This window comes from Mesorhizobium sp. B2-8-5 (assembly GCF_006440675.2).
Classification (GTDB): Bacteria; Pseudomonadota; Alphaproteobacteria; order Rhizobiales; family Rhizobiaceae; genus Mesorhizobium.
This window is the reverse complement of record NZ_CP083951.1, coordinates 395967-452143: the sequence shown is the minus strand read 5'-3', so window position 1 is coordinate 452143 and position 56177 is coordinate 395967. Positions and strand designations below refer to the sequence as shown.

Here is a 56177-nt window from a genome sequence, read left to right as displayed (position 1 = left end):
TTCTCCACCGTGTCCGGCCGGTAGTTTGCCGGCATCACTGCCTTGACGACGATCGGCGTCGAGGCGCCCGCAGGCAGCGAGATGCTGGCATTGTCGCAGCGGAACTGTCCGGGCCCGTTCGGTCCGCAGCTCCATGGCGGGCTCGGCCCGAAGGTCGACGAAGTCGGCGCGCCGCCGGGGTAGGTGTCGATCACCGTCAGTGGCCCATTATAGGTGTTGGTGCCGTTGTTGATGACGTCGATCACGAAGAAGCACACGCCGTCCGGCGTGCAGACCGGTACGCGGGCGCGCTTCTTCAGGATCAGGTCGACCTTCTTTTCGACCGGAGGCTGGCACTGCGGATCGCGGTCGCCACGGCGGCAGATCGGGATCGAAGCGCAGCCGCGGTCGTTCTGCTGGCTGCCGAACAGCGGCTTGCCGCTGGCCTGGTAGTCATAGGCGGCGCAGTTGCGCAGCACGCTGCCCTGCCACCCGCCCGCCGGCTTGAATCCAAGCTTGAGGTTGACGGAAGCGCCGGGGTTGAGCGTGGTCGGCGGATAGGTGCAGGTCATCGGGGTCGTGCCGGGCACGCAGACCCAGGGCGCGTTCGGCCCGGAGGCCAGCACGGAGCCTGCCGGCAGCGTCACCTCGTCGAGCACGATCTTGCCGTTATAGGGCGCGTCGCCGACATTGGTGACGGTGATGGTGAAGTCGCAGCCGCCGGCCATCGTGCAATGCGGCACGTCGGCATGCTTCTCAACCTTGAGGTCCGGCTCCTTATCTTTCGGCGGGCATCTCAGATCACGCGGGATGACGATGTCTATCACCTGCGTGCAGCAGAGCCCCCAGCCTTCCTTCGGCCCGGCATAGGTTTCGATGCCGGTGACGACGAGATGGATGGCCTCGCCGGGCGAGGCGCCGATGATCTTCCAGTTCAGCACGCCACCGCCGACCGGTACCTTTTGCGTGTCGGGAACGATGGTGATGCCGGGCGTCGTCGTCGACACCTGCACCCACTTGCCGCCCATCTCCGGGCCGACCGGCATGTGGTAGATGAAGGCGCCGCCGCCGGGCACGCAGTCGACCGTGCCGTGCTCGACCTTGAAGCATTCCTTGCCGGGAGGTGGCGGCGGGTTGCACTTGGCGACGTCGATAGGGATCGTCGTCTTGGCGCCGGTCAGGAAGTCGCCGTCGTCCGGCTTGCTCGGGTCCTGCGACGGGATGACGGTCCCCGGGCCGCCTCCCATTGTCACCTTGATCTGACCCTGGTTGTCGACATTGGCCGGCGCGGGAAACGCCGCCTGGTCGATCTTGGCCAGGATGCGGAAGGTGATGACGCGTTCGTTCGGCGCGCCCGAGCCGTCGAGATCGTCGGGGGAAATCCGGAAATCGGACACCGTCGCCGTATCGTCGGGGTTGGCCGAGCTGCTGATCGTGGCCGCCGGCAGCGCTCCGCCGCCGGCGTCCGTGCCGTCGCCGGTCACATTCACGTTGACGATCTTCAGGCCGTGCGCAAGCTGGTCCTTGAAGTCGATCCTGGCGTTCTTCAGTGCGTTAGCCAAAGCCGGATTGGCGAAGGCTTGCGCATTGCCGCGCAGGCCAAAGGTCAGCGTGTAGTAGACATAGTCGCAGCCGCGCTGGCCGCCCGTCTTGGTGAAGAAGGGCACGATGCGGCCGGGTTCGGGGTTGACGATGCGCGGATTGTCCAGGTCGAGCCTGGGCTCCGGTCCGGCGACTTCGGTGAGCTTGGCCGGAGCGGTGTCTTCCGCGAGCGCCGGCAGCGCCGGCATCATGGCGACCGCGATACCGGCCGCCATCAGCCAGCGCGCGCCGCGCCTGGCGTATGACAGGGGTTTCATGATCGTCTCCATGACGGTTTTCGTGTTGCACGAGGCGAGGTGGGAAAGGGCGAGATTTGTCATCTGTCCCTCCCTCAACGTTCGCAGCTGACGGCTGGCGTTCTGAGCGGCAGCGTCACCTTGCAGCAAGGGTAGTAGCCACCCTTGTCCTGGTCGGACTTGCGATAGAAGCAGAGCCCGACATTGACGGTGTCGCCAGGATCATGGCCGGTGATGTCGACCGTGTAGGGCTTGCCAGGGACATGCGACATGGGGGTCGATACCCCGACGCCGGGCGTCCTGGACTGCGCCTTGATCGAATCGCCGCCGAAGCCGGCATGGTCATGGAGATAGAGTTCGGCCCGGAGTCCGCGCGGCGTGCAGTAGTAGTGCACGTCCTCGACGTCGACGCAGGGCGGCAGGTTGCCGGGCGGCGGGAAGTCGGGCGGATAGAACGGAGGCAGATAGCCGCCGCCGGGGATTTCCTCGTAATAGCCGGCGCGGCCCTCGCAGGGGCGCCAGACCCTGACGTCGCCGACATGGCCTTCGACCTCGGGGTCTTCGAAATAGCCGTCGAAGTCGACGAACCAGGAGCCGAAGGGCGGCACGTTGGCCGGCTTGACCAGCGCGCTCGGCGTCAGCTGCACGCCATGCACGGCAAGCGGCCCGCCGGCGGCGAGGCGCTCGGCAAGCTCGGGATTGTCGCGCAATTTGTCGCCGGTGTTGACGACGGTGTCGGTGCAGACGCTGGTGTCGATATTGCCATCGGCATCATAGCCATATTGCAGGTCGACGCCGCCGGCCGACTGTCGGTTGCCTTGCGGGAAGCCGACCGCGTATTCCTGCGGCACCTCGACCCAGGCCGATTCCGTCGCCGGATCGTCCGGGTCTTCCTGCCAGTAGCGGATCAGCTCGCCTTTGCCGGAATCGGCGAAACGGCTGTAATCGTAACGGTTTTCGACCGGGCCGCGCTGGGCGAGATACATGAAGCCCTTATTGTCGAAGGCTATGTCGGTGACGGCGTAATCCTTCTCGGCCTTGACCGTCAGTTCCCAACGCGGATCGCCGGCGAACGTGCCGTCGCGCGCGACGCCGACCGACCAGATCTCGGATTTTTCGCCGACCGAATAATAGAGCCGGCCGCCGTGATAGGAGACCGCCCAGACACGGCGCTCGTCCTGCGTATAGCCCCAGGTCTCGGGGTCTTCGGTATCGAAGGCCGCGCCCTGGATGTCCATGACCGCGCCATCGTCGGCGACGGGGCCAAGCCCATGCGCCGGGCGGCCGGCGACGCCATGGTCGAACGTGTCGATCAGATGGCCGTCGGCGTCGATGCGATGGATCAGGCCGGTGTCGATATCCGAGGCGAAGAACTGGCGGTGGATGGGATCGAAGGCGAGGTTGCCGATGCCCGGTCCGCTGTTGGTGTCGATGTCGGCGAATTTCGAGACGGCGCCCGTGATGCCGTCGATCTTCCAGATCGTGCCTGGGCCGCCGCCATTCTCGGTGCCGAACTGGCCGCCCATGAAGGTGGCGCCGGCGGCGCCGCGACGCTGCCGCTCCGGACGCCCGTCGTCGTCGGCATCCGGCGTGACGATCTCGACGCCATGCAGCGAGGTCGCGGCGGCATAAAGATTGGGAATGCCCGACGGCACGCCATCGCGTACGCCGTCGTCATAGGTCAGTCCGAACACCTCGCCGATCTGCCCAGCCGTCACCTCGAAGGGCGGCGGCGTGAAGACGAGCTGGCCCGAGGCAGGCCCGCCGAGATGCGAGACGTCGAAAATGCGCAAGGATGCCCGCGAGGTGTCGATGAAGGTCTCGTCGACCGGATCGGTGCCGGGCGGCAAGCCCTGGTCGAAATCGGGGATCATGGTGCCGGGGAAGCCGGTGACCGCCATCGATCCAGGATAGATGATCTGGGTTTCCTGCGCCTTCGCCACGCCGCCGAGCCAGAGGCCGGCGGACAGCGCCACGGCAAGAATTCCGCTGGTGGATGCTATTGCGCGGCGCAGACGGCCGCCACGAGAACGCAGAAACGAGCCGCGAACGCCAGACATTGAACTCCCCCCGAAGCCGCTGGAAGGAACATCCGGTCTTGTCGCGCCAACCAGGGCAAGGCGCGGCGTTGCGGCACGTTCTTCCCCGATCGAATTGTCTGCTTTCCTCGTCGTGACGATACGCCTGCGCCTATGCAGGGTCAACGGAATCAGCCGAAAGCCCAGCGCGTCGACCCCTTCCCGAAGGCGGTGATCGCGCTGGACTCCCGTTGTTCCCGGAGACCGCGGAGTCTCTGGGTTTCTGGTCATGGGGCTTTCCCTTTCCGGGCCGCACCATTGCGGCGCCTGGCCATCAGTCGCTGTCAGGCGGGGAAAGGTTCATTTGAGGATAGCGGGGCGGAAAGCGTTCCCGGGTCGCCGGGGCGTCACCAGATCCAGTCGCCCCGGCCGAGCGCCGATACCGCCTCGACGATGCGGGTGAAGCTCGTCCGTGCCCGGCCGACCATGTGCCGGGCCCTGAGATAGCCGTGCACAAGGCCAGGCTCCTCGAACCAGGTGGCGCGTCCGCCGGCCGCGACGATGCGGTCGCGATAAGCCTCGCCGTCGGACGACAGCGGGTCGCATTCGGCGGTGATCAGCACCGTCGGCGGCAAATTGGCGAAATCGGCGTCGGCGAGCGGGTAGAGCGTGATATCGCCGGTCCGGTCCACGCCGCCGGTGCGGATATGCTTGTAGAAATCGAGATCGCGCACCGTCAGCATCGGCGCCTCGGCATGGGTGACGTAGGAGCCGCGCGAATGGTCGCCGCCAAGGCCGGAATAGATCAGCATCTGGCCGGCCGGCTTCTTCGCATGGCCGCGCGTCGCATGCGCTGTCGCCGCGCAGAGATTGCCGCCGGCGCTGTCGCCACAAAGCACGACAGGGCGGTCATAGGTCCCGGCGGCCCATTCGAAAGCGTCCATCGCGTCATCGAAGGCGGCCGGATGCAGATGTTCCGGCGCCAGCCGGTAATCGACCGAGACTACCTCGAAGCCGGTGCGGGCGCAAAGCTCGGCGTAGACATCGTCATGGCTGTCCAGCCCGCCCAGGATGAAGCCGCCGCCATGGAGATAGAGCACCATCGCGGCATTCTTCGGCGTGGCGTTGCGATAGATGCGGATCGGGATGCCGTTGGCGATGCTTGTCGTCTCGGCGGTCACGCCTTGCGGGTAGCCGGCAAAGAACTCCCGGCACATCCGGTCATAGATCGCGCGCTGCTGGGTTATCGTGTAGTCGATCGTGTCCGGCGGATAATAGGAGTTGGTCTTCTCGATGAAGGCCCAGGTCTCGGCATCGATGAGGGTTTTGTAGTCGGTCATTGCGGTTGGACCGACTGGAGAGGTTCAGCCCGGTCACCCCCCTCTGGCCTGCCGGCCATCTCCCCCGCAAGGGGGGAGATCGGATGTCGCATTTGCCTTCGCCAATCTCCAACGGGGGAAGGTGAGCGCCGGCGCCGACACTGCCAATCTCCCCCCTTGCGGGGGAGATGCCCGGCAGGGCAGAGGGGGGTGCCTCGCGCCGTCATCTCCGACGTTATCGTCCCTTCCAAACCGGGTCGCGCTTTTCCGCGAACGCCCGGAACCCCTCCATATTGTCTTCGGAGCCATAGAGCGCGTCGACCGTCGGCAACTGCCGGCGTGTCACCTTGTTCATCGCGTCCTGGAAGGTCAGCGCCTCGGCCACGCGCGCCGTCTCCTTGATCGAGGCGAACACCAGCGGCGGGCCGCTGGCCAAGAGCCTTGCGATCTCCCAGACGCGCTCTTCGAGCTTGTCCTTGGGCAGCACTTCGTTGACCAGGCCCCAGCGATGCGCTTCGGCGACATCCATCCAGCGGCCGGTAAACAGGAGGTCCATGGCGATGTGGTAGGGGATGCGCTTCGGCAGCTTGATGGTGGCTGCGTCGGCCAGCGTGCCCGCACGGATTTCCGGCAGCGCGAAGGAGGAATGGTCCGAGGCGTAGATGAGGTCGCAGGACAGCGCCAGTTCGAAGCCGCCGCCCACCGCCATGCCGTTGACGCAGGCGATCACCGGCTTGTTGAGGTCGCGCAACTCCTGCAGCCCGGCAAAACCGCCGACGCCGTAATCGCCGTCGACCGCGTCGCCGGCGGCGGCCGCCTTCAGGTCCCAGCCTGCGCTGAAGAACTTGTCGCCAGCGGTCTTGACGATCGCGACGCGCAGGCCGGGATCATCGCGGAACGCCCTGAAGGTCTGGCCCATCAGCCGCGATGTCTTCAGGTCGATGGCATTGGCCTTCGGCCGGTCGAGCGTGACCTCGAGGATCGTGCCCTCGCGGCGGGTGGTGATGATTTCAGTCATTCTTCTTTTCTCCAAGCACCAGCAGGGCATCCGCGATCCAGGCGCCCTTGCCTTCGGCACAGACGATCAGCGGGTTGATGTCGAGCTCCTCGATCTCGACTTCGTTCTTCTGGACGAAGTCGGCAATGCCGGCGACGGCGTCGATGGCCGCCTGGACATCGGCCTTCGGCCGGCCGCGATAGCCTTCGAGCAGCGGATAGAGCTTCAATCCACGCAGCGCCGCCTCGATGTCGTCGCGCGTTGCCGGCAGCATCAGGGTCACGCTGTCGCGCAGAAGCTCCACCAGCACGCCGCCGGTGCCGAGCGTCATCACCACGCCGAACATCGGATCGCGGGTGAAGCCGACGATCAGTTCGGCGACGCCGTCGCGCACCATGCGCTCGGCATAGAGCCCGGTGCCGAGCGGCAGAAGGTCATGCGCGGCGGCGCTGACGGATTCGGCGTCCTTGAGGTTCAGCCTGACGGCGCCGACTTCCGACTTGTGCGTGACGCCGAGAGCCTTCAGCGCCACCGGGAAGCCCAGCGTCATCGACGAGATCACCGCTTCGACCGCGTTGGAAGCGCGTTCGCCCTTCGGCACCGGCAGGCCGGCCTTGATCAGCCTTTCCTTGGCTTCGGCCTCGTCCGGCGTCACGTGTCTGGCTTCCGACGCGCCCGCGGCAGTGGTGTCGACCGGCTGCGCCTGCGGCTCGCGCCAGGCCCAGCCGATGAAGGCGGCGGCCTGCGCGGCGTCCATGGCCTCCGAAATGCCGAACAACGGCACCATGCCGCGCGCCATCAGCCCGGCGGTGTATTCCTCCGGCAGGTTTTCCGGCAGCGACGAGACGATCGCGCCTTGCGCCTTATTGGTCTTCAATGCCGCCTCGAAGGCGCGCAGCGTCGCCCACCAGTCGACGTCCGAGCAACGGTCGGGGCGCGGGAAGTCCAGCACCAGCATGTTGAGGTCGAAACCGCCCGACACCATGGCGGTGAAGGTGGCCGTCATCGCCGGCTCGTTGTTCCAGATGAAGGTGTGATAGTCGAGCGGATTGGCAACCGCGACCAGCGGTCCGAGCGTCGATTTGACATGCGCGCGATGCTGATCGGCAAGCGCCGGAAAATGCACCCAGCGGCCCTCGGCGCTGTCGGCCATCACGGAGGCTTCGCCGCCGGAGCAGCTCATCGAGGAAAGCTTGTAGCCGGGCAGCGGCCCGGTGATGTGCAGCAGCTTCAGCGCTTCGATGAAGGCCGGGATGGAATCGACACGCGCAATGCCGAGCCGCTTCAGGAACGCGCCGGAGGCGGCGTCCGAGCCGGCCAGCGAGGCGGTATGCGAAACGGTCGCCTGCCGCGCCTGCTCCGAGCGGCCGACCTTCATGGCGATGATCGGCTTCTCCAGCTCGCGGGCGCGCGCCGCCAGCCTTTCGAAGCCGGCTACGGAGTCGAAAGCCTCGATATGCAGGCCGAGCGAAGTGACGCGCTCGTCCTCGATCAGGCCGAGCGCCATTTCGGACAGGCCGGTCTGCGCCTGGTTGCCGGCCGTCATCAGGAAGGCGATCGGCAGGCCGCGCTTCTGCATCGTCATGTTGATGGCGATGTTGGACGATTGGGTGATGATGGCGACGCCCTTGCCGCCCTCGGCCAGGCGGATGCCGCCATGCTGGTCGGGCCACAACAACGCGCCGTCGGCATAGTTAATCAGGCCATAGCAGTTCGGGCCGATGATCGGCATCTGGCCGGCGGCGGCAACGAGCTCGGCCTGCAGCCGCTCGCCATCCTCGTCATAGGCCTCGGTCTCGAGGAAGCCGGCGGCGAAGCAGACGGCGCCGCCGGCGCCGCGCTCGGCCAGCGCCTTGATCACCTCGATGGTGAGATGCCGGTTGACGCCGACAAAGGCGGCGTCCGGTGCTCCGGGCAGGTCGGCCACGGAGCGGTAGGCCTTGCGGCCGGCGACCTCGTCCTTGGTCGGATGCACCGGCCAGATATCGCCGGCAAAGCCCATCTTGATCGATTGCGCCACGACGGCGGCGGCCTGCGCGCCGCCGAACACGGCGATCGATTTCGGGCGCAGGAGACGTTCGAGTTTATGCATGGCCATCTTTTCGTTTGAGCGCGATCTTTCCCCAAAACCGGTCCCGGTTTGGGGTAATCATGCTCTAAGCTCCGAACGGACGCAGCAGCGCCCGCGAAATAATATGTCGCTGAATCTCCGACGTGCCTTCCCAGATGCGCTCGACGCGGGCATCGCGCCAGATGCGCTCCAGCGGCAGGTCGTCCATCAGACCCATGCCGCCATGGATCTGGATGGCTTCGTCGGCGACAAAGGCCAGCATCTCGGTGGCCTTCAGCTTGGCCATCGCCATGTCCTGGTCGGTGACGGTGCCCTGATCGTACTTCCAGCCGGCTTCGAAGACCATCAGGTCGGCGGCCTTGAGCTCCGTCGCCATGTCGGCGAGCTTGAACGACACGCCCTGGAACTTGCCGATCTGCTGGCCGAACTGCTGGCGCTGCGCGGCATATTCGATGGCGTGCGACAGCGCGCGCTCGGCGCGGCCGAGGCAGGTTGCGCCGACCTGCAGGCGCGTGGCCCCCAGCCACGAATTCGCGACGTCGAAACCCTTGTGCACCTCGCCGAGTACCTGGGATGCCGGCAGTCGGCAATCGTCGAATTCCAGGATCGAATTGGTGTAGCCGCGATGCGAGACATTGCGGTAGCCGTCGCGCACCGAAAAACCCTTGGTGCCCTTGTCGACGAAGAAGGCGGTGATCTTCTTGCGCTTGCCGCGCGGCGAATCCTCTTCGCCCGAGGCCATGAAGACGATGGCGAAGTCGGCGATGTCGGCATGCGAGATGAAATGCTTGGTGCCGTTGAGCACCCAGTCCGAGCCGTCCTGCACGGCGGTCGCCTTCATGCCGCGCAGGTCGGAGCCGGCGCCCGGCTCGGTCATCGCCAGGCAGTCCCACTTCTCGCCGCGAATGCAGGGGAAAAGGTATTTCTCGCGCTGCTCCGGCGTGCCGGCAAGCAGGATGTTGGAAGGCCGCGCCACGCAGGTCCAGTGCAGCGCATAATTGGCGCGGCCAAGCTCCTTCTCGTAGAGCAGCCAGCTTACTGTGTCCAAGCCGGCGCCGCCGACATCGGCCGGCATGTTGGCGGCGTAGAGCCCGGCCCCGATCGCCTTGGCCTTCAATTCGTCGATCAGCTCGCGGCGCAGCACGCCGGTGCGCTCCACCTCGCGCTCATGCGGATAAAGCTCGTTCTCGACAAAGGCCCGCGTCGTCTCGACGATAAGCTTCTGTTCTTCCGAAAGACCGAAATGCATCGCCTCAGCCCTTCTTCTTGCTCTTCTTCGCCTTGTCGGCCTTTGCGGGCTTCCCGGCTTTTGCCGGCTTTTCAGCCTTTGCCGGCTTCGCGGCTTTCTTCGCCGGCTTTGTCGCCTTGGCCTTTGCGATGGCCTCGGCTGGGGTGTTCTTCGCCGCCAGCTTGGCGAGCTGCTTCGTATAGTCCTTGTGCAGCGCGCCGGCGCCCCAGCCCTTGCCCTTGTTCTGTTTCGACAGCGCTTCCATGATCGCGACCAGATTGTCGTCGCGGATCTTCTCCAGCTCGCGGATCGACAGGCCATGCGCCTGCTCGTCCGACTGCGAGGCGATCAGGTCGACCAGCTCGTCGTTGAACTCCGGCACGTCCATCAGCTTGGTCCACGGCCATTTCAGGCAAGGTCCGAACTGCGCCATGAAGTGGCGCATGCCGGCCTCGCCGCCGGCGACCCGGTATACTTGGAACATGCCCATCTGCGCCCAGCGCAGGCCGAAGGAATAGCGCATGATGTCGTCGAGTTCCTCGACCGTGCAGATGCCGTCCTTGACCAGCCAAAGCGCCTCGCGCCAGGCGGCTTCAAGCAGGCGGTCGCCGACAAAGGCCTCGATCTCCTTGCGCACCACCACCGGCTTCATGCCGATCGAGGCGTAGAGCTCCTTGGCGACCTCGATCACCTCCGGAAAGGTCTGCTCGCCGCCGACGATCTCGACCAGCGGCAGAAGATAGACCGGGTTGAACGGATGGCCGACGACCAGCCGCTCCGGGTGCTTCTTCATCGCCACCTGCATGTCGGTCGGCTTGATGCCGGAGGTCGACGAGCCGACAATGGCATTGGCCGGCGCATGCGCGTCGATCTCGGCCAGCACCTTGTGCTTGAGGTCGAGCCGCTCCGGCACGCTTTCCTGGATGAAGTCGGCGTCGGCCACCGCCTCGGCGATGGTCTTGGCGAAGGTGAGCTTGCCTTCCTTGGGCAGGCCGCCGGGCAGCATCTGCTTGTAGGCGCGGCGCGCGCCCTTCATGACCTCGCCGACCTTGCGCGACGCTTCCGGATCGGGATCGAAGATCGACACGTCGATGCCGTTCAAGAGCAGCCGCGCCACCCAGCCGGCGCCGATGACACCGCCGCCGATGGCGGCCGCCTTGTTGATGATGCTCATGCTTGTCAGGCTCCGGTTCTCGTCTTGGCTGTATCGAGGTCGGTGAGGGCCACGCGCTCGCCGGCGCGGATCACCGCCGGGTCGTAGGCCTTGCGGGCGAAGACTTCGAGCACGAAGGGCCGGAAGAACTCGACCGGCAGCGTCTCGTAGTCGGGATCGAAGCTCGACTGGTCCCAGCGCTCGCAGAAACGGTCGCAGTCGTCGAAATAGGGATGGCCGGCGAATCGGTCGCGGGCATGCGGGTTGCCGCCCAGGTGATGCGCGTAATAGAGGCGCTGGAAGTCGCCGTGCTTTTCCACCACCCAGGTGCATTGCTCGCGCACGAAAGGCTTCAGGATCGCGGCCGCATATTCGTCGTGATTGTAGGGCGCGTAAATGTCGCCGATGTCGTGCAGCAGCGCGCAGACGATCCAGTCGGTGTCGGCGCCGTCCTGCCAGGCCCGCGTCGCGGCCTGCAGCGAATGGCCGAGCCGGGTGATCTTGTAGCCGGAAAGCCCTTCATCCAACTGCACGAGCGCGTCGAGCAGCCGGTCGCCGGTCTTGGCGGCATAGTCGATCTCATGGGCGGTCAGGAATTCGTAGTCTTCCTTGTCGCCGTCCTTCATCGCGGTGAATTTGACGGTATCAGCCATGACCAACGCCCGCCTTACGCCGCGGCCGCGATCGGTGCCCGCTTGGTGAGATTGAGCTTCTTGCGCACTTCCTCAGGCCCGAGCACGCGTGCGCCGAGATTGGTGACGATGCTCGCCGCGCGTTCGACGAGCTGCGCGTTGGTCGCCAGAACGCCCTTGTCGAGCCACAGATTGTCTTCCAGGCCGACGCGGACATTGCCGCCGGCGAGCACCGCCGCCGCCGCATAGGCCATCTGGTTGCGGCCGATCGAGAAGGCCGACCAGTTCCAGGTCGAGGGGACGTTGTTGACCATCGCCATGAAGGTGTTGAGGTCGTCCGGCGCGCCCCACGGCACGCCCATGCACAGCTGCACCAGCGCATCCGGGTTGAGGACCTTTTCCTCGACCAATTGCTTGGCGAACCACAGATGCCCGGTATCGAAGGCCTCGATCTCCGGCTTGACGCCGAGCGCCGTCATCATGCCGCCCATGGCGCGCAGCATGCCGGGCGTGTTGGTCATGACGTAGTCGGCTTCGGCGAAATTCATCGTGCCGCAATCCAGCGTGCAGATCTCCGGCAGGCACTGGCGCACATGTTCCATGCGGTTGGTGGCGCCGCCCATGTCGGTGCCCTTCTCGTTGAGCGGCAGCGGCGCTTCCGGCGAGCCGAACACCATGTCGCCGCCCATGCCGGCGGTCAGGTTCAGCACCACGTCGACATTGGCCTCGCGGATGCGCTCCGTCACCTCGCGGTAGAGATGCACGTCGCGCCTGGGCTTGCCGGTCTCGGAGTCGCGCACATGGCAATGGACGATCGCAGCACCAGCCTTGGCCGCGTCGATCGCCGAATCGGCGATCTGCTTGGGCGAGCGCGGCACGTGCGGGCTGCGGTCCTGCGTGCCGCCGGAACCGGTCACGGCACAGGTAATGAAGACCTCGCGGTTCATCGCAAGCGGCATCTTGATCCTCCCAGATTCGATCGGCCATGCATGCCACCCAGAAGCGGGAGCCGACAATGGCACGGCATGCACAGGAATTCATCAAGAATGCCCGACTTGCCGGAAACTGTTTTGCGTTTTACGAAGGTCTCATGATCAAAAGCGAAAAACCGACCATCTTTCGATCCGAACGCGAGCCACTCAAGGTGACGTTCCTGGTGTTCTCGGGCTCATCGATCATGTGCGTCGCCTCGGCGGTCGATCCGTTGCGCGCCGCCAATCGCATCTCGGGCGAGACGCTGTTCGATTTCAAGCTGGTCTCGGTCACGGGCGAGGCGCCGGTGACGACTTGCGGCCTGCCGGTTGCGGTCAGCGGCCGTTTCGACGCGGCCGAGCCGACCGACATGCTGGTCGTCGTCGCCGGCTTCGGCACGCAGAATTACGCCACGTCCGCGCTGCTTGCCGGCCTGCGCAGGGCGGTGCGGGCGGCCCGCGCCTGCGGCGGCGTCGAGGCCGGCACCTGGCTGGTGGCGCGGGCCGGGCTGCTCGAGGGCCGCAGCGCCACCACGCATTGGGAGGATATGGAGGAGTTTTCGACCGCCTTTCCCGGCGTCGACGTGCGGCCGGACCGCTATGTCATCGACGGGCCGGTCTTCACCTCCGGCGGCGCCTCGCCGACCTTCGACCTGATGCTGCATCTGGTCCGCACCCGGCTCGGCATGGCCGCCGCGCTCGATGTGGCGAGCGTCTTCATCTACGACCAGGCGCGCGCCGCGACCGACGCGCAGCCGCTGGTATCGCTCGGCCGGCTCGACGGCTACGACCCGCGGCTTGCCCAGGCGATCCGCCTGATGGAAGCGCATGTCGACCAGCCGCTCACCATCGACGCCGTGGCCAGGCGCGCCGGCGTGACGGCAAGAACGCTGGAAAGCATTTTTCGCAAATCGATCGGCGAGACGCCGGGCGCTTATTATCTGAGGCTGCGCCTCAGCGCCGCCCGCCGTCTCGTCGTCGACACGCGCATTGCCATGGCCGATATTGCCGGGCGGACAGGCTTCTCGTCCGCCGCGGCATTTTCCAGGGCGTTCTCCAGGGCGTTCGGCGAGGCGCCGGTCAGGCTTCGCCGGGGGTAGGGTTAAGGCGGCGGCCTTCCGCTCGCTAAGGCGGCGGCCTTCCGCTCGCTATGCGGCAGCCTGCTGCTCGCTCAAGCGGCGGTCTGCCGGTCGCTGGCGCTGTCCATCTGCGAGCGCATCTGTCTCGCAAGACGGATTTCGAAGCGGTTGCTGACGGCGCGATCCCATTCGGTCTTCACGTCGTTCGTCGGCCGCGGCAATGCCATCAGCCGGTCGATGATTGATCCGGTTTCGCCGGACGAGAGCAGGGCGTCGATTTCGCGTTCATGCTGCATATCGGTTCGCCTCCTTCTTCTTCACCCGCCACAGGAGCTACGTTTATACGAGTTCCGTGACGGCTGTTTGAAGGCAAGAGCGGGGCGATTAAGGGGCGGCTCGGGGCAAAACCTTGTCGTGAAGTTCTGCCCCGCGCGAATGCAATACGGTCGGGCATTCCGCCTGAGCGATCAGACGTAGCGGTTGACGATGTTCTCTAGCAGTTCCTGCCGGCCGGAGCGCGGCTGCGGCTCGATCTTCTCCTTTACCACGCGCTCGGCGATCTCCTCCAGCGTGCGCTCGCCCGAAACGATCGCCTTGCCTTCGGCGGTGTTCCAGCCAGCATAGCGCTCGGCGAGCGGGCCGGACAGCGCCTTGTCCTCGATCATCTTGGCCGCCGCCTTGAGGCCGCGCGCGCAAGCATCCATGCCGCCGATATGGCCGATCAAGAGGTCGTCCGGGTCGAGCGACTGACGCCTGAGCTTGGCGTCGAAATTGGTGCCGCCGGTCTTGAAGCCGCCGGCCTGCAGGACCTGGTAATAGGCCAGCGCCATTTCCGGCACGTTGTTGGGGAACTGGTCCGTGTCCCAGCCCGACTGGTAGTCGTTGCGGTTCATGTCGATCGAACCGAAGATTCCGAGCGCATTCGCCAAAGCCAGCTCATGCTCGAAGGAATGGCCGGCCAGGATCGCGTGGCCCTGCTCGATGTTGAGTTTTACTTCCTTCTCCAGCCCGAAGCGCTTGAGGAAGCCATAGACGGTGGCGACGTCGTAGTCGTACTGGTGCTTGGTCGGCTCCTGCGGCTTCGGCTCGATCAGTATCGTGCCCTTGAAACCGATCTTGTGCTTGTAATCGACGACGAGATTGAGGAAACGGCCGGCCTGCTCCTGCTCGCGGGCAAGGTCGGTGTTGAGCAGCGTCTCATAGCCCTCGCGGCCGCCCCACAGCACATAGTTCTCGCCCTTGAGCTTCTTGGTGGCGTCGATGCAGCTTTTCACCGTCGCGGCCGCATAGGCGAACACGTCCGGATCGGGATTGGTGGCCGCGCCCGACATGAAGCGGCGGTGCGAGAAGAGGTTTGCCGTGCCCCATAGCAGCTTGACGCCGGTCTCGCTCATTTTGGTTGCGAAATAGTCGGTGATCTCGTCGAGGCGCGCGGCGCTCTCCGAAAAATCCTTGCCTTCCGGGCGCACGTCTGCGTCGTGGAAGCAGAAATAGGGCGTCCCCAGCAGCGAGAACATTTCGAAGGCGACGTCGGCCTTGAGCTTGGCCAGTTCCATCGTGTCGACGCCGCCCGGCTTGGCAAACCAGGGGCGGTCGAAGGTCTGGCCGCCAAACGGGTCGCCGCCCGGCCATGCGAAGGAATGCCAATAGGCGACGGCGAAGCGCAGATGGTCTTCCAGCCGCTTGCCGGCGACGACCTCGTCCGGATTGTAGAAGCGATAGGCCAGCGGATTGGTCGAATCCGGCCCTTCATATTTGATTGTCTTGATGTCGCCGAAAAATCCGCTGCTCATGGTTTCCTTCCTCTCCGAGATGATTTCGCCCGATTACCTCGGGCGTAATTGGTTTGGCGTCCGTGGGGCGCGAAAAGCGTCGTGTCGAAACGATCCAACGAAGGATGATGATCATGACTGACCTCAACACGATCGCCCGCAACTACATCGCCGCCTGGAACGAGAGCGATGCGGCCCGCCGCAAGGCGCTGCTCGACGCGGCCTTCACCAAGGATGTCAGCTATCGCGACCCGGTCATGCGGGGCGACGGCCACGCCGGCGTCTCGGCACTGATCGACGGCGTGCAGCAGCGCTTTGCCGGCTTCCGCTTCTCGCTGAAGCGTGAGCCGGACGGTTTCGCCGACCGCATCCGTTTCTCGTGGAACCTGGGACCCGAAGGCACGGAGTCCGTCATCGAAGGCACCGACATCGGCGTCATCGAGGATGGCCGCCTGAAGAGCGTCACCGGGTTTTTGGATAAGGTGCCGGCGCAGTGAGGCTAATTTCGGAGGGGCGGTGCGAGCCCCCCCTCTCTGGCCTGCCGGCCATCTCCCCCTCGAGGGGGGAGATTGGCTGTCACGCAGGCCTTCGCCAATCGCAAGCGTTGAAAAAAGTGCAGTGGCGCTGAAGCTGCTGATCTCCCCCCTTGCGGGGGAGATGCCCGGCAGGGCAGAGGGGGGTGCCTCGCGCCTACCCATGCAACTACTAGGTGCCTCGCGCAAACTCACGCAGTTACCGCCCGGATCGCCGGATAGAGCGCGCGATAGCGCTGGTAGGCATCCGCGAAGGCGCCACCCAGGCTTGCGTCCGGCTCGATGGTCGCATCCGTTGCCGGCGCGGTGCACACGGCCAACGGATCAGCACCCGTCGCGGCGATCAACCCCAGCCGTGCCGCGCCGAAGGCGGCGCCGAAATCGCCGTCGGCGGGAATATCGACCGGCACCTGCAACGCGGTGGCGATCGCCTTCAGCCAATAGCGCGAGCGCGAGCCGCCGCCGATCGCGGTCACCCGGGTCAGCTCCGTGCCGGCCTTCTTCAGGGCCTCGAGACTGTCGCGGAAAGCGAAGGCGACGCCTTCGAGCACCGCCTGCGTCAGCACCACCCGACTCGATTCATGCGCGAGCCCGGTGAAGGAGCCGCGGATGGCGGAATCATTGTGCGGCGTGCGCTCGCCCGAAAGATAGGGCAGGAAGGTGACGCCCGTCGGCGCCTTCAGCGCATCGCCGAGTTCACGCGTCAGGTCGCCGGCGCCCTTTCCGGTGATTTCCGATAGCCAGTTGAGCGAATCGGTGGCCGACAGGATGACGCCCATCTGGTGCCATGTGTTGGGCAGCGCATGGCAGAAAGTGTGTACTGCGCTTTCCGGGTTGGGCAAATAAGAGGCGTTCGCCGCAAACAGCACGCCCGACGTCCCGAGCGAGACGAAGGCGTGGCCGGCGCCGACCGTGCCCATGCCGCAGGCCGAGGCCGCGTTGTCGCCGGCGCCGCCGGCAACCGGGGTGCCCGCCGCGACGCCCCATTTTGCGGCCAGTTCGCCGCGCAAGGCGCCGGCCTTGGCGGTGCCTTCGACCAGCGAGGGCATGTGCTTTTCGTCGAGCGACGTCGCCGCCAGCAATTCGGCCGACCAGCTGCGCTTGCCGACATCGAGCCACGAGGTGCCGGCCGAATCCGACATTTCGGATATATGCTCGCCAGTCAGCCAGAGCCGCAGATAATCCTTGGGCAGCAGCACCTTGGCGACGGCGGCAAAGATCTTGGCTTCGTGTTCCTTCACCCAGGCAAGCTTCGGCGCGGTGAAGCCCGGGAAAACGATGTTGCCGGTGAGCTTGCGGAAGCGCGGATCGGCATCGAGCGCGGCCGCCTCGACATGGCTGCGCGTGTCGTTCCACAGGATGCAGGGGCGCAGCACCTTGTCCGATGCATCGAGCAGGGTGGCGCCATGCATCTGGCCGGAAAGGCCGATGCCCTTGACCGCGGCCAGCTCTTTCGGATGCGAAGCCTTGAGTTCGGCAATCGCCGCCTCGCAGGCCTCGATCCAATGCGCCGGATCCTGTTCCGACCAGCCCGGATGCGGCCGCGAGACATCGAGCGATCCGTGGCCGGAGCCGATGACCTTCTGGCCGTCGTCGATCAGCAGCGCCTTGACGCCCGATGTGCCCAGGTCGAGGCCGAGATACATGATTTCCTCCCAATGCCGTTAATTTTTTCGGATCTCGAAAAAATCTGGCTTGGCCAGTTTTTAGGGCAAGATCCGTCCCGGGTCAATTCTCTGACAAATCGGCGGCGCGCCGCATGAACAGCGCCGACAGCGGGCTTTCCGGCCGCGCCAGCTGTCGCTCGGCCGTCAACGCCCGCGCGAGCGCCGTATCGCCGGCGCGCAGAGCGGCCTCGATCAGCGTCAGGTCGATCACGTCGCGCTGCGCATGGCTGCCCCCGAAACGATGCGCGATCGAGCGGATCGGCCGGATCAGGCGCACTGTCTCGTCGTGATTGCCTTCGCCGAAGGCCTTGATCGCAAGCGTCAGCGGATGTCCGACATCGCGCGTGAAGGCGGCGTTGTCGTCGCTGCCGCGCATCGCTTCGCGTTGCGCCTCGAGCAGCGTCTTGGCCGGCGCCTCCAGTCCGGCGCCGACAAAGGCCATCATAGCATGCACGTCGTTGAAGGCGTAATTGCCGGCGGCGGCTTTCGGGATCCAGTTGGCGGCGAGCGCCGCCCAGCGGTCGCCGACATCGACGCCGCCCAGAGTGAGGCGCCACAGGATCGCCGAGGCATCGACCATGTTGAGCGCCAATGTCGAGGGGTCGCCATAGATCGGCCCGTCATAGAGCTTGAGCACCTCGTCGGTTTCGCCGAGATCGTAATGGAACAGCGCCAGGTGCCACCAATTGTGGATCTGCAGGAAGCTGTCCTTCGACCAGGCGTCGGGATCGGCGCGCATCCAGGCGATGCCGTCTCGTTGTCGGCTTTGCATTTCCATGACATGCGCGACCGCATGCTGCGCCCAGCCATCGCGCGGTTCGATCTCCACAGCCTGCCGGCCGAAGGATTCGGCACGGGCATAATCGCCCATCTCCTCCAGCCCGAAGGCCTGCATGCCGAGAATGGCGTGGTAGCCCGGCATGCCTTTTTGCCAGGCCGGCAGCGCCCGGCCGATGCGGTCGCGCAGCATGCGCGCATTGCCGGTGAAGAAGTCGATCTGATGCCCCACTTGCAGCGCCAGCGCGTCGTGCGGGGTGTCGATCGCGATGTCCTCGAGGATGCGCGCGGCTTCATGCCAGTGGCCATTGGCGAGATGGCCGAGCGCCGCGACATGCGCCTGTTCGCGCGTGGCGCCGGCAAGCGGCTGCGCCGCCGCATGACAGGATCGCACGACGGCCATCGCCTCCCGCTCCGTGGCAAGGCCGAACAGATAGCCTTTGAACACATGCGCCATCACGAAGCCGGGATCGTCGGCGATGGCGCGATCGATTGTAGCGACCGGGTCGCCGACGAAGCATTGCAGCTCATGCACGGCGCGGGCATAGGACGGGAACCCGGCTTCAGTCGCGCCCGAGTAAGCCAGGCCGAATGCGTCCTCTATCATTACGTCCTCGCTATCGACGATTTTTCGGTCGGGATCCGATCCTAGAGCAACCCGTACCAACCCGCCAACCGCGGAGACGTGATCTGCCTCGCTTTTGCCCCAGGCCTAGCTGCTGGAGCGCATCGCCACCGTGGCGATGCCGGCGCCGACCAGCAGCGTGCCGCCGGTGCGATTGAAGATGCGGATCGCCTTCGGGTTGCGCACGATCGCGCGGGCCCTGGATGCAACCAGCGCGTAGCCGAAGGCGTTGGCGAAAGCCAAGGTCAGGAAGGTCGTCTCGAAGATCAGCATCTGCATCCAGAAGTCGGCGTTCCGGTCGAGGAACTGCGGCAGGAAGGCGACGAAGAAGGTGATGCTCTTCGGGTTGAGCGCCGTCACCAGCCAGGCATGCGCCATCATCCTTGCCGCCGAGACCGCGTCGGTGCGCGGCTCGGCCTTCAGCGCGCCGCCGGCGCGGAACAGTTTTATGCCGAGATAGATGAGATAGCCGGCGCCGATCACCTTGAGCACGGTGAACACCGTGGCCGAAGCCGCGAGCAGCGCGCCGATGCCGAGCATCGACAGCGTCATGGCGGTGAAGTCGCCCAGCGCCACGCCCACCGCCATCGGCAGCGCGGTGCGCCAGCCCTGGCCGAGCGCATAGGAAACGACCAGCAGGATCGTCGGGCCGGGGATGACGAGAAGGATGGACGAGGCGGCGGCGAAGGCGGCCCAGTTTTCGAAGGACATTTCCTTACTCCTCGAGCGCAAAGGAAAGGATAAATCCTGGGGTGGGCGGGAATGTAAAGGGGCCGTTGGAAAAATCTTCGGCGCCTGGGCTGCAGGCCCATCGGCCACCGCAACGATCCGTTAGGGTTAAGCCCGGCTTCCGGTCTTTCACCCTTTTTCAACCATGAGTGGCGAAAATGCCTGCGATCCGGCCGGACCGTGCTTCCCGCCGGCAGCGTAGGGTTTGGTGCATGCGCGAGTTGCCGCAAAGTCTGACGCCGCCTTCCAACGGCGCCGCAATCGATACCGAAATTCAGCTTTCCCGCCGCGCCGTGCTTTCCGGCGCCGGCGCCATGGCGCTGCTCGGCTTTGCCGGCTGCAGCACCACCGACGCGCTCGACCTGCCGCAAATGCAGCTCGACAACACCGTCACCGGTTCCGTGCCGCCGATGCGTCCGGCGATCAGCGTCGACAAGAACATCACCGGCCCGGACGTCATGTATGCCTCGCTCACCGACGGCGGATTCCAGGTGCCGGAGGTGCCGTGGCAGAAGGTCAAGCCGCAGTTCCGCCGTCAGATCGTCGTCGACAAGACCGGCGAGGCGCCCGGCACCATCGTCGTCCATCTTGAGGAGCGCATGCTCTATCTGGTGCAGCCGGGCGGCGATGCCATCCGCTACGGCGTCGGCATCGGCAAGGACGGCTTCCGCTGGTCGGGCCGCGCCAACATCCAGTACGGTCGCGAATGGCCGGTGTGGACGCCGCCGCCGGAGATGATCCAGCGCAAGCCGGAACTGGTGAAATGGCAGGGCGGCCAACCCGGCGGCCTCACCAACCCGCTCGGCGCCCGCGCACTCTACATCTACCAGAACGGCAAGGACACCGGCTACCGCATCCACGGTTCGCCCGAATGGTGGAGCATCGGCCAGGCGATGTCGTCGGGCTGCGTGCGCCTGATCAACCAGGACATCATCGATCTCTACAGCCGCGTTTCCAAGAAGAACCCGGTCGTCGTGGTGTGATCTTTTTCGGGCAGCCTATGCGGCCGCCACTTTCAGGATCATGCTTCCGTTTCTTCCGTTGCGCGATGCCGCAAGACAGGCGAAGGTGCCCTGAAAGCCTTCGCCTAGAGCCGGATGATTTCAGGTCTGTTCGACCTGAAATCTGAATCCGTCTCCAAATCAAAGAATTGGAGCATGATGTCGTCCGAAAACCGCTTCACACTTTTCGGCATCATGCTCTAGGGAGTGAAAAAGCATGGCTGAAACCTTCGTCATCGCGCAGGGCGGTGGCCCGACCGCCGTCATCAACCAGACCGTCGTCGGCGCCACGCTGGAAATCCGCAAGCGTCATCCCGGCGCCAAGGTGCTGGGCTCGATCCATGGCGTGCGCGGCATTCGCGACGGCAATTATGTCGACCTCTCCGCCATCCCCGAGGATCGGCTCAGGCTGATTGCCGGCACGCCGAGCGCGGCCCTCGGCTCGACCCGCGACAAGCCCGACGCCGCCTATTGCGAGGTCATCCTCAACGGCTTGAAGAAGGCCGGCGCCGACGCCTTCATCTATATCGGCGGCAACGACACGTCGGGCACCCAGCAGATCCTGACCGATGCCGCCGGCGGCTCGATCGCCTTCGTGCACGCGCCGAAAACCATCGACAACGACCTCGAGGAGAACGACCATACGCCGGGCTTCATCTCGGCCGCCGAATTCGTCGCCGGCGCGTTCCTGTCGGTCGATCTCGATTTCCGCGCCCTGCCCGGCATCTATGTCGGCATCGTCATGGGACGGCATGCCGGCTTTCTCACAGCTGCCGCGGCCGCCTGGCAGCTCGATCCCGACAGCGGCCCGCATTTGATCTACGTGCCCGAGCGCGCCTTCTCGGCAAAGCGCTTCATCGATGAAGTGCGCGAAAAGCTCGATCGTCACAAGCGCTGCATCGTCGCCGTCTCGGAAGGCGTCAGCACCGCCGACGGCAAGGCGCTGGTGGAAAGCCTGGTGCCGGCGGACAAGCTCGAGCGCGACCAGCACGGCAACGTCAAACTGTCGGGCAGCGATCTGCCGGCGGCGCTCGAACGCGCTCTGGCCGAAGGCCTGCCGGGCAAGCGCGCGCGGGTCGATGCGCTGGGCTACATGCCGCGCGGCTATATCGGCGCGATCAGCGCCGTCGACGCCAAGGAAGCCTTCGACGCCGGCGCCTTCGCGGTTGCCGTCGCCGGGGAAGGCGGCGGCTCGGTCGCGATCCAGTATGACGGGTCGAAGAGCGTGCTGAAGAAGGTGCCGCTGAAGGCGGTGGCCGGCAAGACGCGCCACATGCCCGACGATTTCATGCAGCCGGACTTGAACCAGCTTTCGGAAGCCGGCATGGCCTACCTGAAGCGGCTGGTGCCGGAAAAATACAAGGTCGGGAAGCCGTTCGTCTGATGAGCGAGCTTGAGATGGGCGACTGGTTCGGCACGGCGAAAGTCGATGCCGGCACGACGATGCTGACCGAGCCCTTCGTGCATGATTTCGTGCGCGCCAACATGTGGCATTTGAAGGGTCGCGACGCGGACCTGCTGGTCGACACCGGCATGGGTATTTGCCGCCTGGCGTCCGAGATCGACACGCCGGCCGGCAAGCCGCTCATCGTCGTCGCCACCCACATCCATCTCGACCATGTCGGCTCGCTGCATGAGTTCCCGCTGCGCATGGGGCCGAAGATGAGCGCTGCGCAATTCGAAAGCATGGATGATGCCGTCACCTACGCGTATATGTTCCACAATCTCGACGGCGCCGTCTCGAAGCTGCCGGCGCCGGACTGGAAAGCGGCTGACTATCGCATTCCTCCCGCCCCGCTGAGCCGCGCGCTCGACGAGGGCGATATCGTCTATCTCGGCGACCGGAAATTCCGCGTGCTGCATCTGCCTGGACACTCGCCGGACTCGATCGCGCTTTTCGACGAGACCGACGGCCTGTTCTTCGCCGGCGACGCCATCTATGACGGCATGCTGATCGACGACCTGCCGGATTCGGACCGCACGGCCTATTGCCGCACCATGCAGCGCCTGCTCGACCTGCCGATCCGCATCGGCCATGGCGGCCACGGACCGAGCTTCGATGCCGCCCGCATGCGCGAAATGGCCTCGTCCTACCTGCGCCGCCGAGAGCGGTTCGTAAGCGCCCTCTGAATTAAATCTTCGTAAGGTCGCCTCAAAACCCTAATTATGGCAACTAGGCGTCCTAGATGCGTGTCTGTCGAGACGGCCGGCTGCCATGCACGGCGAGACAGGCAAATCCGGTCATCGGCACGTCGACGGACGATCCCGTGGGAGCGCCCGCGACGCCGGATCAACGCTCGCCCGGACAGAACGACCATGTCACCCTCAAGCATTCTTCGCAGACATCGCGTCGCCGCCCTGTTGGGCGCCGCGCTGATCATTTCGCCCGTCATCGTCTCCTTCGCCCAGAGCAATGCCGGCCTCAGCACCGTGGCCGCGACCACGCAGACGCCCGTCGCCGGCATCACGGCTCCGAACGGCTCCTTCGCGCCGATCATCGCCGTCACCAAGCCGGCCGTTGTCACCATCACTTCGGTGATGGAGGCGCAGCCACAGGACGAGGGCTCGCCGCTCGGCGGCAATGCGCCTTTCGACCAGTTCTTCCAGCAGTTCTTCGGTGACCAGGGCATGCCGATGCCAAAGTCGCCGCCGCAGCAGCAGGGGCAGCGCGCCGAGGCGCTTGGCTCCGGCTTCATCGTCGGCGCGGACGGCACCATCGTCACCAACAATCACGTCATCGACGGCGCAAGCTCGATCAAGGTGACGCTCGACGACGGTACCGAGCTTCCCGCCAAGCTTGTCGGCCACGACGCCAAGAACGATCTGGCGGTGCTCAAGATAAAGGCCGACAAGCCTCTGCCGACCGTCAAATGGGGCGATTCCAATAAGCTGATGACCGGCGACCAGGTTTTGGCGATCGGCAACCCGTTCGGCATCGGCACCACGGTCACCGCCGGCATCGTTTCGGCGCGCGGTCGCGACCTGCATAGCGGCCCGTTCGACGACTTCATCCAGATCGACGCGCCGATCAATCACGGCAATTCCGGCGGCCCGCTGGTCGACGTCAACGGCAATGTCATCGGCATCAACACGGCGATCTATTCGCCCAATGGCGGCAGTGTCGGGGTCGGCTTTGCCATCCCGTCCGACCAGGCTGAGAAGGTCGTCGCCAAGCTGATGAAGGGCGGTGACATCGAGTATGGCTATCTCGGCGTGCAGATCCAGCCGGTCACTCAGGATGTCGCCAGCGCCATCGGCCTCGATCATCCGGGCGGCGCGCTGGTTTCCCAGGTCACCGACGGGTCGCCGGCTGCCAAGGCGGGCATCGAGACCGGCGACGTCATCACCGGCTTCGGCGGCCAGGAGATCAAGGATCCGAAGGATCTGTCGCGCGCCGTCGCCGACGTGTCGCCGGGCGCCAAGGAAACGCTCGATGTCTGGCGCAAGGGCAAGGCGATGCAGATTTCCGCCGATGTCGGCCGCAACGCTGACGATCAGAAGACGGCGTCGAACGGCAATGAAGGCCGCAGCCCGTCGGCCGAACAGGGCTTGCGCGTTCCCTCGCTTGGCCTCGGCCTGACCGACCTCACGCCCGATATTCGCGACCAGCTCAACCTTGCCGGCAACCAGCGCGGCGCGGTGGTCGAGCGGGTCAATCCGGACAAGGCGGCTTCGGTCGCCGGCATCCAGCCCGGCGATGTCATCGTCGGCGTCGACCAGATGCCGGTGAAGACCGCCAGGCAGGCCAACCAGGCGATCGCCGAGGCAGGCAAGTCCGGCAAGAAGTCGGTGCTTTTGCTGATCGATCGCGGTGACGCGCAGATCTTCGTGGCGGTGCCTTTCGCCGCCGGCTGACAATGCATGGCGACCTGCCGGAAACCGGCAGGTCGCCGAGATTCCTGTTGCCCGTGGCGATATCTTCGAGAACACTGCGCCGATCGTTTCTGCCGGCGCAGGAGATGTCTCGATGGTTACGCGTGGTTTCTTTTCCGGACGGCGTCCTCCTTCCGACACCGACGCGCGCATTCCGCCCGGCCAGTATCTGGAGCAGGGTTTCCCGGTTCTGTCGGCCGGGCCGACGCCGCGGGTGCGCGCCGAGGACTGGTCCTTCACCCTCAAGCAGGGGCCGCGGCCGATCAAGAAATGGAACTGGGCCGAATTCAACGCCCTGCCGCAGAGCAAGATGACGCGCGATATCCATTGCGTCACGGCCTGGACCAAGTTCAACACGCCGTGGCAAGGCGTGATGATCGACGACATCCTCGCCGATGCCGGCATCGAGCCGCCGACCGCCTATACGCTGGCACTGTCCTTCGACGGCTATTCCACCAATGTCCCAACCAAGGACCTCGTCACCGGCAGGGCGATGGTGGCGCTGCTCTATGAGGGCAAGCCGATCACATCAGATCATGGCGGGCCGGCGCGGCTCCTGGTGCCGCATCTCTATTTCTGGAAATCGGCCAAATGGGTGAACGGGCTGCAGTTCACCGAACGCGACGAGCCGGGCTTCTGGGAGCTGCGCGGCTATCACATGTATGGCGATCCCTGGCGCGAGCAGCGCTATTCCAGTGACCCGTGAGGGCGATCTGTGAGCAGCAATCGATGACCGCCGAGCCGTCGCCGCAATCGCCCTGGCAGGCAGCCACGATCGCCCGCATCGAAAAGCGCACGCCGCGCGTCACCAGCTTCTGGTTCCAGCCGTCGCGGCCCTTCGCCCATCTTGCAGGGCAGCATGTCGACATCAGGCTGACGGCGCCGGACGGCTATCAGGCGCGCCGCTCCTATTCCATCGCTTCGGCGCCGGAAGCAGGTGGCGGCATCGAGCTCGCGATCGAACGGCTCGACGACGGCGAGGTCTCACCCTTCTTCCACGACGTGGCGGCGGTCGGCGACGAGATCGAGCTGCGCGGGCCGCTGGGCGGCCATTTCATCTGGGAGGAGAGCGACGGCGGGCCGATCCTTCTGGTCGGCGGCGGCTCGGGCGTCGTGCCGCTGATGGCGATGCTGCGCCATCGCACGCTGCGCAACAATGCGGTGCCTGTCGCGCTGGTGTTCTCGGCGCGGGTCTGGGACGAGGTGATTTTCGGCGACGAGCTGATCGGCCTCGACGATCGTCGCGACGGATTCGATCTGGTGCTGACGCTGACCCGCGAGCCGGCCAGGCGGCCCTCCGACTATTCCCGGCGTGTCGACGCCCGCATGATGGCTCAGGCCATCGAGCGTCTGCCGAAGACGCCGAGGCTCGCCTATGTCTGCGGCTCGAATGCATTCGTATCGGCCGCCGCCGACGCGCTGATCGGCGCCGGCGTTCCGGCGGGGTTGATCCGCACCGAGCGTTATGGCGTCTGAGGAGAGCCTCGTCTCAGCCGGGTCGGGAGAATGTTGCCGAAACGAGCTGGAAAGGCAGCGCGCCATAGGTGGCGACGGCCTGCTCGTTGTCCCAGACGCGAAACTGTCGTGACGGCCGCGCCTCCAGCACCAGGGTCCGTCCCGTCCGGTCAAGCTTCACCTTGCCGCGAAAGCGCAGCATCCGCTCCCCGCCGGAACGGCTGATCGCCATCGAGCGCAGCCGGGCCACGTGCCGGTCGCCCGCATTGATCTCCATTTCGATGCGTCGCCTGACCGGCGGAACGACGATGCGCACGACGAGATCGAGCATCATCTCGCCGGCTTCGCCCCGCGGTTCATCCAGGGTTTGCGAGAGCACAAATGCAGCAGGCCGGCCGGCTGCCTTCGCCGCCATGGATTTGCCGCGCCACACGATGTCCGGCTCGGTCTGCTTCAGCCGGCCTTTCTTGCGCCGCAGGCGCAGCTGCTTTGCAAACCCCCGCGACAGCCAGGTCAGCGCGCCGAAATCGGTGCGCGGCTTGGCCTGCAGGACGGACGACAGGCGCGCCGCGCCGCGCCGGTCGGCCATGCCCACCACCTGCGCCACGACGGCTTCCGGCACCGCGATGCCGATCTCCAGCGCGAGGTAGGAAAGCGCGACCGCCGCGGCGACGGCGAGACCGCGCCTGGCGATGACGTCTAGGAATAGCGCCCAGTCGACATCGCCGCCTTCGATGGCCACGGTGCAGTCGACCAGCCAGTCGCTATGCGTATGCGCGTCGAGGCCGCCATGCGCGATGGCGAGCGCGATGCGGTCGGCGGGCGAAGGGACGACCACGCTGACGTCGCTGAACCTGGCGGCAATCGCGCGGCGCCAGATCGCGAGGTCGTCCTCGGCGTTCTGCTGCGAGCCGTCATAGGCGAGCTGATGCAGGTCGATGTCGCCATAATTGCCCTTGAAGAAATTCATCGAGCGCAGCGATGCTAGCCTTGTGCGCAGATATTGCGGGGAAACGCCGGTGGCGATCTGCCAGCCGCGGTCGCGCAGCACATCGAAAGCCGGCTGCATATCGTCCGGCCGCACCAGTATGTCGATGTCATGCGCCACGCGCCCGCGCTGCGCGGCGGCGTCGAGCGCAACGCGGCTGGCGCCCTTGATCAGCATAACCGCGCAGCCGGCATCGACCATCGCCTTCAACGCCGGCTCCGCCTCGCGCATGGCCATGCGCGACTTGGTCCAAAGCATCTTCTGCAGGCCGACGAGGCGCGGATAGGCGGCGTGGCCGGCAAGCTTGCGTCCGAACCTGTCGGAAATCGCGGCAAGCAGCCGGTGTTCCCGGAAGGAGACGTGATCGATGTCGTTCTCGTCCAGCCACCTTTCGGCGCAAAGGCGCGCCGCCTCTTCGTCGGGCAGAAGCGCTGCCTTCAGCAATTGGTCGAGCGAGCCGGTCGGCCAGGACCAGCCATAGTCTGGAAAACGCTTGCCGATGCGACGGATCTTCGCCATCAGCTGGAGCTGGCCTTGCTTTGCGCCCGTCGCAGCATGGCCAGCCGTGCCACTTCCAGGTAGCCGCGGTCGCGTGCCGTATCGCGCCCGTAGGACAGGCTTCCCGGCCTGATGCGTCGCAGCGCCAGGATGTCAGACATCATGTCGAGGACAAACCCGCTTTCCCGCGCCCGGGCGATCCAGTCGATCATCTCGCCACGGCCGCCCGGCGGGTCGATCATCGGTCCGACGCTCTCCGCGGCCGCTCGGCGCATCAGCATCGTCGAGCGCGACCAGCCGGGCGTTGCGGCCGGGGCCATCGCATCGGGCTCTCCGTCGCGAAAACTGCGTATATGGGTGAAGACCCCCGATGTCCCGGGAAGCCGTTCGAGATGGGCAAGCTGCGCCGCGATCTTTCCGGGCAGCCAAAGGTCGTCGGCGTCGAGCGTGGCGATGAAGGGCGTCGACAGCGCGGCGATGCCGCGGGTGGTCGCGCTGCCCGGCCCGGCATTGTCCTGGCGCAAAAGCTTGAGCGGCAGGTCGATGCCGTCGACAGCAGTGGCAATATCATCGGTCGAGCCGTCGTCGACCACCACGACCAGCTCGGGCCGCGCCGTCTGCGCCGCCACCGATCGCAGCGTCTCGACGATCGTGGCGCTGGCGTTGTAGGCAGGAATGACGACGCCGTATCCGCTCATCATATGAACCGCCAGTCCGCGAGTTTCTTCAGTTCGAAAATGCCTTCGATCGGCTTGAGCGACGGGTTGGCCCTGCGGCGCTTCATCGATTTGTAGATCGCGCGCATGAACTCGCGCGACTGGACGTCTTCCTGCCTCGTCATGTTGCCGGCGTGCCGCCGGTAATAAAGCGCCAGCGTGTCCGGGAGCAGGTATCGGGGGCCGACCTCGAAGCTGCGCAGCAGAAAGTCCGTATCTTCGGCCTGGACGAAGTCCTCGTCGAAACCGCCGAGCCGGTCGACCAAACGGCGCGAGAAGATCGCGGCCGACAGATGAATGCCGCGAATGGTAATGCTGTTGCAGTCTTCTGCCGGCTCCAGCGTCTGGTCATCGATCCTGTCGACCAGCATCATCCTGGAATAGGTAAGATCGAGAGCGGGATCCTTCCGGAAAAGCTCTATGTCGGCGGCGAAGCGCCCGGCTGGCGAGATGTCGTCGGAATCCAGAAAGGACACCAGCTCCGCCTCCGGCTCGAGCTGTCTCAGTCCGCTGTTGCGCGCCCGGGTCACGCCCATGTTCTCCTGCTGAAACAGTCGGATGCAGGATGCTTCGTCCATCATCGCGCGCACGGCTTGAGCCGAACCGTCGGTCGAGCCGTCGTCGATCACGACGATATCGAGATCGGCGGCGTCGCGCTGCCTGAGCAGCGAGCGGAGTGCTGCGCCGACGTAAGTCTCGCGGTTGTGAACCGGCATGATCACGGAGAGCTTCATCCGTGATCCCCGAACTGTCTTGTGTGGTCCAGCCCCCCGGCGTCCATCACATACCCTGCCAGCTGGGTGGGCTCTTATACTCGAAAATGCCCGGAGCCTCGCGCAGCGACGGATCCGCCCTGCGCCGTCTCATCGCTTTGTGGATCGCTCGCAGATGGTCGCGGAGCCTGCCGTCATTTTGCCGTGTCGCGTTCCCTGCATGACGCCGGTAGTAGATCGCGACGTTGTCCAGCAGCTCGTAACGGGGACCCGTTTCGAAGACGCGCAGCAGATAGTCTGTGTCCTCTGACAACTCGAACTCCTCGTCGAACCAGCCGATGCGATCGACAAGCGCCCGGCCGAACAGGGCGGTGCACAGCGAGAGCCCGCGAAGCGTCAAGATACGGCTGTTCGCGGCCGGCTCCAACGTCTCGTCGTCGATCCGGTCGACCAGCGTCATCAGCGAGTAGGTCAGATCGAGGCCGGGATGCGTTTCGAAATGAGCGAGGTCGGCCTCGAAACGGCCGGGAAGGGAAATATCGTCGGAATCGAGGAAGGACACGAAGCCGGCGTCCGCCGGCAATTGCCGCAGACCGGCATTGCGGGCTCGGGCAACACCCATATGAGCTTGTTGGAACAGGCGTATGCAGGCGTTCTCGTCCATCATCGCGCGAACCGCCTCGGCCGACCCGTCCGTCGAGCCGTCGTCGATCACGATGATGTCGAGGTCGACGGCGTCGCGCTGTCGCAGCAGCGAGCGCAGGGCCGGGACGACGAAGCGCTCGCGGTTATAGACCGGCATGATCACGCTCAGCTTCATCGGGCGCCCGCGCAAGGAAATCCGCAATCGTGCCGGCGATCTCCTCAGGATGCCTCCCGAGGTAAAGCCGGTAGCATGGCAGCAAGCGTGTGAGATCGCTGAAGAAGCGAAACCCGCTTTCCCGCTCGCCAGGCATCTGGGCAATGCCGGAGGGCGCCAGCGCGATGAGCGCATCCTTGCGCGAAATCGGTGCGATCGAACTCATCTTTCCGCCACTGACATGTGGCACCATCAACGCAGAAATGTCCAGACTCGCGCGTACTGGCCGAGGCGCGATCTCGTTAATGTGAAAGGCATGCTTGCCTTGCCAGTTGAGCGGTCGGCCGGTTCCCAGCCGCCTTCCCAGCCCGAGCCGGGCGAAACCCTGCGGATCCTGTTTCAGGATCGAAAACAGCGGTCGCGCGGTCACGCCGCCGGAAAGGTCGATCAGCACATAGTCGTCGCCGACGCTGTCCAGCCCGTTGAGCAGTCCCGCAACGACGGTTCCGGATTTTCCCGCGCCCCCGGCGCCGGCCAGCAGCACGCCCTTGCCATCAAGGCCCAGCGTGCCGGCATGGGCAAGGCGCATGCCGCCTGCGGCGTACTCCCAATGCAGGAAGGCGCGCAGTGGCGCCCCTTGCTCCCAGGGCGGAAACGCGTCGGGGGACCGCATCAGCTGGACGCCGATCCGTCGGTCGGGGTCGTAGACCTGCCAGAAATCCAGATCATGGTAATGATGGCCGCGCAGCCCCGCCTCGGCGAGTTTCTGGGCAAAGCCGTGTTCGGTGAAATGCGCATCGCCCCAGCGTGCCGGCACCGGCATGCCGCCGACGCCTGGATGGCCGATGAAGACATGGCATTGACGGGAGTCCCGCGGATCGCCGCCGGCTTCGATGAAAGCCTGGCCAAGGGCATCCGCGAGCGCGCCGGGCTCGAGATGCGCGATCAATTCCAGCCCTGGCAGGCGGACAATCCGCTGGACCGGGAATTGCCCGGCCGCGCTCTCGGCGGCGGCGAGGAGGAAGCGGGCGTAGTCCGGCAGGGTCTCGAGCGTGACGCGTGGCATGGTCTGTTCCAGCCCTGACCTCGCCCTTCGCCGGTCGCTCAGGAAACCTGCTTGACGGCCGGCCAGCCGAGCGGCTCCTCGACTTCGTGGATCGGATCGACGGTGATGAGGTCGGCAAGATCGTCATGGACGCTGACATTGAGCGGCTCGCGCGCCGCCGCCAGCGCCGCCGGCAAATCGTCGGAAGAGGGCAGCGGCGTTGCGCCGGAAGGCGTCAGCAGCCCAAACTCGACCAACTGCCCAATGAAGGACTCGAGCGCGGCGGCGTCGATCCTCGCAGCGCCCGCCGCCGATCGGATCAGCGCCTCGGTACCGACACCCGAGGCCAGCGCCTGCCATACCTTGCTGCCGGAATCGGAGAAGCCGAAATACTTCCCGTTGGAGAGGTCGAGCACGACAGCCTCGCCGTCGAAGGATTCGAAGACAATGTCCTTGCTCGCAACGGCATAGACGTCGGAAAGAGGCATGTCGTGGACCCCGCTGCAATTCCAGCCGGCGGCTGCCGGTCGTATCGTTGCCTGACCCCTGGACAACGCCTGTAAACACTCGATCCTTGCTTGGCAAGGCAAGGCGTGCCGGCGCCATCTCGACCTTTCGGGGTTTAGTTCGCGGTTCGAGTCTCTCGATATCGAGCGTCGACAAGGGGCAGCCGCGGCGCTTTCGGCACGAACGCCGTTTTTAGCCTTCGGTCGGAAATACGGGCCCGATGCGGGCCGAATCGGCCTTTGGAACGGGGGTAGGACGGTTAATAGTATCGAAAAGTGACTATTAGGAGATTCTAAAATCGAACTGAACGGTTCGTTTCTGTTGACGGTGCGTGCAGGACGGTGTGAACGTCGGTGCTCCGATACATTTGGTGAGCCAACCACCAAATTGGAATAAGATATTGATTTTATTCAATAAAAATAAAGTCATAGGCATGCTTATGAAAACTTCAAGATGCGGATTCATGGTCCAGACGGAAAAACTTCGTGATTGGAATCCGGCAGTCGGTTCACCCAAATCAGCGTTGTCCGAACGACGCGATTTCATTCCCAAGACACGCCGCTAGACGGACTGACTTAAGATACTGGAGTAGTAAAAATGAAAAAGATTGTTCTCACTGCCGCAGCCCTTCTGGCAATTTCTGGCAGCGCCTTCGCTGGTAGCGACCATTACAACCCGAACGAAGCCAATCAGGCGGCCGCCAAGGTCGACTCTTCCTACACGGCTTCGGTCCACCAGCCTGCGCCGGCCACTCAGCAGCCTGCCACGACGGGCGCCGACCACAACCTGTTCGGCAACAACTAACAACCGACCTTGAACCGGCGGCGGGCTCGCCCGCCGCATCGGTCGGACCACAAGATTCAGGAGCACTGAAATGAAGAAGATCGTTCTTGCCACGGCCGCCCTGTTGGCCGTTTCCGGCGCCGCTTTTGCCGCGGAGAGCGGCCATACCGGTAACGTAGGCGCCAGCCAGCCGGCTCCCGCCGTCGACACCACGCGTACGTCGTCGATCAATACCGACTCGACGGTCTACAAGCTGTTGAACTCGTCGAACGACGTTCACAAGTCGGCCCCTCAGGGCAGCGACCGTAGCCTCTTCGGCCGCTAACAACTTTAGACGATATACGAACGAAGAACGGCGGGCCTTGGCCCGCCGTTTTTCTTTTCCGCAACGGCTATGCGTCAGCCGGAGCGGTTAACCGTCAGGCAGCCTTTGCTTCCTCGCGATGCAGCGTGAAGGAATGGCCGTCGGCGTCGAAGATGTGCAGATCGCCGCCGCTGGCGTTGAGCCGCAGGGTCTCGCCGCGCTTGACCTCGACATTGCCCGGCAGCTTGGCCACCAGCGGCAGGTCGGTGCGGCCGATATCGACATAGACAAGCTGAACCTCGCCAAGCTGCTCGATATAGTCGACCTTGCCTTCGAACAGATAGTCCGCGCCGGTCGCGATCGCGAGATCCTCCGGCCGAACGCCGAAGCTGACCGCGGCGCCATTCGCCGAGGCCGGCGTCGCGATCGGCACGGTCGCCTTGCGGCCGCCGACATGGCTGACCACGGTCGGATTTCCGGCCTTCTCGATCTTTGCCGGCAATATGTTCATTGCCGGCGAGCCGATGAACTGGGCGACGAACAAATTGCCCGGACGCTTGTAGAGCTCCATCGGCGTGCCGACCTGTTCGATATAACCTTCCTTCAGCACTACGATGCGGTCCGCCAGCGTCATCGCCTCGACCTGGTCGTGCGTGACGTAGATCATGGTGGTGTTCGGCATCGATTCCTTGAGTTTGGCGATCTCGATGCGGGTGGCGACGCGAAGCGCGGCGTCGAGGTTCGACAGCGGCTCGTCGAACAGGAACACCTTCGGGTTGCGCACGATGGCGCGGCCGATGGCGACGCGCTGGCGCTGGCCGCCCGACATCGCCTTGGGCAGGCGGTCGAGATATTTGGTCAGTTGCAGGATCTCCGCCGCCTGGCGCACGCGCTTGTCGATCTCGGCCTTGCTTTCCTTGCCGATCTTCATCGAGAAGGCCATGTTGTCGTAGACCGTCATATGCGGATAGAGCGCATAGGACTGGAACACCATGGCGATGCCCCGCTTCGACGGCGGCACGTCGTTCACCACCTCGCCGTCGATCTTCAGCTCGCCCGAGGTGATTTCCTCGAGGCCGGCGATCGACCGCAGCAAGGTGGATTTGCCGCAACCCGACGGTCCGACGAAGACGATGAACTCGCCCGATTTGATGTCGAGGTCGATGCCATGGAGAATGTTGAGGTTGCCGTATGATTTCTTCACCTGGTTCAGCGTGACATCGGCCATGTTTTCTCCTCCCAATGATTTCCGTTGCAATGTTCAGTCGACACGCCCGAACCAGGCGCCATAACCGCCGAGGCGGACCGGCCCGGTGCCAGTCTGTCCCGAAAAGCCGTGCCCCGGCAAGGGCTGCAGCGAGCCACGGCCGAGATCGACCTCGGCGGGCTTGCCGCCGAGGTTGAAGGCGCAGACGATCCGCTCATTGCCCTCGCGGCGCGTGAAGGCGACGGTGTCGCCATCGCTTTCGATGAAGTCGATGTCGCCCTTGGCCAGCGCCGGATGCTGGCGCCGGAAGGCGAGGAAGCGGCGGTAATGTTCGAGCAGCGAGCTTGCGTCGCCCTGTTGCACGTTGACGGCCTGCGACAGGTGCTTGCCCGGCACTGGCAGCCACGGCTTGGCGGTCGAGAAACCGCCATTCTTGGCAGCCGCGTCCCACACCATCGGCGTGCGGCAGCCGTCGCGGCCCTTGAACTCCGGCCAGAACCGGATGCCGTAGGGATCTTGCAGGTCTTCGAACTTCAACTCCGCTTCGCCAAGGCCGAGCTCTTCGCCTTGATAGATGCACACCGAGCCGCGCAGCGACATCAGAAGCGCCGAGATCACCTTCAGATAGCCGGGCGGATCCGCCTCGTTGGCGGCCCAGCGCGAGGCGACCCGCATCACGTCATGGTTGGAGAAGGCCCAGCACGACCAGCCGTCGCTGGCGACCGTGCCGAAAGCCTCCAGCACCGCGCGCACTTTCGCCGCGCTGATCTTCTCCGGCGCCAGGAAGTCGAAGGAATAGCACATATGCACGCGCTTGCCGTCGGCGGTGTAGGCGGCGACCACTTCCAGGCCGCGCTGGGAGTCGCCCACCTCGCCGACGGCGGCCTGCGCCGGATATTCGTCGAGAAGCGCGCGGAAGCGCTCCAGGAAGCCGAGGTTCTCCGGTCGGCTCTTGTCGTAGAGATGGTCCTGGTAGTTGTAGGGATTGACCGCCGGCGCCGTCTGGTCGTTGCGCTGTTCCGGCGGCAGCGGCGGATTGTCCTCCAGCCCCTGGCTGTGGAAGTAGAAATTGATCGTGTCCAGCCGAAAGCCGTCGACGCCGCGCTCCAGCCAGAAGCGGGTGATATCGAGCAGCGCGTCCTGGACTTGCCGGTTGTGGAAGTTGAGGTCCGGCTGCTCGGCCAGGAAATTGTGCATGTAATATTGCTGGCGGCTGGTGTCCCACTGCCAGGCCGAGCCGCCGAAGATCGACAGCCAGTTGTTGGGCGGCGTGCCGTCGGGTTTTGCGTCCGCCCATACATACCAGTCGGCTTTCGGATTGTTACGGCTGGAGCGGCTTTCCTTGAACCAGGGGTGGATGTCGGCGGTGTGCGACAGCACCTCGTCGATCATCACCTTGAGGCCCAGCCGATGGGCTTCCGTCACCAGCGCGTCGAAATCGGCGAGCGTTCCGAACATCGGGTCGACGTCGCAATAATCCGACACGTCGTAGCCGAAATCCTTCATCGGCGATTTGAAGAAGGGCGAGATCCAGATGGCATCGACGCCGAGCGAAGCGATGTAGGGCAGGCGCCGCACGATGCCCTTCAGGTCGCCGATGCCGTCGTCGTTGGAGTCCTGGTAAGAGCGCGGATAGATCTGGTAGATCACCGCGCCCCGCCACCAGTCGCGGTCGACGGCGGGGTCTGGTCTCGAAGTCGCCTTCAAAGCCGATTGCATGTCTTCAACCTCCTTTCACCGAGCCGGCAAGCAGCCCGCGGACGAAATAGCGCTGCAGCGAGAAGAACACGATCAGCGGCACGATGATGGTGATGAACGCCGATGTCGTCAGGATCTCCCAGTTGCCGCCGCGCGAGCCGAGCAGCGCGTTGAGCTTGGCCGTCAGCACGATCTGATCGGGCGCCGTGCCGAGGAAAACCATTGCCACCAGGAGATCGTTCCATACCCACAGGAACTGGAAGATGGCGAAGGAGGCAAGCACCGGGAAGGACAGCGGCAGCACGATCTTGACGAAGATCTCGAAGTCGCTGGCGCCGTCGATGCGCGCCGATTCCATGATCTCGCGCGGCAGGCCGGCAATGTAGCTCCTGAGCAGGTAGATGGCGAAGGGCAGGCCGAAGCCGGTATGCGCCAGCCAGATGCCGAGATAGGTCTTGGACGGCACGCCGAAGAAGGTGCCGACGCCGTTGTAGAGCTTGAGCAGCGGGATCAGCGACATCTGCAGCGGCACGACCAGCAGGCCGATGATGACGGCAATCAGCAGCGCCCGGCCCGGAAAGCGCATCCAGGCCAATGCATAGGCCGCGAAGGCTGCGATGAGGATCGGGATGATCGTTGCCGGGATGGTCACCGTCAGCGAGTTCATGAACGAGCGGCCGATGCCTTCGGAAAACAGCACGGCATCGTAGTTGTCCGTGGTGAATTTCGGCGGCGCGGAGGAGGCGAAATAGACGCGTTGGCCGCGGTCGCCCTCGAAGGCTTTCACCGAGGACAGGATAAACGTGCCGTCGGCGTTCATCTGCAAGGTGGCGCCATCATTGAGCTCGGCAACCGTCCCGGCCTTGTACTGCGTCGGCGCGGACGACTTCACCCCGAAGGCGCTGATCTCACGCTTGGGCCCGTCGCCGAAGATGTTGCCCTCGATGACATATTTGCCGTCCTTCTGGGTTTGCGCCGACGCCGCGGGAAGCCGCCCGGCCTCGCTCTGGCTGGAACTGGCAAAGGAGTTCCACCAGCCGGCGGCGACGATCTGGTCCTTGTCGCGCAGCGACGAGACGAGAATGCCGAGCGTGGGAATGGTCCAGATCACCACGAAGACGAGCACGGCGATGTGGACGCCGAAGCGGCCGGCGAAGGATTTTCCGGTCTTGGCGGCCATCTCAGTGCCCTCCCGTCTCTTTGTTGGCCTGGCGGATGTTCCAGACCATGATCGGGATGACCGCGATCATGATGATGATGGCGATCGTCGCGCCGCGGCCGAAATCGCCGCCGCCGCGGAACATCCAGTCGAACATCAGATTGGCGAGCACCTGGCTGTTCCATTGGCCGTTGGTCATGGTCAGCACGATGTCGAACACTTTCAGCACCAGGATGGTGATGGTGGTCCACACCACTGCGATCGTGCCCCAGATTTGCGGCACCATGATCTTCCAGAAGATCTGGAACGGGTTGGCGCCGTCGATCACGGCCGCTTCCAGCGTCTCTTCCGGAATGCCGCGCAGCGCCGACGACAGGATGACCATCGCAAAGCCGGTCTGGATCCAGACCAGGATGATCATCAGGAAGAAATTGTTCCAGAACGGCAGCGATATCCACACCTGCGGCTGGCCGCCGAAATACTGGATGATGGCGTTGAGCAGGCCGATCTGCACCTGGCCCTCGCCGCGATACTCGTAGATGAACTTCCAGATCACGCTGGCGCCGACGAAGGAAATGGCGAGAGGCAGGAAGATCAGGCTCTTGGCGATCGTGCCCCACCAGATCTTGTCGGTGAGCACGGCGATGATCAGCCCAAGGAAGGTGCAGGCCGCCGGCACCACCGCCAGCCAAAGCACATTGTTCAGGATCGAATTGCGGAAATCGTGATCGCCGAGCGCCCATTCATAATTGGCGAGGCCAACGAAATTCTCGCCGCCGCGATCGAGGAAGGAGAGCCTCAGCGTCTCGATGACCGGGTAGATCAGATAGATGGTAAGGATGATCATCGCCGGGCCGACGAACAGCCAGGGCCGCACCAGTCCCTGCCGGCGCAAATTGTCGACGGCGGCGGTGCCCGAGACGCCGCGTGACGGGAAGACGAGATCGAGCAGTTTGTTGGCGCCCCAGAAATAGGCGACACAGCCGCCGACGCCGATGATGATGACGAATATGGCCGAGAAAATCTGAGTCGCCATGGGTCCCTCTCCCTGCGCATGACCGGCCAGCCAGGGCTGGCGATCGGATGCACCGACTTTCGGTTATTCGGAACAATCGAAACGCGAAGGCTTCCGGCGTTGACCGCCGGTCGGATCCGGACCGTGGCCCAGATCCAGGTGGAGGATTAGGAGGATTTCAGGATGCTTACTTGATGGCATCCCAGCTTTTCTGGATGTCGGCGGCGACGTCTTGCGCGGACTTGCCGCCGACCAGGTCGATCATGCCGGTCCAGAACGAGCCCGCGCCGACCTTGCCGGGCATCAGGTCGGACCCGTCGAAGCGGACAGTCGTGGCGCCGACCAGGATCTCGCCCTGCTTCTTCAGCGCGTCGCTGCCATAGGCGTCCTTGTTGGCTGACTTGAAGGGGGTGACGAAGCTCTTCTGCGCCATCCACAATTCATGCGCGAGCGGCATCTCGAGGAATTTGATGAACTCGCGCGAGGCCTTGGAATCCTTGGTGATCATCACCAGCGTGCCGGCCACTTCCAGCGGCGTGCCCAGTTCCGGCTTGGAGGCGTAAGGCGGGTAGGGGAAGAAGTCCGCGTCCTGGCCGAGCTTCACGTTTTCCGGGAAGAAGGAGGGGATGAACGATGCCTGATGGTGCATGTAGCACTTGGGCGGCACGGTGAAGAGGCCCTTCGGGCTGTCGCGGAAGTCGGTCGCCGCGACCGCCTTGGCGCCGCCGTCCACCATCTTGTCGTCGGTGGCGATCTTGCCGAAGATGTCGATGGCGTTGACCACGGCCGGGTCGGTGAACGGGATCTCGTTCTTCACCCACTTGTCGTAGACTTCCGGCGGCTGGGTTCTCAGCATGATGTCCTCGACCCAGTCGGTCGCCGGCCAGCCGGTGGCGCCGCCGGAACCGAGCCCGATGCACCAGGGCTTGCCGCCGTCGGCGATGATCTTCTTTTCGAGGTCGGCGAGTTCTTCCTGGGTTTTCGGCACCTTGTAGCCGGCCTCGTCGAAATTGTCGGGCGAGTACCAGACCAGGCCCTTCACGTCGATCTTGTAGGGGAAGGCGTAGAAGCCGGGCTTGCCGTCCTTGCCATTATAGGTGCCGAGCTTGGCCCAGGAGTCGCCGGCGGCGTAATTTTCCTTGATCCAGGCGGCGACGTCGTCGCCCAGCGGGGTCAGCACGCCCTTGGAAGCAAGATCCTGTATCAGGCCGGGCTGCGGCAGGACGGCGATGTTGGGCGGGCTGCCGGCCTGGGTGTCGATGACGATCTGCTGCTCATAGTTCTCGGACGAGGAATATTTCACCTCCGCGCCGGTGGCCTCGGCGAAATAGTCGAGGACCGAACGCACAAGCGTCTCGTCCTCACCGCGCCACGGCCCGAAGATCGTCAGCGTCTCGCCCTTGAGATCGACCTTTTTGAGGTCGTCGTAGTTCGCCCAGTGAAACTTCGGATCCTCGCCCGGCTTGAACTTCAGTTCGGCTTGCGCCGGCAGGCTGAGGGTGAGTGCCGCAAACGCCGCACCCAAGAGAAGCATTTTCTTCATCGCAAGTCCTCCCAGTGGTCACAAACAGGACGAAACCTCCATTTCGTCCGCCGACGCCCGCGGAACTGTGACTCAGCGAAAGGGCAACCGCAACCTTTCGAAGAGACTTCCAAAGCGCTTTGGCTATTTTGATCTCGCCATTGAATTGCTCGAGAGTCAAGTGGGAGAGTTTATAAATCGATTTAAATCTCCCGACATAGAGTGAGAAAAGTGCACTGCAGCATAGTTTTTTGGGCCGCAGCAGCAATTTTTGCTTCAAACGGCGCCTAGGGCCCTCTAAGGTCATCATGCTTGGCGATCTCGCCAACACTCATCGGATCGATTCAATTTGAAAGCGCTTTGAGGCTGGAGGCCTCCGATGAACCTCAAGCAACTCTCGCATATGCTGTCACTCTCGCAGACCACGGTGAGCCGGGCGCTGAACGGCTATCCCGAGGTGAATGAGGAAACCCGGCGCCGGGTGATGGATGCGGCCAAGCGCCATGGCTACCGGCCGAACCCCAGCGCGCGCCGGCTCGCCACCGGCAAATCGGGGATGATCGGCTATGTGCTGCCGACGGGGGCCGCCGTCGACATCGATCCGCACTTCGTCGAATTCCTCTCCGGCCTTGGCGACTATGCCCGCGCGCACGAGCTCGACCTCGTGCTTTCGCCTGCCGATGCCGACGACGAAGAAACGACCTACCGGCGCATCGTCGCCAACCGTCAGGTCGACGCCGTCTACCTGTCCTCGCCGCGGCCGGCCGACAAGCGGCTGGCGCTGGTCAACACGCTGGGCATCCCGTTCCTCGTCCATGGCCGCAGCGAAGGTTTCGACTTCGACTATCCCTATCTCGACATCGACAATGAGGGCGCCTTCCACGAAGCGTCGAGACTGCTGATCCAACTCGGCCACAAGCGCCTGGCGCTGATCAACGGCAACGACCGCGAGACCTTCGCCATCCACCGCGAGCGCGGCGTGCGCCGGGCGCTGGCCGCAAGCGGGCTGACGCTCGGCGAGCGCCACATCCGTTCGGTGGCGATGACCGAGGAGAACGGCTATCGCGCCGCCCGCCGCCTGCTCGAGGAGGCTGAGCCGCCGACGGCGATCGTCTGCTCCAGCCTGATCATGGCGCTGGGCGTCGTGCGCGCCGTGCGCGATCTCGGTCTCACCATTCCGGGCGACCTGTCGCTGGTCGCCCATGACGACGTCTTCCCCTGGCTGCGGCCGGAGAATTTCCCGGTGCCGCTGTCGACCACGCGCTCCTCGATCCGGCTTGCCGGCGCGCGTGTCGCCGAGCGCCTGGCGGCGCGCATATCGGGGCTGGAGGAGGGCGCGCGGGGAGAGGTCTGGCCGGTCGATCTGGTGGTGCGGGGATCGGTGGCGGGGGCGCCGGTATAGGGCCTGATCCAACAGCTTCGCCGCTGCCTCCTTCCGGGCAACTGTCGTGGGACAACGGTCCGCCTTCGGCTGCTCCTGATGTTGGACGATGACAATCAGTAAGCCAGAACCGTCAACCGGTTCTTCAGGGTGCGCCATTTGCCCACATTCCCGTTCTCCGACGCGGATCCAATCCAACACCCTGGCCCACCGCCGAAGGCTTCGGAGGTGGTGATCGTCGGTGGCGGTGTTATCGGCGTAACGACGGCCCTTTTCCTCGCGGCCCGGAACATTCCGGTGACGCTGCTGGAAAAAGGCCGCGTCGCGGCTGAACAGTCCTCGCGAAACTGGGGGTGGATCAGAAAGCAGGGACGAGACGCGGATGAACTGCCGATCGTCATCGAGGCTTCCCGCCTGTGGCGGCAACTGGCCGAGGAATGCGGCGAAGACATCGGGTTGAATCAGACAGGCGTGACCTACCTGGCGAATGCCGACAAGGACATGGCCAAGTTCGAAGAATTCATGAGGATCGCCGCGATCCATGAGCTCGACACGCGCCTTCTGGACGCCGACGAAACCGCAAAACTCATCAGCGGCATGTCGCGCAGGTTCAAGGGCGCGATGACGACGCCCTCCGATATGCGCGCGGAACCTTGGTTGGCGGTGCCGGCGTTAGCGCGGCTTGCCGTTCGAAAAGGCGCCAGGATCGTCGAGAATTGCGCGGCGCGAGGTCTCGACATCGCGGCCGGCAGGGTCAAAGGCGTGTGGACCGAGGCGGGATATATCGGGACCTCCACCGTGTTGGTCGCGGGCGGCGCCTGGTCATCCCTCTTCTTGCGAAGACACGGCGTGGCCATCCCCCAGCTCAACGTCAGGGTGACCACAGCTGCCACAGAACCCATGCCTGAGGTCTATTCAGGTGCGGCGGCCGACGACCACATCGCTTTCCGGCGCAGGCAGGATGGCGGATATACGCTCGCCGCAGGCGGCAGCCACTTGCTTTACCTGGGGCCTGACGCATTCCGGCACGCCACCCAATATCTTCCCGCTCTCAGGGACAATCCGTTCGGAACGCGCTATTTCCCGTTCGCTCCATCGGGCTACCCCGATGGCTGGTCGACCCCGCGCGATTGGGCGCCGGATTCCGCAAGCCCTTTCGAAAGAATGCGCGTGCTCAACCCAGCCCCTGAGCCGGCAAAGCTTCGCTCGATCGAGCGCAATTTCAAACGCCTGTTTCCACAGTTCGATAAAGTTCGCTTGAAGGTCGGCTGGGGCGGCATGATCGACGCAATGCCCGACGTCGTCCCCGTCGTGGATCAGGTCCAGGCGATCGGCGGTCTTTTCGTCGCGACCGGAATGAGCGGCCACGGGTTCGGCATCGGGCCTGGCATAGGCCGCGTCGTCTCCGACATGATCCAGGGAAATGAAACCGGCCACGACCTCAGCCGTTTTCGGCTGTCGCGTTTCTACGATGGAAGCCCCGTCCGGCTAGGTCCGGCTCTTTGAACCGGTCGCGCGCAGTCGGCAACAGTCGGTCGACTGCCCAGATTCACTGCTTCGCCGCCTCAGCCGCTTTCGTATCGATCAGCCCATAGCCAAAATCATTGTCCCGCCCCTTGGGCCCGAGATCCTTGGCCGTTGCCGCCAGCGCCTTCTCGATCTCGTCGGCCGAACGGTCGGGCGCGGCGTGGATCAAATTGGCGATGGCGCCGGACACGATCGCGGCGGCGAAGGAGGTGCCGGTCACCACGTCGGAGCCGGCGCCGCTCGGCGCCACCATCTCGACGCCTGGCGCCGAGATGAACACATAGGCGCCGCGATTGGCCTGCGGCATCAGCCCATCCTTGGCGTCGGTGGCGGTGACGGCGATGACGCCGTCGAAGGCGGCCGGATAGCCATAGGGCGCCTTCGGCCCGTTGTTGCCGGCGGCCGCGACCAGCACGATGCCGAGCGCCCGGGCGTTACGGCAGGCGGTGCCGAGCAGGTCGTTCTTCGGCCCGACGAAGCTCATATTGATGATGCGCGCGTCCTGTTCGGCGGCCCAGTCCAGCGCCGACAGGATGACATCCATGGTCGACTTGCCGCCTTCGAAGGCGCGCGCGTGATAGATCCTGGCGCCCGGCGCCATGCCTTCCAGCGGGCCGACGCCGGCGATCAGCCCGTCGACCGAGGTGCCGTGGTCGCGCTTCTCGATCGGCACGTTGGGCATGGCGTCGTATTGCTCGGCGATGACGCCGGCGAGCGCCGGATTGGTGTCGTCGATGCCGGTGTCGATGACGGCGACGCGCACATTCTCGCCGCTCGCCTGTTTTGAATCGAGCGCGATGCGGTCGAAGGCGTAATTCACGACGCCGGCCGCCTGCTGCAGCGTGTAGATGTGGTTCGGTTCGCGGCGCTGCGTGCGCCCGTCCGCGGCAAGCTGCGCCAGCACCACGCCGACGGGCCGCCCGTCGGTGATGCCGAAGCGCACCAAAGTGGTGCCGAGCAGCCGCGACTGGCGCTGCGAGCGCGCCTGCAGGCCGAAGGAATTGGCGATCTGCTGCACCACGCCGGCATCGCCATCGACGGTCACCAGCACCTCGTTGGGCACGAATTCGCCGGCAATCGCACGCGGCGGCTCCGCCAGATTGAGGCCCTGAGGCACCGCGACGGGTCCGTTCGGCGTCGGCGCCGGCGGCGGCGTGTTGCCGGAACCGTTCGACGACGATGTTCCATTGGACGGCGCGGGCGTTTGCGGAGCCGCGCCGGCGGGCGTGTTCGGGAACAGGTCGACGATCAGCGCCGGCAGGAACACCGCGCCGCCTGTGGCGCCGCCAGCTCCCGGTTTCTCGCCATTATTCGCGGTGCCGCCGTTCTTGTCGCACCCGACGCCCGCCGCTGTCGTGCGGTTCAGGCAGTCGACCTGGGTCTGCGAAAGATTCGGATCGTTGGTCTGCGCAAACGCAGGAGCGGCGGCAAAGGCCGCCGCCGCGAGGAGTGCCGCATGCAGAATGACCGCCTTAGCCGCCATCGACCGGTTTCCTTCCCTGGATCACGGTATCGGCGAAAGGCTGGGCCGCAATAAGGCCGACGAGCTTGTCGTAATCGGCCGCACTGCTCGCCGGAATGGTCAGGTGAAAGACGCCGTCGGCGGTCGGCCCGCCGGCGATCTTCAACCCGTTCTGGCCGAGGAAGGCGGCGATATCGGCCATCTTGGCATCCGGCTTGAACTTGACCAGCGCAAAAGGCAGCTTGGCGAGATCGTCCTGAGCGCCGGCCACTTCGAAATCGCTGCCCTTGCCGCCCGGCTGTTCGAACGATTGCACGATGACCAGCGCAAGCAGCGCCGCGGTCGCGGCCCAGGCGATGCCGGCAGGCATTGCCGTCACCCGGCCGAAAACCTTGGCGAGCCACGATTGGCCGGCCGGCGCGCGCGCCGGGCCGGCCTCGGCGTCGAGCGCCTTGGCGAACCGGCTGAGCGCGTCGGCGGGCGGCCGGATCGCCTCGTTGGCGGCGGCGGCACCGGAGAACTCGGCCTCCGCTTCGCCAAGCGCATTCATTGCCGCCGGATCGGTGGCCAGCCATTCCTCGACGGCCTCCAGCTCGGCGCCTTCCAGCGAGCCGTTCAGGTAGAACGGCAGCAGCGTTTCCATCTCGTCGCGGCGCGACATCTTTTCTGCGGCGCTCATGGCCAACCCCTGTCGTAACCGGCGGCCTTGAGGGCTTCGCCGAGTTTCTTGCGGGCGTAGAACATCCTGGTCTTGACGGTGGCGACCGGGATGTCGAGCACCTCGCCGATCTCGGTCACCGACTGGCCATGGTAATAGGCAAGGTCGATCACCGTGCGGTGTTCTTCCGGCAAGGCATCGATGAAGCGGCGCAAGGCGGCGGCTTTGTCTTCCTTCATGGTCACGACTTCCGGCGTGTCGGCGCCGTCGGGAACTTGCGCCGCGTCGTCGTCGTCGATCCAGTCTTCCTTCTTCTTGCGCAGCATGGACAGCCCCTTGAAGCGGGCGATGCCGAGCAGCCATGTGGAAACTTCAGAGCGCCCCTCGAAGCCGGGCGCCTGTTTCCACAGCTCCAGAAAGACCTCGTTCGCGATATCGTCGGCCATCATTTCCGATCCCGTCTGGCGCGCCACGAAGCGGTAGATCCGCGCGTGGTGACGCATGAACAGGAGCCGGACGGCGGCCCGGTCGCCCTTCGCGACCCGGTCAACAAGCGCGCGATCGGTTTCCGTCGCCGCGTTCATGGCCGGTCGAGCCGCCTGGCTCCTCGAAGCTCTGTCGCTGATCGGTCCAAAAAGGTTCATCCTCCGCCAAGGAATTTTCGGAGGCTAACCGAAGAGAGGGGAGGTTGCCAGAGGGGGTGCTTCTCCTACTCCTTCCCGGCGATAGGCCGAGACGCCTACTGCTTCGTCATCCTAGGGCGAAGCAAGGAGCGAAGCGACGCGGCGCAGACCCTGGGATCCATTCCGTGACGTCAAGGCATTGATCCCGTTGCAGAACTTTCTCAGTTGCACCCGTCGCGCGAGATCATGGAATGGATCCTCGGGTCTGCGCGTCCGCTTCGCTCTCGCTCCGCCCGTGGATGACGAAGTTGCTTGGCCTTCGCCGATCTCCAACGTTGCAACGGGAGAAGGGGGAACTAAACCAAGAACACCTTCGCCTTCATCGTCTCGGGTATCGCCACCCCAAGCCGGCTCAGCACCGTCGGCGCGAGCTGCAGCTGATCGAGCAGCGTGTCGGCTTGCGGCCCCTTCGCCGGGCCGAAATAATAGAGCGCGAAATCCTGCATCTCGTCGTCATGGCCGCCATGATGGCCGCGGTCCGTCTGGCCATGGTCGGCCGTCACGATCACTTCATAGCCGGCTGCGCGCCATTGCGGCAGGAAGGCTGCCAGCATCGCGTCCATCGCGTAGCAGGCATGGTCCATCTCGTGACAGTCATGGCCGAAGCGATGGCCCATCGAGTCCAGCGTGCAGGTGTGGAGGATGCCGTAATCGATGCCGTGGCGCTTCGCCAGCATGGTCAGCGTCGCGAACAGGTCGACGTCGCTCGGCGTCATCTGGTTCTTGAGATTGTAGCCGGTCATGGTGTGGAAGCGGCCATGCGTGATCGGCCCATCGGGCTCGTCGAATTCCATGTCCTCGACCAGGTCGAACGGGTACGAGCGGAAGAATTCCGACCAGTAGGAATGGGTCACGGCGCCCGTCCTGCCGCCGGCCTTGCTGACTTCCGAGAAGATATCCGGCTGCGTGACGCGAAAGCGGTTCTCGTTGGAAAGGATGCCGTGCACCTGCGGCGTGACCCCGGTGTGGATCGAGGCGTAGCAGCAGGCCGAGGTCGACGGCAGCACCGAACGCATCTTCCAGACCTGCGCTTCGCCGGACTGCGCCCAGCCCTCGAGGTTGCCCATCAGCCGGCGCCAGTTCCGGTAGGGCACGCCGTCGAGGATGATGAGCAGCAGTTTGGATTTGAGCGCCACGGCGGTTCCCATGATCATGCATCGAAAACAGAAGCGCCGCGTGTCGCGCGGACACGCGGCGCTCTTTTGGATAGCCCGATATCAGGCGTTCAGCCAGCACTCGTTGAGCGCATAGCCGTCCATCATCTCGCCATTCGGGTTCTTCACCCAGCCGCTGACCTTCTTGGTGTTGGCGGCGTCGACGAACTGGTTGAAGAACGGCACGATCAGGCCGCCTTCGTCGCGCATCAGCATAGCCATGTCGCGATAGATCGCCTTGCGCTTGGCCTGGTCCAGCTCGGCGCGGGCCGTGTAGAGCATCTTGTCGAATTCAGGCCGCTTGAAGCGCGTGTCGTTCCAGTCGGCGGTCGACAGATAGCCGGTGGAATACATCTGGCCCTGCGTCGGCCGGCCGCCCCAGTAGGAGAGCGAGAACGGCTGCTTGTTCCACACTTCCGACCAGTAACCGTCGCCCGGCTCGCGCTTGATCTCTATCTTGATGCCGGCCTTGGCGCAGCTCTGCTGGTAGAGCTGGGCGGCGTCCACAGCCCCGGGGAAAGCGACGTCCGAGGTGCGCAGCAGGACCGAGCCGCTATGGCCCGACTTCTTGTAGGCCGCGGCCGCCTTTTCGGGATCGAACTTGCGCTGCTCGATGTCGGAGGAAAACAGCGGATAGGCCTCGTTGATCGGGAAGTCATTGCCGACCGAGCCATAGCCGCGCAGGATCTTGTCCAGCATCTCCTCGCGGTCCATCGCCAGCTTCAACGCCATCCTGAGGTCACTGTTGTCGAAGGGCGCGGTGTCGCAGAACATGTTGAACGGGTAGTAGCCGCGCCCGGCGACGTTCTCGATGCTGACGCCCGGCATGCGCTTCACCAGGTCGACGACCTTGGGCTCGACCCGATTGATGAGATGCACCTGGCCGCCCTGCAGCGCCGCAAGCCGGGCCGTCGGATCGTTGATGACGACGATCTCGATCTGGTCGGCATGGCCGGCCTTGTCGCCGCGCCAGTAATTGGCGAAGCGCTCGCCGCCATGCTTCACGCCGGGCTGGTTGACGCTGACCTTGTACGGGCCGGCGCTGATACCGGCATTCGGGTTGTCCTTGCCGCCATTCGGCTGGATGACCAGATGGTAGTCGGCCATCAGATAGGGGAAGTCGGCATCGGCGTCGCCGAGCGTCACCACCACGTCCTTGCCATCGGCCTTGATGGTCTTGATGTTCTTCAGAACGCCGAGCGCGCCGGATTTCGACTTCTCGTCGGCATGGCGCTCGAGCGTCGCGACAACGTCTTCCGCCGTTACCGTCTTGCCGTTGTGGAACTCGATGCCGTCGCGGATCTTCATTGTCCAGGTCTTGGCGTCGGCCGAGGCGCCGATCTCCTCGGCAATCAGGTTCTCGACGCCGCCCTCGGGCGTCAGCCGCACGAGGAATTCGCCCCACTGCTTGCAAAAATTGTAGGTCACCTGGCTGAGGTTCAGCGCCGGATCGAGGCTGTTGGTCGATTCGCCGCCCTGCAGGCCGGCCTTGATGATACCGCCCTTCACCGGCGTCGCGGCAAAAGCCTTGCCAGCCAGCGTCGCAGCCAGCGCCGCCGAGGCGCCGAGCGCCGCCGCGCGGCCGAGAAAATCGCGCCGCGAGATCCTGCCCTTGCCGGCGAGTGCGGCGAGATGGTCGAGTTCGGTCTGCATGTCCTGCCCCCTTTTTGAGATTGGTTTGCTGCGGGCTCTACCCGCCCGCGGCCGATCTTTCCTGCTGCGCATTGCAGCCGCATGACAGCTTCTGGTCCGGGCTGACTTTCGTGGGCTAATTTCCGGCGCTCGCCATGCGCCGGCCCTTGATCGCCTTCTCCAGCCAGCCGATCTCCATTTCCGGCACGGAGGAGAGCAGCAGGTCCGTATAGGCGTCGAAGGGCGGCGTCAGCACCTTGCTCCTGGAGCCGTAGCGCACGACCTCGCCGCGATACATCACCGCGATCGAATCGGCGATCGACTTCACCGTCGCCAGGTCATGGGTGATGAACAAATAGGCGACCTTTTCGTGCTGCTGCAGGTTCAGAAGCAGCTTCAGGATGCCGTTGGCGACCAGCGGATCGAGCGCCGATGTCACCTCGTCGCAGATGATCAGCTTCGGCTTGGCGGCGAGCGAGCGGGCGATGCAGACGCGCTGCTTCTGGCCGCCGGACAGCTCGGCCGGATAGCGGTCGACGAAACCCTTGCCCATCTCGATCTCGTCGAGCAGTTCGGCGACGCGCTTGTCGCGCTCGCGTCCCTTCATACCGAAATAGAACTCCAGCGGCCGGCCGATGATGGTGCCGACCGTCTGGCGCGGGTTCATCGCCACGTCGGCCATCTGGTAGATCATCTGCAATTGACGCAGATCCTCCTTCGGCCGGTCGGAAAGCCGGTTGGCCAGCGGGCGCCCATCGAAGGTCACCGTGCCTTGCTCGGGCGGCAAAAGCCCGGTGATGGCGCGCGCCAGCGTCGACTTGCCGGAGCCGCTTTCGCCGACGACGGCCAGCGTCTGTCCCGGATAGATGTCGACCGAGACGTTCTTCAGGACCTTCACATGGCCGCCGCCATAGGCGGCGGTGACATTCTTCACCGACAGGAACGGCGTTGCGCCGGGCTGCTGTTCCTGGTGCTCGATCTCATGCACCGAAACCAGCGCGTTGGTATATTCCTGGCGCGGCTCCTTGATGATCTGCTGCGTGCCGCCCCACTCCACCAGCCGGCCGTGGCGCAGCACCATGATCTCGTCCGAGACCTGGGCGACGACGGCAAGGTCGTGGGTGATGTAGAGCGCCGCCACATGGGTGTCGCGGATGGCGTCCTTGATCGCCGCAAGCACGTCGATCTGGGTCGTCACGTCGAGCGCCGTGGTCGGCTCGTCGAAGACGATGAGGTCGGGCTCCGAGCAGAGCGCCATCGCTGTCATCACGCGCTGCAATTGGCCGCCGGAGACCTGGTGCGGGTAGCGCTCGCCGATCGTTTCAGGGTTGGGCAGGCTAAGCTTCTTGAACAGCGCAATGGCCCGCTTCTCGGCCTCGGCGCGGTTCGCGGTACCATGCAGCAGGGTCGCCTCGACCACCTGGTCGATCAGCTTGTGCGCCGGATTGAACGCCGCCGCCGCCGACTGCGCGACATAGCACACCTCGCGTCCGCGCAGCGCTCGCACGCCCCTTGGTCCGGCCTTCATGATGTCGCGGCCGTTGAGGATCACCTCGCCGCCGGTGATGCGCACGCCGCCGCGGCCATAGGCCATGGACGACAGGCCGATGGTCGATTTGCCGGCGCCGGATTCGCCGATCAGGCCGAGCACCTTGCCCTTTTCGAGCGTCAGCGAGACATCGTGGACCAGCGTGATGGTCTTCGGCGTCTCGCCCGGCGGATAGACGGTCGCCTCGATGCGCAGGTTGCGGATGTCGAGGAGCTTGCCCGAGCTTGCCTGCCCGGACTTCGCCTGCCCGGACTTTGCTTGCCCAGACTTTGCTTGGTTGCCAGCCATCAGCCACGTCCTCCCTTCAGGCTCGTCGTGCGGTTGAGCACCCAGTCGGCGACGAGGTTGACCGAGATCGCCAGCACCGCGATCGCCGCGGCCGGGATCAGCGCCGCCGGAATGCCGAACACGATGCCGTCCTTGTTTTCCTTGACCATGCCGCCCCAGTCCGAATCCGGCGGCTGCACGCCAAGCCCGAGGAAGGACAGCGCCGACAGGAAGAGCACGGCGAAGATGAAGCGCACGCCAAGCTCCGCCACCAGCGGCGACAGCGCATTGGGCAGGATCTCACGGAAGATGATCCAGGCCTTGCCTTCGCCGCGCAGCTTGGCCGCCTCGACGAAGTCCATGACGTTGATGTCGACGGCGACCGCGCGCGACAGGCGATAGACGCGGGTGGAGTCCAGAATGCCCATGACCAGGATCAGCGTCAGCGTGGTCGTCGGCAACACCGATAGCACGACGAGGCCGAAGATCAGCGTCGGGATCGACATCAATAGGTCGACGAAGCGTGACAGCAGCGTGTCGAACCAGCCGCCGAAGACAGCCGCCGTGAAGCCGAGGATCGAGCCCAGCGAGAAGGACAGCGCAGTCGCCGCCACCGCGATCTCCATGGTGATGCGCGCGCCGTAGATCATGCGCGAGATAAGGTCGCGGCCGAGATTGTCGGTGCCCAGCCAATGGGCGGCCGACATCGGCTCCCAGACGTCGCCGACGATCTCGCCATTGCCGTGCGGCGCGACCCAGGGCGCGAAGATGGCGCAGAACGCAAAGAAGCCGGTCAGGATAAGCCCGACCCAGGCGGTGAACGGGATTTGTCGTAGCGCCATTCGCCTCAGTTCCCCCTTTGGTCGTCTCGCATCCGGTCCGTCATTTCGGATGCCCCCGTCATTTCGGATGCCTAAGCCGCGGATTGGCCACGATGGCGGCGATATCGGCGACGATATTGAGCGTGATGTAGACCGCGGCGAAGATCAGGCCGACCGCCTGCACCACCGGCACGTCGCGCTTGGCGACATGGTCGACCAGATACTGTCCCATGCCCGGATAGACGAAGATCACCTCCACCACCACGACGCCGACAATAAGATAGGCGAGGTTGAGCATGACGACGTTGACGACCGGCGCTATCGCGTTCGGGAAAGCATGCTTGCGGATGATGTCGAAGGCCTTCAGTCCCTTCAATTCTGCCGTCTCGATATAGGCCGACTGCATGACGTTGAGGATCGCCGCGCGCGTCATGCGCATCATATGGGCGAGCACCACCAGTGTCAGCGCGGTCGCGGGCAGCACGACGGCCTGCAACCTTTCGAGGAAGGGAGTTGAGTCATCCACCGTCGAGATGCTGGGGAAGATCTGCCATTTCACGGCGAAGAAATAGATCAGCACATAGCCGATGAAGAATTCCGGGAAGGAGGTCGAGGCCAGCGCCAGCCCGGAGATCAGCTTGTCGACGAAGCCGTTGCGGTAGCGCACCGCGATCAGACCGAGGACGATCGCCAGCGGCACGGCGACGATCGCGGCGCAAGCCGCCAGGAACAGTGTGTTCTTCAGCCGGGTGCTGATCGAGGTCGCGATGTCCAGTCCGCTCGACTGCGCCGTGCCGAAGTCGCCATGCAGGATGCCCCAGAGCCAGTGCACGTAGCGCAGCCACGCCGGATCGTTGAGCCCGAGCTGTTCGCGCAGGTTCGCCAGCGCCTCCGGCGTCGCCGACTGGCCGAGGATCGCCTGGGCGACGTCGCCCGGCAGAATCTGCGTGCCGGCGAAGATAAGCACCGAAACGGCCAAAAGAAGAACCAGGCCCAGCAAGATGCGCTGAGCGACCAATCTCAGGATCGGAGACGACATCGGCTACCTGCAACGGTGAAGAAGGGACGACGCCCGCCTTTCGGGCGGGTCATGAAAACGGGGAAGGGCCGGCCTGCGCCAGCCCTTCCCTTATCCTTCATCAGGCCTGCAGCCAGCACTCGATCAGGGCATGGCCGTTGCTGAGTTCCTGCGCCGGGTTGTCGACCCAGCCTTCGACGCCCTTGCCGGTCGCGTCGACGAACTGGTTGAAGAACGGCACGATCAGGCCGCCTTCGTCGCGCATGACCTCGCCCATGTCGCGGTAGATCTTCTTGCGCTTGGCTTCGTCGAGCTCGCCGCGCGCCGCAAGCACCATCTTGTCGAAGTCCAGGCGCTTCCAGCGGGTGTCGTTCCAGTCGGCGGTCGACAGATAGGCGGTCGAATACATCTGGTCCTGGGTCGGACGGCCGCCCCAGTAGGAGAGCGAGAAGGGCTGCTTGTTCCAGACTTCGGTCCAGTAACCGTCGCCCGGCTCGCGCTTGATCTCGATCTTGATGCCGGCCTTGGCCGCGCTCTGCTGATAAAGCTGGGCGGCGTCCACGGCACCCGGGAAGGCGACGTCGGAGGTGCGCAGCAGGATCGAGCCGCTATGGCCCGACTTCTTGTAAGCCGCGGCCGCCTTTTCCGGATCGAACTTGCGCTGCTCGAAATCGCCTGCGAACAGCGGGTAGGCCTTGTTGACCGGCATGTCGTTGCCAACCTCGCCGTAGCCGCGCAGGATTTTGGTCAGCATCTCCTCGCGGTCCATGGCGAGCTTCAGCGCCATCCTGAGATCGTTGTTGTCGAAGGGCGCGGTGTCGCAGAACATGTTGAAGGGATAGAAGCCGCGGCCCGAGGCGGCGCGGATGGTGACGCCGGGCAGCCGCTTGACCAGGTCGACGATCTTCGGCTCGACGCGGTTGATCATGTTGACCTGGCCGCCCTGGAGCGCGGCCATGCGCGCCGTCGGATCGTTGACGACGACGATCTCGACCTGATCGGCATGGCCGTATTTGTCGGGCTGCCAGTAGTGGTCGAAACGCGCGGCGGTGTGCTTCACGCCGGGCTGGTTGCCGGTGATCTTGTACGGCCCGGTGCCGATGCCAGCGTCCGGCTTGTCCATGCCGCCATTCGGCTGGATGATCAGGTGATAGTCCGCCATCAGGTAAGGCATGTCGGCATTCGGGTCCTTCAGCGTGACCACGACATTGCCGCCATCGACCTTGATGGTGTCGATGCTCTTCAGGACGCCGAGCGCGCCGGATTTTGACTTCTCGTCGCTGTGGCGCTTCAGCGTCGCCACCACGTCGTCCGGCGTTACTTCCTTGCCGTTGTGGAACTGGACGCCCTTGCGGATCTTCATCGTCCAGGTCTTGGCGTCGTCCGAAGAGCCGATTTCTTCGGCGATCAGGTATTCGACGCCGCCGCCCGGCGCGAGCTCGACCAGCGTTTCGCCCCAGCATTTGCCGAAGGCGAACGGAACCTGGCTAAGGAAGGTCGCCGGATCGAGACTGTTGGTGGATTCACCGCCCTGCAGGCCGGCCTTCAACGTGCCGCCTTTGACCGGACCGGCCGCACGAACGGCCTTGGAGAGCAGCGAGTTTGCAACGGTGGCGGCGACGCCGAGCGCCGCGGCGCGACCGAGAAAATCGCGACGGCTAAGTTTTCCGGCCGCGACTCGCCGGCTGAGATAGTCGAGTTCGTTAGACATTACGGTTCCTCACTCTGGATATCCGACCTTAGGGTCGTTTCTTGCTATTGGAGGAGATAATGACCGTAAGGGAAAGCGGCAGGCAAGACCGAATGCGACATACCGTGGCGTAAATCGCACGTCGCATTTGGCCCAATCTGCCCTGGCTCAAACCAGGGCGCGGGGAATCGCCTGCTCGAAGCCGCGCTCGAAGACCAGTTTTTCACCCTCATAGGCTTCGATTCTCGCGCTGACGATGAAGTTTGCGGCGTCCGATCGCATCTCGGCAAAAGTTTCGGTCCGCACCGACCATTCATTGCGCGACAATGTCTGCGTCCAATGCGTGGCTCCGGTGGCCGACAGCGGGTCATCGGGATGGATCGTCCATGTCTCGCGCACGATGCTGCCATTGACCAGCCCATGGTCGAGGTCGCGCACCTCGCCGAAATCGTCGGTTATGGAAAGCGTGACAAGATCGGTCTTCTCGTCGCGGCCGACATGGCGTTCGGAATTCGCCGGCCAGATCGTCTCGGTCGCCCAGGGTGTCGCGCCTTCCGGCTCTGGAAACGAAACCTCATTGCCTTTCGCCAGCGGGCGCAACGGCAGCTTCAGCGTCGCCTTCGCGAGATCGAGCCGCACCGACTCCGGCGAGGGCCAGATCATCGGCCAATAGGCGGTCGAAACGGCGATGCGCAATTTGTGGCCGGCCGGCACCCGGTAGGCGCATTGGTCGAGCACGACGCGCGCCGAAACCATCTCGCCGGGAATTAGCGCTTGCGGAAATTCATGCGAGTTTCGGTGCGTGAGATTGAGCACACCATAGGAGATCAGCTCCGAGGCCCCATCGGGATGCACGTCGCAGAGGCGCACCGCGATGTTGGCCTGGGGTCGATCGGAAGCAACCCGGACCTCGAGCTCCGGCGCCCCGACGATGTCGATCGCCTCGCCGAGTTCAGGCTGGTCGAAACAAACCGAAAGCGCGTCATCGGGACGCTGGTCGCCCGACAATTCCGGTCCGAAGGTGAAGGGAAAATACTCGCCGCCGGCAAGCCCGCAGGTCTGCGGCGACGCGACAATCGACGGCTTTGCGCCCGCGGAAATGAGTTCGATCGCCTCGACCTTGATGTTTGAGGACGGCCATTCCTGTTCCGCGACCCAGCGGCCCGGCCGCTCGGGATGCCAGCGCGCCGGCCGCACACTGTCCATGACATAGGCGCGATAGTCCGGATCGGCCTCGACGCCGGTCTCCGCGCCCTTCAGCCAGTGGTCCCACCAGCGCAACGCCTCCTGCAGGAAGCCGATGGCCGGATTGGGCCCGGCGTAATGCGGGTATTTGTGGATCCAGGGGCCGACGATGCCTTTGACCGGCGATTGGATGCCGGAGACGAGATTGGAGATGGTGTTGCGGTAGCCGTCATGCCAGCCACCGATCGACAGCACGGCCGCTTTCACCGCTGAAAAATCCTCGCAGATCGAGCCGCGCTTCCAATAGGCGTCGCGATGCTGGTGGCTGAGCCAGAGCGGCAGGAGAAAAGACTGGTTCTCCAGCCGGCTGAGCCACAGGTCGCGCCAGCGATTGCCGCCGGCGATCGCCGGGTCCGGCGGCCGCGACGAATAGGACAGCATCGTCGAGGCCCAGCCGAAATTTTCCAAGAGCAGGCAGCCGCCCTTGTAATGGATGTCGTCGGCATAGCGGTCGACGGTCGAGCACAGGCTGATCACCGCCTTCAGCGCCGGCGGCTGTTTCGCAGCCACCTGCAGGCAGTTGAAGCCGCCCCAGGAAATGCCCATCATGCCGACATTGCCGTTGCACCAGGGCTGCGCCGCCGCCCAGGCGATGACGTCGCAGGCATCCTGCAGTTCCTGCTCGGAATATTCGTCGTCCATCAGCCCTTCGGAATCGCCATTGCCGCGCATATCGACGCGGATCGAGGCGTAGCCGTGGCCGGCGAAATAGGGATGGGTGAGCTGGTCGCGAAAAATGGTGCCGTCGCGCTTGCGGTAGGGCAGGTGCTCGAGGATCGCCGGCACCGGATTGTCCGTCGCGTCCTCGGGCATCCAGACGCGCGCCGACAGCCGGCAGCCGTCCGGCATGACGATGCCCATATCGGGAAATTCGACGACCTTGCGGGGAAATTCGGTGACGGTTTTCATGGGCGCATAACGCCCCGCTGCGCTGCGACTTTCAATCGCCATTCGCGACTGGAGCAGCGAAATATGCGACCTGGGTCGTTAGCGAACGCACCCTCCGATCATCCAGCTTATTCTTGTATCTCTCGATTAATTTGTGTATTACGTTTATTCACGTGGCCTGACGCAGACACACTGGATGATCTCGCCTGAAAATCGTTTGGGATGAGCCAAAACGGGTGACGAACCTCGCAAACCGGGGTCTCGACTTCTCCGATCTCGATATCGAGTTTTTTGCCACGTCAATCGTCCTCCCGGCCAAGGCCGGTCGGCTGAAGGCGATTGGAGAATTTGGAGAGATCATTCTCGCCGTGATCTTCAAGCCGCTTGGTTACGAAGCGATCTCGGTGATCTCGATGCGTCATGCCAGCCGAAAGGAAAGGTCCGTGTATGAGCAACACTAAGTCACACATTCGGCGGCTTACCGATGCCGAGGAAGCCGAAATTCAAAGACAGATTGCTGCTGATCCCGAGGACGGGGAGGCGACCGACGCACAGCTGACACAAGCCAAGCCTTTCGCGGAAGTGCTCCCGGAGCTTTTCGAGAGCATAAGGCGTTCCCGTGGCCGACCGACCCTGGAGAAACCAAAGCAAGTCGTCTCCATCCGCCTGGACCAGGATGTCGTCAGAAAATTCAAGGCGACCGGCAAGGGCTGGCAGGCAAGGATAAATGAAGTGCTGAAAAACGCGAAGGTAAGGTAGGCTATACGCGTCAGTTCAGCGGAATGTCGTTCTCGGCCTTGCTGGCCTGATAGGCGCCCGACAGCTCCTCATAACGCGTCGAAATCCCGCCGATGCGCGCTTCCAGACGGTTGCGTTCGGCCTCCGGCAACGCCCGCACCAGCCTGCGGATCGAGAAGCTTTTCCAGTACGCGTTCTCGGCATTGTAGCCGCCGGGGTCGAGGGTGAAGACCTCTTTCAGGATCTTGAGGTCGTGCGGGATTGCAAAACTGTCGCGTGAATCCTCATGGCTGAACAGGTAGTAGAAATTGTCGAAGCCGGTCCAGGTGATCGCCGACAGGCAGAGCGAGCAGGGCTCGTGGGTGGCTATGAATAGCGCGTCCTTGGTGTCGACGCGCTCGGCCTTTGGCATTTCGTAGAAGCGCTTCAGGCAATGCACCTCGCCATGCCAGAGCGGGTTTTCGATCTCGTTATTGGTCTCGGCCAGCACCAGCGAGCGGTCGTCCTTCCGCAGGATCGCGGCGCCGAACAGCTTGTTGCCATGGGCGACGCCTTCGGCGGTCTTGGGCACGATGTCGTGCTCGATCACGTCGAGCAGGCGGTCGATCAGCGAAATGTCGGTCATGGAAGTCGCGAGCTTTCAGGAGAGGTGGATCTCGTATGGATGCGAGAAATAAAATTCTTCAAGATTGGAGCCGTCGCCGCCGCGGTCGACGATGAGGAAATCCTGTTCTTCGCCGATCGGCGTCAGCACGCTGTGCCAGAGGTCGCGGCGGTAATTGATGCCCTGTCC

General features: G+C 64.5%; 52 protein-coding genes (2 of these 52 cut by a window edge). 15 read left to right on the top strand and 37 right to left on the bottom strand.

Annotated elements, in window-relative coordinates; translation table 11 throughout:
- The 9 genes from FJ430_RS02110 to FJ430_RS02070 form a co-directional block, all read right to left on the bottom strand.
- A protein-coding gene (locus tag FJ430_RS02110) for a DUF11 domain-containing protein (protein WP_140702157.1) crosses the window boundary here: on the bottom strand, positions 1 to 1901 show its start. The gene continues 1978 nt to the left of window position 1, outside the view; only the first 1901 of its 3879 coding nucleotides appear in the window; its start codon is at positions 1899 to 1901; its stop codon lies off the left edge, out of view.
- An 11-nt stretch (positions 1902 to 1912) separates the two neighbouring features.
- Entirely contained in the window at positions 1913 to 3877 is a 1965-nt protein-coding gene (locus FJ430_RS02105) for a hypothetical protein (RefSeq protein ID WP_140702159.1), read from the bottom strand.
- A 365-nt stretch (positions 3878 to 4242) separates the two neighbouring features.
- Positions 4243 to 5175: an alpha/beta hydrolase gene (locus tag FJ430_RS02100; protein WP_140702161.1), complete on the bottom strand. Its 933-nt coding sequence runs from the start codon at positions 5173 to 5175 to the stop codon at positions 4243 to 4245.
- A 214-nt stretch (positions 5176 to 5389) separates the two neighbouring features.
- Positions 5390 to 6172 (bottom strand): carnitinyl-CoA dehydratase, encoded by a 783-nt coding sequence (locus FJ430_RS02095; protein ID WP_140702163.1) that lies wholly within the window; start codon positions 6170 to 6172, stop codon positions 5390 to 5392.
- On the bottom strand, positions 6165 to 8243 hold the full coding sequence (locus FJ430_RS02090; RefSeq protein ID WP_140702165.1) for an acetate--CoA ligase family protein: 2079 nt from the start codon (positions 8241 to 8243) through the stop codon (positions 6165 to 6167). The genes FJ430_RS02095 and FJ430_RS02090 overlap by 8 nt, the downstream gene beginning before the upstream one ends.
- 64 nt (positions 8244 to 8307) lie before the next feature.
- Positions 8308 to 9471, bottom strand: a complete 1164-nt coding sequence (locus FJ430_RS02085; RefSeq protein ID WP_140702167.1) for an acyl-CoA dehydrogenase family protein — start codon at positions 9469 to 9471, stop codon at positions 8308 to 8310.
- A 4-nt stretch (positions 9472 to 9475) separates the two neighbouring features.
- Complete coding sequence (locus FJ430_RS02080) at positions 9476 to 10624, bottom strand: carnitine 3-dehydrogenase (protein ID WP_226892041.1); 1149 nt, start codon at positions 10622 to 10624, stop codon at positions 9476 to 9478.
- A 5-nt stretch (positions 10625 to 10629) separates the two neighbouring features.
- On the bottom strand, positions 10630 to 11256 hold the full coding sequence (locus FJ430_RS02075; RefSeq protein WP_140702169.1) for an HD domain-containing protein: 627 nt from the start codon (positions 11254 to 11256) through the stop codon (positions 10630 to 10632).
- A gap of 14 nt (positions 11257 to 11270) precedes the next feature.
- A complete protein-coding gene (locus FJ430_RS02070; protein ID WP_140702171.1) occupies positions 11271 to 12194 on the bottom strand; it encodes a 3-keto-5-aminohexanoate cleavage protein in 924 nt (307 codons plus the stop codon).
- A 131-nt stretch (positions 12195 to 12325) separates the two neighbouring features.
- Between FJ430_RS02070 and FJ430_RS02065 the strand changes: the two genes are divergently transcribed.
- On the top strand, positions 12326 to 13306 hold the full coding sequence (locus FJ430_RS02065; RefSeq protein WP_140702173.1) for a GlxA family transcriptional regulator: 981 nt from the start codon (positions 12326 to 12328) through the stop codon (positions 13304 to 13306).
- Positions 13307 to 13377: 71 nt separating this feature from the next.
- Here the strand turns inward: FJ430_RS02065 and FJ430_RS02060 are convergent, their stop codons facing one another.
- On the bottom strand, positions 13378 to 13581 hold the full coding sequence (locus FJ430_RS02060; protein ID WP_140702175.1) for a hypothetical protein: 204 nt from the start codon (positions 13579 to 13581) through the stop codon (positions 13378 to 13380).
- 171 nt (positions 13582 to 13752) lie between these two features.
- Positions 13753 to 15078 carry a xylose isomerase gene (gene xylA, locus FJ430_RS02055; RefSeq protein ID WP_140702177.1) on the bottom strand — a complete coding sequence of 442 codons (1326 nt, stop codon included), beginning with the start codon at positions 15076 to 15078 and terminating at the stop codon, positions 13753 to 13755.
- 113 nt (positions 15079 to 15191) lie between these two features.
- Here xylA and FJ430_RS02050 point away from each other — a divergent pair, with 113 nt between their 5' ends.
- Positions 15192 to 15554 (top strand): nuclear transport factor 2 family protein, encoded by a 363-nt coding sequence (locus FJ430_RS02050; protein ID WP_140702179.1) that lies wholly within the window; start codon positions 15192 to 15194, stop codon positions 15552 to 15554.
- A gap of 227 nt (positions 15555 to 15781) precedes the next feature.
- Here FJ430_RS02050 and xylB read toward each other — a convergent pair whose 3' ends face one another.
- From xylB to FJ430_RS02035, 3 genes are all read right to left on the bottom strand, one after another.
- Entirely contained in the window at positions 15782 to 17236 is a 1455-nt protein-coding gene (gene xylB, locus FJ430_RS02045; RefSeq protein ID WP_140702181.1) for a xylulokinase, read from the bottom strand.
- An 82-nt stretch (positions 17237 to 17318) separates the two neighbouring features.
- A complete protein-coding gene (locus FJ430_RS02040; RefSeq protein WP_140702183.1) occupies positions 17319 to 18641 on the bottom strand; it encodes a tetratricopeptide repeat protein in 1323 nt (440 codons plus the stop codon).
- Between the two features lie 105 nt (positions 18642 to 18746).
- Positions 18747 to 19370 (bottom strand): LysE family translocator, encoded by a 624-nt coding sequence (locus FJ430_RS02035; RefSeq protein ID WP_140702185.1) that lies wholly within the window; start codon positions 19368 to 19370, stop codon positions 18747 to 18749.
- Positions 19371 to 19702: 332 nt separating this feature from the next.
- On the opposite strand from FJ430_RS02035, the gene FJ430_RS02030 reads away from it, so the two are divergent.
- The 6 genes from FJ430_RS02030 to FJ430_RS02005 all read left to right on the top strand — a co-directional run bounded on the left by FJ430_RS02030 (position 19703) and on the right by FJ430_RS02005 (position 25738).
- On the top strand, positions 19703 to 20371 hold the full coding sequence (locus FJ430_RS02030; RefSeq protein WP_226892210.1) for a L,D-transpeptidase: 669 nt from the start codon (positions 19703 to 19705) through the stop codon (positions 20369 to 20371).
- Positions 20372 to 20606: 235 nt separating this feature from the next.
- Complete coding sequence (locus FJ430_RS02025) at positions 20607 to 21773, top strand: diphosphate--fructose-6-phosphate 1-phosphotransferase (protein WP_140702189.1); 1167 nt, start codon at positions 20607 to 20609, stop codon at positions 21771 to 21773.
- Between the two features lie 14 nt (positions 21774 to 21787).
- Complete coding sequence (locus FJ430_RS02020; protein ID WP_140702842.1) at positions 21788 to 22519, top strand: MBL fold metallo-hydrolase; 732 nt, start codon at positions 21788 to 21790, stop codon at positions 22517 to 22519.
- A gap of 186 nt (positions 22520 to 22705) precedes the next feature.
- Positions 22706 to 24244 carry a DegQ family serine endoprotease gene (locus tag FJ430_RS02015; protein WP_140702191.1) on the top strand — a complete coding sequence of 513 codons (1539 nt, stop codon included), beginning with the start codon at positions 22706 to 22708 and terminating at the stop codon, positions 24242 to 24244.
- Positions 24245 to 24356: 112 nt separating this feature from the next.
- Positions 24357 to 24968, top strand: a complete 612-nt coding sequence (locus tag FJ430_RS02010) for a molybdopterin-dependent oxidoreductase (RefSeq protein WP_140702193.1) — start codon at positions 24357 to 24359, stop codon at positions 24966 to 24968.
- 23 nt (positions 24969 to 24991) lie between these two features.
- Positions 24992 to 25738 carry a ferredoxin reductase gene (locus FJ430_RS02005; RefSeq protein WP_140702195.1) on the top strand — a complete coding sequence of 249 codons (747 nt, stop codon included), beginning with the start codon at positions 24992 to 24994 and terminating at the stop codon, positions 25736 to 25738.
- Positions 25739 to 25751: 13 nt separating this feature from the next.
- Here FJ430_RS02005 and FJ430_RS02000 read toward each other — a convergent pair whose 3' ends face one another.
- From FJ430_RS02000 to FJ430_RS01980, 5 genes are read right to left on the bottom strand one after another with little or no spacing between them, the layout of a single operon-like run.
- The gene (locus tag FJ430_RS02000) at positions 25752 to 27224 is read right to left on the bottom strand and encodes a nucleotidyltransferase family protein (protein WP_140702197.1); all 1473 of its coding nucleotides are present in this window, start codon (positions 27222 to 27224) and stop codon (positions 25752 to 25754) included.
- A complete protein-coding gene (locus FJ430_RS01995; RefSeq protein WP_226892039.1) occupies positions 27224 to 27904 on the bottom strand; it encodes a glycosyltransferase family 2 protein in 681 nt (226 codons plus the stop codon). Before FJ430_RS01995 ends, FJ430_RS02000 begins: the two co-directional genes overlap by 1 nt.
- Complete coding sequence (locus FJ430_RS01990) at positions 27901 to 28653, bottom strand: glycosyltransferase family 2 protein (RefSeq protein WP_140702201.1); 753 nt, start codon at positions 28651 to 28653, stop codon at positions 27901 to 27903. The genes FJ430_RS01995 and FJ430_RS01990 overlap by 4 nt, the downstream gene beginning before the upstream one ends.
- A 46-nt stretch (positions 28654 to 28699) precedes the next feature.
- Complete coding sequence (locus FJ430_RS01985) at positions 28700 to 29452, bottom strand: glycosyltransferase family 2 protein (protein ID WP_181166949.1); 753 nt, start codon at positions 29450 to 29452, stop codon at positions 28700 to 28702.
- Positions 29421 to 30254: a serine kinase gene (locus FJ430_RS01980; protein WP_226892038.1), complete on the bottom strand. Its 834-nt coding sequence runs from the start codon at positions 30252 to 30254 to the stop codon at positions 29421 to 29423. Before FJ430_RS01980 ends, FJ430_RS01985 begins: the two co-directional genes overlap by 32 nt.
- Before the next feature lie 15 nt (positions 30255 to 30269).
- Between FJ430_RS01980 and FJ430_RS01975 the strand changes: the two genes are divergently transcribed.
- On the top strand, positions 30270 to 30515 hold the full coding sequence (locus FJ430_RS01975; protein ID WP_226892036.1) for a hypothetical protein: 246 nt from the start codon (positions 30270 to 30272) through the stop codon (positions 30513 to 30515).
- 20 nt (positions 30516 to 30535) lie between these two features.
- Here FJ430_RS01975 and FJ430_RS01970 read toward each other — a convergent pair whose 3' ends face one another.
- On the bottom strand, positions 30536 to 30964 hold the full coding sequence (locus tag FJ430_RS01970) for a PqqD family peptide modification chaperone (protein WP_140702205.1): 429 nt from the start codon (positions 30962 to 30964) through the stop codon (positions 30536 to 30538).
- Between the two features lie 616 nt (positions 30965 to 31580).
- On the opposite strand from FJ430_RS01970, the gene FJ430_RS01965 reads away from it, so the two are divergent.
- Positions 31581 to 31787 (top strand): DUF680 domain-containing protein, encoded by a 207-nt coding sequence (locus tag FJ430_RS01965; RefSeq protein ID WP_140650748.1) that lies wholly within the window; start codon positions 31581 to 31583, stop codon positions 31785 to 31787.
- Positions 31788 to 31857: 70 nt separating this feature from the next.
- Complete coding sequence (locus FJ430_RS01960; protein WP_140647157.1) at positions 31858 to 32091, top strand: DUF680 domain-containing protein; 234 nt, start codon at positions 31858 to 31860, stop codon at positions 32089 to 32091.
- A 94-nt stretch (positions 32092 to 32185) separates the two neighbouring features.
- Here the strand turns inward: FJ430_RS01960 and FJ430_RS01955 are convergent, their stop codons facing one another.
- The 5 genes from FJ430_RS01955 to FJ430_RS01935 form a co-directional block, all read right to left on the bottom strand.
- Entirely contained in the window at positions 32186 to 33298 is a 1113-nt protein-coding gene (locus FJ430_RS01955) for an ABC transporter ATP-binding protein (protein ID WP_140702207.1), read from the bottom strand.
- A gap of 33 nt (positions 33299 to 33331) precedes the next feature.
- The gene (locus FJ430_RS01950) at positions 33332 to 34996 is read right to left on the bottom strand and encodes an alpha-glucosidase (protein ID WP_140702209.1); all 1665 of its coding nucleotides are present in this window, start codon (positions 34994 to 34996) and stop codon (positions 33332 to 33334) included.
- Positions 34997 to 35000: 4 nt separating this feature from the next.
- Positions 35001 to 36155, bottom strand: coding sequence for a carbohydrate ABC transporter permease (locus tag FJ430_RS01945; RefSeq protein WP_140650738.1), 1155 nt, complete (start codon positions 36153 to 36155; stop codon positions 35001 to 35003).
- Position 36156: 1 nt separating this feature from the next.
- Entirely contained in the window at positions 36157 to 37170 is a 1014-nt protein-coding gene (locus tag FJ430_RS01940) for a carbohydrate ABC transporter permease (protein ID WP_140647153.1), read from the bottom strand.
- Positions 37171 to 37336: 166 nt separating this feature from the next.
- A complete protein-coding gene (locus FJ430_RS01935; protein ID WP_140650735.1) occupies positions 37337 to 38692 on the bottom strand; it encodes an ABC transporter substrate-binding protein in 1356 nt (451 codons plus the stop codon).
- Between the two features lie 358 nt (positions 38693 to 39050).
- Here FJ430_RS01935 and FJ430_RS01930 point away from each other — a divergent pair, with 358 nt between their 5' ends.
- A complete protein-coding gene (locus tag FJ430_RS01930) occupies positions 39051 to 40073 on the top strand; it encodes a substrate-binding domain-containing protein (protein ID WP_140647151.1) in 1023 nt (340 codons plus the stop codon).
- 138 nt (positions 40074 to 40211) lie between these two features.
- Entirely contained in the window at positions 40212 to 41558 is a 1347-nt protein-coding gene (locus FJ430_RS01925) for an NAD(P)/FAD-dependent oxidoreductase (RefSeq protein ID WP_140702211.1), read from the top strand.
- Positions 41559 to 41601: 43 nt separating this feature from the next.
- Here FJ430_RS01925 and FJ430_RS01920 read toward each other — a convergent pair whose 3' ends face one another.
- From FJ430_RS01920 to FJ430_RS01875, 10 genes are all read right to left on the bottom strand, one after another.
- Entirely contained in the window at positions 41602 to 43062 is a 1461-nt protein-coding gene (locus FJ430_RS01920) for a S8 family serine peptidase (protein ID WP_140702213.1), read from the bottom strand.
- A complete protein-coding gene (locus FJ430_RS01915) occupies positions 43052 to 43720 on the bottom strand; it encodes an anti-sigma factor (RefSeq protein ID WP_140702215.1) in 669 nt (222 codons plus the stop codon). The genes FJ430_RS01920 and FJ430_RS01915 overlap by 11 nt, the downstream gene beginning before the upstream one ends.
- The gene (locus tag FJ430_RS01910; protein ID WP_140702217.1) at positions 43717 to 44283 is read right to left on the bottom strand and encodes a sigma-70 family RNA polymerase sigma factor; all 567 of its coding nucleotides are present in this window, start codon (positions 44281 to 44283) and stop codon (positions 43717 to 43719) included. The genes FJ430_RS01915 and FJ430_RS01910 overlap by 4 nt, the downstream gene beginning before the upstream one ends.
- Positions 44284 to 44678: 395 nt before the next feature.
- The gene (locus FJ430_RS01905; RefSeq protein ID WP_140702219.1) at positions 44679 to 45518 is read right to left on the bottom strand and encodes an alkaline phosphatase family protein; all 840 of its coding nucleotides are present in this window, start codon (positions 45516 to 45518) and stop codon (positions 44679 to 44681) included.
- An 81-nt stretch (positions 45519 to 45599) separates the two neighbouring features.
- The gene (locus FJ430_RS01900) at positions 45600 to 47189 is read right to left on the bottom strand and encodes an ABC transporter substrate-binding protein (protein ID WP_140702221.1); all 1590 of its coding nucleotides are present in this window, start codon (positions 47187 to 47189) and stop codon (positions 45600 to 45602) included.
- Positions 47190 to 47304: 115 nt separating this feature from the next.
- Entirely contained in the window at positions 47305 to 49005 is a 1701-nt protein-coding gene (locus tag FJ430_RS01895; RefSeq protein ID WP_140702223.1) for an ABC transporter ATP-binding protein, read from the bottom strand.
- Positions 49005 to 49826 (bottom strand): ABC transporter permease, encoded by an 822-nt coding sequence (locus FJ430_RS01890; RefSeq protein ID WP_140647142.1) that lies wholly within the window; start codon positions 49824 to 49826, stop codon positions 49005 to 49007. The genes FJ430_RS01895 and FJ430_RS01890 overlap by 1 nt, the downstream gene beginning before the upstream one ends.
- 58 nt (positions 49827 to 49884) lie before the next feature.
- Complete coding sequence (locus tag FJ430_RS01885) at positions 49885 to 50844, bottom strand: ABC transporter permease (protein ID WP_140702225.1); 960 nt, start codon at positions 50842 to 50844, stop codon at positions 49885 to 49887.
- Between the two features lie 100 nt (positions 50845 to 50944).
- Complete coding sequence (locus FJ430_RS01880) at positions 50945 to 52534, bottom strand: ABC transporter substrate-binding protein (protein ID WP_140702227.1); 1590 nt, start codon at positions 52532 to 52534, stop codon at positions 50945 to 50947.
- A gap of 147 nt (positions 52535 to 52681) precedes the next feature.
- A complete protein-coding gene (locus FJ430_RS01875) occupies positions 52682 to 54667 on the bottom strand; it encodes a CocE/NonD family hydrolase (protein WP_140702229.1) in 1986 nt (661 codons plus the stop codon).
- 185 nt (positions 54668 to 54852) lie between these two features.
- On the opposite strand from FJ430_RS01875, the gene FJ430_RS01870 reads away from it, so the two are divergent.
- Both FJ430_RS01870 and FJ430_RS01865 read left to right on the top strand, forming a co-directional pair.
- Positions 54853 to 55107, top strand: a complete 255-nt coding sequence (locus FJ430_RS01870; RefSeq protein WP_140702231.1) for a BrnT family toxin — start codon at positions 54853 to 54855, stop codon at positions 55105 to 55107.
- Entirely contained in the window at positions 55094 to 55405 is a 312-nt protein-coding gene (locus FJ430_RS01865; RefSeq protein WP_140702233.1) for a BrnA antitoxin family protein, read from the top strand. The genes FJ430_RS01870 and FJ430_RS01865 overlap by 14 nt, the downstream gene beginning before the upstream one ends.
- Positions 55406 to 55415: 10 nt before the next feature.
- Here FJ430_RS01865 and FJ430_RS01860 read toward each other — a convergent pair whose 3' ends face one another.
- Positions 55416 to 56009: a nucleoside deaminase gene (locus tag FJ430_RS01860; protein WP_140702235.1), complete on the bottom strand. Its 594-nt coding sequence runs from the start codon at positions 56007 to 56009 to the stop codon at positions 55416 to 55418.
- Positions 56010 to 56024: 15 nt separating this feature from the next.
- On the bottom strand, positions 56025 to 56177 hold the end of the coding sequence (locus FJ430_RS01855) for an ureidoglycolate lyase (protein ID WP_140702237.1). Its footprint extends 339 nt past the window's final position; only the last 153 of its 492 coding nucleotides appear in the window; its start codon lies beyond the right edge, outside the window; it ends in the stop codon at positions 56025 to 56027.

What these genes read in the sequence shown, in the direction of transcription:
- FJ430_RS01875 (WP_140702229.1), bottom strand. Translation starts at nt 54,667, where the DNA reads ATGAAAACCGTCACCGAATTTCCCCGCAAGGTCGTCGAATTTCCCGAT.
- FJ430_RS02005 (WP_140702195.1), top strand. Translation starts at nt 24,992, where the DNA reads ATGACCGCCGAGCCGTCGCCGCAATCGCCCTGGCAGGCAGCCACGATC.
- FJ430_RS02020 (WP_140702842.1), top strand. Translation starts at nt 21,788, where the DNA reads ATGGGCGACTGGTTCGGCACGGCGAAAGTCGATGCCGGCACGACGATG.
- FJ430_RS01965 (WP_140650748.1), top strand. Translation starts at nt 31,581, where the DNA reads ATGAAAAAGATTGTTCTCACTGCCGCAGCCCTTCTGGCAATTTCTGGC.
- FJ430_RS01935 (WP_140650735.1), bottom strand. Translation starts at nt 38,692, where the DNA reads ATGAAGAAAATGCTTCTCTTGGGTGCGGCGTTTGCGGCACTCACCCTC.
- FJ430_RS02080 (WP_226892041.1), bottom strand. Translation starts at nt 10,624, where the DNA reads ATGAGCATCATCAACAAGGCGGCCGCCATCGGCGGCGGTGTCATCGGC.
- FJ430_RS02070 (WP_140702171.1), bottom strand. Translation starts at nt 12,194, where the DNA reads ATGCCGCTTGCGATGAACCGCGAGGTCTTCATTACCTGTGCCGTGACC.
- FJ430_RS01915 (WP_140702215.1), bottom strand. Translation starts at nt 43,720, where the DNA reads ATGAGCGCCGCAGAAAAGATGTCGCGCCGCGACGAGATGGAAACGCTG.
- FJ430_RS01995 (WP_226892039.1), bottom strand. Translation starts at nt 27,904, where the DNA reads ATGATGAGCGGATACGGCGTCGTCATTCCTGCCTACAACGCCAGCGCC.
- FJ430_RS01960 (WP_140647157.1), top strand. Translation starts at nt 31,858, where the DNA reads ATGAAGAAGATCGTTCTTGCCACGGCCGCCCTGTTGGCCGTTTCCGGC.
- FJ430_RS02050 (WP_140702179.1), top strand. Translation starts at nt 15,192, where the DNA reads ATGACTGACCTCAACACGATCGCCCGCAACTACATCGCCGCCTGGAAC.
- FJ430_RS01955 (WP_140702207.1), bottom strand. Translation starts at nt 33,298, where the DNA reads ATGGCCGATGTCACGCTGAACCAGGTGAAGAAATCATACGGCAACCTC.
- FJ430_RS01990 (WP_140702201.1), bottom strand. Translation starts at nt 28,653, where the DNA reads ATGAAGCTCTCCGTGATCATGCCGGTTCACAACCGCGAGACTTACGTC.
- FJ430_RS01880 (WP_140702227.1), bottom strand. Translation starts at nt 52,534, where the DNA reads ATGTCTAACGAACTCGACTATCTCAGCCGGCGAGTCGCGGCCGGAAAA.
- FJ430_RS02010 (WP_140702193.1), top strand. Translation starts at nt 24,357, where the DNA reads ATGGTTACGCGTGGTTTCTTTTCCGGACGGCGTCCTCCTTCCGACACC.
- FJ430_RS01985 (WP_181166949.1), bottom strand. Translation starts at nt 29,452, where the DNA reads ATGAAGCTGAGCGTGATCATGCCGGTCTATAACCGCGAGCGCTTCGTC.
- FJ430_RS01865 (WP_140702233.1), top strand. Translation starts at nt 55,094, where the DNA reads ATGAGCAACACTAAGTCACACATTCGGCGGCTTACCGATGCCGAGGAA.
- FJ430_RS01980 (WP_226892038.1), bottom strand. Translation starts at nt 30,254, where the DNA reads ATGCCGGTGCCGGCACGCTGGGGCGATGCGCATTTCACCGAACACGGC.
- FJ430_RS01885 (WP_140702225.1), bottom strand. Translation starts at nt 50,844, where the DNA reads ATGTCGTCTCCGATCCTGAGATTGGTCGCTCAGCGCATCTTGCTGGGC.
- FJ430_RS02030 (WP_226892210.1), top strand. Translation starts at nt 19,703, where the DNA reads ATGGCGCTGCTCGGCTTTGCCGGCTGCAGCACCACCGACGCGCTCGAC.
- FJ430_RS02060 (WP_140702175.1), bottom strand. Translation starts at nt 13,581, where the DNA reads ATGCAGCATGAACGCGAAATCGACGCCCTGCTCTCGTCCGGCGAAACC.
- FJ430_RS01945 (WP_140650738.1), bottom strand. Translation starts at nt 36,155, where the DNA reads ATGGCCGCCAAGACCGGAAAATCCTTCGCCGGCCGCTTCGGCGTCCAC.
- FJ430_RS02000 (WP_140702197.1), bottom strand. Translation starts at nt 27,224, where the DNA reads ATGGCGAAGATCCGTCGCATCGGCAAGCGTTTTCCAGACTATGGCTGG.
- FJ430_RS02085 (WP_140702167.1), bottom strand. Translation starts at nt 9,471, where the DNA reads ATGCATTTCGGTCTTTCGGAAGAACAGAAGCTTATCGTCGAGACGACG.
- FJ430_RS02075 (WP_140702169.1), bottom strand. Translation starts at nt 11,256, where the DNA reads ATGGCTGATACCGTCAAATTCACCGCGATGAAGGACGGCGACAAGGAA.
- FJ430_RS01930 (WP_140647151.1), top strand. Translation starts at nt 39,051, where the DNA reads ATGAACCTCAAGCAACTCTCGCATATGCTGTCACTCTCGCAGACCACG.
- FJ430_RS02040 (WP_140702183.1), bottom strand. Translation starts at nt 18,641, where the DNA reads ATGATAGAGGACGCATTCGGCCTGGCTTACTCGGGCGCGACTGAAGCC.
- FJ430_RS01900 (WP_140702221.1), bottom strand. Translation starts at nt 47,189, where the DNA reads ATGCAGACCGAACTCGACCATCTCGCCGCACTCGCCGGCAAGGGCAGG.
- FJ430_RS01890 (WP_140647142.1), bottom strand. Translation starts at nt 49,826, where the DNA reads ATGGCGCTACGACAAATCCCGTTCACCGCCTGGGTCGGGCTTATCCTG.
- FJ430_RS01970 (WP_140702205.1), bottom strand. Translation starts at nt 30,964, where the DNA reads ATGCCTCTTTCCGACGTCTATGCCGTTGCGAGCAAGGACATTGTCTTC.
- FJ430_RS02105 (WP_140702159.1), bottom strand. Translation starts at nt 3,877, where the DNA reads ATGTCTGGCGTTCGCGGCTCGTTTCTGCGTTCTCGTGGCGGCCGTCTG.
- FJ430_RS02065 (WP_140702173.1), top strand. Translation starts at nt 12,326, where the DNA reads ATGATCAAAAGCGAAAAACCGACCATCTTTCGATCCGAACGCGAGCCA.
- FJ430_RS02095 (WP_140702163.1), bottom strand. Translation starts at nt 6,172, where the DNA reads ATGACTGAAATCATCACCACCCGCCGCGAGGGCACGATCCTCGAGGTC.
- FJ430_RS01920 (WP_140702213.1), bottom strand. Translation starts at nt 43,062, where the DNA reads ATGGCGGCTAAGGCGGTCATTCTGCATGCGGCACTCCTCGCGGCGGCG.
- FJ430_RS02090 (WP_140702165.1), bottom strand. Translation starts at nt 8,243, where the DNA reads ATGCATAAACTCGAACGTCTCCTGCGCCCGAAATCGATCGCCGTGTTC.
- FJ430_RS01860 (WP_140702235.1), bottom strand. Translation starts at nt 56,009, where the DNA reads ATGACCGACATTTCGCTGATCGACCGCCTGCTCGACGTGATCGAGCAC.
- FJ430_RS02035 (WP_140702185.1), bottom strand. Translation starts at nt 19,370, where the DNA reads ATGTCCTTCGAAAACTGGGCCGCCTTCGCCGCCGCCTCGTCCATCCTT.
- FJ430_RS02100 (WP_140702161.1), bottom strand. Translation starts at nt 5,175, where the DNA reads ATGACCGACTACAAAACCCTCATCGATGCCGAGACCTGGGCCTTCATC.
- FJ430_RS02025 (WP_140702189.1), top strand. Translation starts at nt 20,607, where the DNA reads ATGGCTGAAACCTTCGTCATCGCGCAGGGCGGTGGCCCGACCGCCGTC.
- FJ430_RS01910 (WP_140702217.1), bottom strand. Translation starts at nt 44,283, where the DNA reads ATGAACGCGGCGACGGAAACCGATCGCGCGCTTGTTGACCGGGTCGCG.
- xylB (WP_140702181.1), bottom strand. Translation starts at nt 17,236, where the DNA reads ATGTATCTCGGCCTCGACCTGGGCACATCGGGCGTCAAGGCGCTGCTG.
- FJ430_RS02015 (WP_140702191.1), top strand. Translation starts at nt 22,706, where the DNA reads ATGTCACCCTCAAGCATTCTTCGCAGACATCGCGTCGCCGCCCTGTTG.
- FJ430_RS01950 (WP_140702209.1), bottom strand. Translation starts at nt 34,996, where the DNA reads ATGCAATCGGCTTTGAAGGCGACTTCGAGACCAGACCCCGCCGTCGAC.
- FJ430_RS01975 (WP_226892036.1), top strand. Translation starts at nt 30,270, where the DNA reads ATGGCCGATGAAGACATGGCATTGACGGGAGTCCCGCGGATCGCCGCC.
- FJ430_RS01895 (WP_140702223.1), bottom strand. Translation starts at nt 49,005, where the DNA reads ATGGCTGGCAACCAAGCAAAGTCTGGGCAAGCAAAGTCCGGGCAGGCG.
- xylA (WP_140702177.1), bottom strand. Translation starts at nt 15,078, where the DNA reads ATGAGCAGCGGATTTTTCGGCGACATCAAGACAATCAAATATGAAGGG.
- FJ430_RS01940 (WP_140647153.1), bottom strand. Translation starts at nt 37,170, where the DNA reads ATGGCGACTCAGATTTTCTCGGCCATATTCGTCATCATCATCGGCGTC.